Source organism: Paenibacillus sp. G34, assembly GCF_056856875.1.
In genome coordinates this window covers 5,651,805-5,709,475 of sequence record NZ_CM166469.1, presented here as the reverse complement: position 1 = coordinate 5,709,475, position 57,671 = coordinate 5,651,805, and the positions used below count along the sequence as shown (strand labels likewise).

Sequence of the window (57,671 nt, the reverse complement as noted above, 5' to 3'; positions counted from 1 at the left end):
CGGCACTGTTGCCGTTTGTCTCTGCCTGGTTCACAACCCGGGATATGAGCTTTGTTAGTGCATTTCTGGTCGGCGGTTCCATCATTGTATTGATTGGTGCGCTGGATGACCGCTTTGAGCTGTCTGCTAAAGTGAAGTTGCTCGGGCAGATCGTGGCTGCATCCGTCGTTGTATTTGGATTTAACATCCGCGTAGACTTCGTCAACATTCCGTTTCAAGATGCCTATTCTTCACTAGAAACGTGGGTGTCCATTCCGCTGACGATTCTGTGGATCGTTGGTGTAACGAACGCGATTAACCTGATTGACGGACTGGATGGTCTGGCTGCCGGCGTATCCGGTATTGCCATTGGAACCATCGCGGTGATGTCTTTCCTGATGGGTAATACGATGATTGCGCTGATGTGTCTCGTGCTGCTCGGCAGCATTATCGGATTCCTGTTCTTTAACTTCCATCCAGCGAAAATTTTCATGGGGGATACCGGTTCACTGTTTCTCGGTTTCTCTCTGGCGATGCTTTCGATGCTTGGATTCAAACAAATTGCAGTCGTGTCCTTCATTACACCGCTGATCATCATCGGTGTGCCGCTCTCGGATACATTGTTTGCAATTATTCGCCGTGCGGTACAACGGAAGCCGATTTTCTCACCGGATAAAGGTCACCTGCATCACTGCTTGCGTGAACTGGGATTTAGTCATCGTCAGACGGTGCTGATTATCTATGGTATTGCTGCATTCTTCGGTGTACTTGCGATTATCCAGTCCTCGGCAGCGATGTTTGAAGCCAACTGGGTGACTTTTGTGGTGATCTGTATTATGATGTTCTTCCTGCAAGTGGGTGCTGAAGTCATCGGGCTTGTAAGTAAAACGAGAAGACCTGTGATCAACTTCCTGATGCGTATGCGCGTGAAGCTGAATCCGCAGACTCGTTCGAAATCTTAAAATAAAAAGTATCGTTTCCTGCCATCGTTTAACATCATTTTAGACCCTTGCCTTATCCCGACTGTGGATAAGGTTTTTTTTTGTTTTTTTTGAGGTTTTTACTAAATAATTGGAACCTTTTTGCCGATACATACAGGTAACTGACTTAAAAAGAGGAGAGATGATACGTAATGCAACAAAAGAAACGGCCGTTGGTCTGGATCATGTTGGTCACCATGGTGCTCTCATTGTTCCCACAAGGTCTATTCGGTGGGGCCGTTGCTTCGGCAGCTGACGCATTTTCCACATACTTCACGCCATCAGATCAGACCATTCGAGAAAGTTCCAGACTTTCACTTGTTTATGATTCTACTCCAGGTAAGGATAACTCAAAATTCCTAACCCGTGATTTGGTATACAAGAGCCCTACCTCAGCACTGACAATTACAGGTACATTCGCCATGGTGAGTGGATCAAGTCTGAAGGTAAAAGTTGAACAGTTGAAATTAGTCGAACAAGGGACCCTTAAGACATGGACTCCGGACGAGACTCGTACTGTTACAACAGCTATTACGGATAGTGGAAGTAATCGATTTACAGCAAATGATGTTGCATTATTTTCAGGATTTAACAAGATCACGTTTATCGGAACACAGGGTAACAGCTCTGTAGAAAGCTCTGACAGTTTCTATGTGATGTATGATCCGGCTCCTTATATTGAGAACTTTGTACTTTATACAGATCGAACTGTTCCAGGTGGTGGTGTAAGCTACAACTTGAATGAAGGAACAGAGACGGTAGTGGATACAGAGCGTGTCGATTTCCAAGGTACAGTTAAAAACGCAACGCAGGTTTCGCTCTCGGTTAATGGTGCAGAACCTATTGATCCACCGGTTACTTCGGATGGCAGCTTCTTCGCATCACAGATTAAGTTGTTGCCGGGAAAAAACATTCTGAAGTTTAAAATTGAAGGTCAACCTAACGGTATTGAAACAGAACGTATCGTATATTATTTTGATAAAACAAAACCATTTGTAGATCTTAAGGTGAAGATCGGGACTGAAACAAAATCCGTACTGAGCAGGGACGAAAAGACAACATTTACGGATCCGAATGAAACCACAGCAACATTGTCCGGACAAGTATTGATTCCGTATGTTGAAGGCAGTGGTAAATTCGCTGATGAAGGTGTAGTAACTGTGCAAGGACAACCCTACACCGTTACTATTGGTGCTAATGATGAGCAGCTGATTACAGGTCCTGACGGAAGATCTGTAAGATATCGTATGGTAACATTTGCTTCTAATGATGTATACAACCTGACTGCAGGTAAGAATCAATCGCTTACTATAAGGGTGGCCCAAGGCGCATTCAGTGCAGAATATACAACAAGCTACTTATACTCGCCAGGTTCACAAGATATCACGAACCTGTACTATCTGCCTAACTTCAAACCAGGGTCTGCAATTACGTCCAAAGTACCGCTTAACGGCGCGACATTACAAGAGGACAAAATGTATATTCTCGTAGAATCCAGCAGCTCACTCAAGAAGACCCCATCGCCCGTTCTTAAAGGCGTTTATCTGCCTTCAGGGAGCAAGACGGTGGATATGACAAACTTTACGAATGTTGATGGATTAACAGATAACCAGCAAGTGTATGAAATTAATGGTCTTGCAAGCGGTAAACAGCAGCTTCGCTTCTCCTTTGGCGATGATACAGAGCCTGAACTGGCTAAAATCGTGGAAGTTACCTATGCAACGATCAGTTCAATCTATGTTAGTAGCTTGCAGACAGGAGAAACCTATCCATTTGACTCATCTACAGGGAAGCAGTACGTCACTGTAGAAGGAGAATTGCTAGGCTTCAAAGATCTCGCTAATCTGAAAGCGGAAATGATCGTGAATGGTCAATTGACTGCAACGACTGTTGCAACTTCGGTGACGGGGCCAAGTCTAGATGTTGAGCCTCCAACGCCTATACCTGTAATCGAGTTTAAAAAAGAGCAAAAATTCAAATTCAGCTTGCCGATCAAACGGACTGGCCCAATATACTATGGTGAAAATACAATTGAAATTCGCGCTGTGGTTGATGATGCGGGTGGCAGACCCAAAACCATTACCAATGTTCTGAAAATTAATGTGGTGGATACGTACCATTCGACGATCTCCTCATTCATGCCGACGCGTATACCAACAAGTAGAGAACTCTTTGATAACACTACGGTAAACAACTATACACAAGAGAAACTAAGCAGAATTTTTGCGGTGACTCCCGACTTTATTTTTAAAGATGGAAAATATGTAACGAGTGAAAAAGAGTTTGACCTGGTATTCAGAGGTGCTGGAGCTCAAAATGTTAATTTGAGCTTTGGATCCAATGTCATTTTCAGCAAAACATTGACTGACACTAATGTATTGGACAGTAAAGATACTGGGGGCGCTGATTTTACAGGATCGGACTTCGCCGGTAATCAGGATGCATTCATTGGCCGGATTCGCGGATTGAAATTCGATGCACCCGGAACCCAAGTGTATACGCTTGAGTTAATTAACAGCACGGGCGCGCGCTCCACTCAAAGAATCGAAATTGTGCGTGAACCGACACCTTATCGCATCTTGGCTCCTCAGCCTACGGTGGGTGATCAGATCGTCGTTAATAAAAACTTTGTACGCTTCGATATTGAAGCAGAAGGTGCAACTCAAGTTAAAATTGGTAAAGACACAGCTGAGAAACGTACAGACTTAAACAATCGTTTTGTGCTTGATTACGTAGATCTGAAGCCGGATAAAGAGAACAAGGTGAAGATTGAAATTACTCGTCCAGGCGGGAAAATTAATGATACAATCTCCATCTACTACACAAGTGCAGTAACGACAAATTCAGAGTATATGGCTCCGAAAGTAGCCAATAAATATACGGCATTTAACAAAAACCTGCAGTTGTCTTTCCCGAAAGGCACTGTACTACAGTCTCAGAACTCCATCGGTGTAACCAAGTTCTATCCCAACAACAAATTGTTGTTCGGTCTTGCGGAACCGAAAAAAGGGATTGTAGAGAAGATTAATGATTATGGATACGACACCGAGATTGGTGGCGAGAATAAGCCGAAGATTGAAATACCGCTTGCGATCTCAGGTAATTTCGCTTCTACATTGGATACAGGTGACTTCTCCTTGATCTCGGATATTTATTGGGTTAACGGGGGCGTTGGCGAACAGGGGAACAAAAATGATACCAGTTACAAATCCGCAACGGATGGTATCACTCCTTACAGTATGGAAGGTATCTTCTCTACATTTGCTCCTGAGCGTATTCTTACACCGTCTAATCGAGGAACACTGGTATTGAAATATGATCCGTCCATTGTGGATGATGTTGGTTCTACGATTACCGTATTCCGTCTTTCTGATAAAACGAAAACAGGAACATGGACCCCTATTGGTGGTAAAGTGGATACCAAGCAACATACCATTACAGTTCCGTTTGATGAGTTTGGCTATTATAAAGTAATGAAACAGAGCAAAAGCTATGCTGATATCACGAACCATCCTTGGGCAAGAAACTATCTGAATGCGATGTACTCTAAAGGGCTGATGAAGCCGCTGAAGAGTAACTCATTCGGTGCGGATGATCGGATCACGCGCGGTGAATTCGCAACGTTGCTCGTGAAAGGCATGGATATTCCAATCACAACTCCAACACGTCAGACCTTCAGTGATGTAGGAAAAGGCACGGGGGCAGAGATTTGGAACTATGAAGCTATTGAAACCGCAGCACGTGTAGGTATTATTACCGGACGCAGTGACGGCTTCTTCCAGCCGCAGTTACCGATATCGAGAGAAGATGCGGCGGTAATGATTGCCCGTGCCATGAATGCTAAACTGGCTGCCAATGATGACAAGTTGTCACAGGCGCTAGGGAAGTCATTTATTGACTCTGGTTCAGTCGAGTATTATGCAAGACCGGCTATACAAGCTGTAACCAAGGCCAAAATTATGGATGGAAGTCCGGTTACAGTGGCTGGATCTAAGAAACCTCAGTTCCAATTCAATCCGAAAGGTAATATGACCCGGGCCGAAGCTGCTAAAATTGCTGTAGAGCTGCTGAAGAAAAGTACAGGTCTATTCCCTAAAACGTTAAGCTAATTTTTATTCAATACCGATATGATTCTGAAAGGACATGTCCCTTTTGTGAAGGGAACATGTCCTTTTTATCACTGTAAATGAACTGGCAAAGAACGCATTTATAATAGAAGGAAAAGGATTATTACCAATAACTATTTTTGTAATTTGCTAGAGATTAAGATACAATAGCGGTAAATACACAATGATCTAGAGGGTGAAGTTAGCTTATGAAACCGATTTATTCTAAGGCTCAGTTGGGCTACATGAAGGCAAAGACACAATTCGAGAAGCAAGCAGTCATTCTGGAGAAAAAACTGGAAGATACACGTAAGACACAGGAGATCTCTCAGGAAGTAATGGAAGGGCTTGTACAGACGACCGGCTTCCATGATGCGTATAATAATCTGGTTCTGGCAGAAAATGAACTGATTGATTGGTCTCATACAACGATGAAACACGAGAAGACGTATCGTGAGAACCGACTTGCGATTGATGACATGTATCTGAAATTGAACAGTGATCCCAAAATGCGTGCACAGATTATCGATTTGGCGATGAAAATTCGCTAGGACAAGTCATAGAATTACTCAAAAAGCATCCCTAACGGATGCTTTTTTATTTTTTATTTTAGTAGAATTTGTCGCTTCACGCGTCTCGGATCAGGGTATAAATAAACGTTGGCAAGAGAACTCAAGCGAGGGGCAGTTTCCAGAAATGCTGTTATATCAAGGGTTTCCACATGTTTTGAATGGCATCCAACCCCGCGCTGCTTCAATACATAAATAAATTCAAAACTTTTTTTGTGGAAGGCGCAACTTTTTGAAATCTACTGCGTTTAAGATGTAGAGTCAAAAACATTGGGGAACTTACCAAGAATGACCTCGTGAAGAATCTTGTCTATTTATTAGAAAAAATTGCTTTACGACTCGGAAGACCCATTGTATAATACGTAGGTAGGATTAGGAAACTACTCTATTTGCGTGTGAACCTGATTGTTGAACTAGGTTTCAAGTTTCTGTGATATGCTCACAGACATCATTTATATTAACTTGCTCAGAACTCTGGAAAGGGGGTGCAACAATATATGAGGAACACGAGCGACCCTATTAAAGAAAATTCAAATGTTATGAACACCCAAGGAGGAGAAAAAAAGGTTATGAAGAAAATTTTATCCGTAGCATTGTCTACAGCAATGGCATTCTCAATGTTTGCTTCTGTAGCATTTGGTGATACAGCAGTTTCCCCGCAACAACAGTTTGATGCATTGAAAGCAAAAGGTATCTTCGAAGGCTTCCCAGATGGTACTGCTGGTTTGAACCAAGAGATGACTCGCGGTCAATTCGCGAAAGTTATCACTAAATTGCTCGGCCTGAAAGAAGTAACTGGCCAACTGTCTTACAAAGACAAAAACTACACAGCTAAAAACTGGGCTGTTCCTTACATCGAAGCAGTAACTGCTGCAGGTATCATGGAAGGTACAGACAAAGAAAAACAATTGTTCAGCTTCAACGGTAAAGTGACAATCGCTGAAATGGCGACTATCCTTACTCGTGCACTGGACCTCGAAATCCCAGCTGAAACTAACAACAGTGCTCCAGCATGGGCTAAAGGTTATGTTCAAGCAGCAATCAACGCTGGTCTGGTAGACGCTAACGCTAACTTCAGCGCTAACGCTTCCCGTCAATTGCTTGTTGGTGCAGCTTATGCAGTTGATCAAGCTCAAAACCTGAAAGTTGCTTCTTACGAAGTAAGCGAAGGCGGTAAAGTCGTTACTTTCAAAATCAGCGATGGCGAATCCGTTAAAGTAACTTTGGAAAAAGCTCTTGAAGCTAACAAAGAAACTGAAGTGAAATTCACTTACAAAGAAAAACAATTCACTGAAAAAGTTACTTACAAAGTAGAAGCAGCAACTAAAGTACAATCCGCTTCTTCCGTTAACTTGAAAGAAGTAGACGTTGCTTTTGACGGTAAAGTAGACAAAGCTACTGCAACTGACAAAAACAACTACAATGTAGATAACAACTCACGTAAAGTTAAATCCGCAACTTTGTTGGAGGATGGTAAAACAGTACGTCTCTTGTTGGATACAACTTCTGCAGGTGCGTTTACACAAGGAACTACTTACAAAGTAGTTGTTAAAAACGTAAAATCTTCTACAGGTACTGTATTGCCACAAGGTGAAGTTTCCTTCTCATCTGCTGACAACACTTTGCCTACAGTAACAGAAGTTAAAGCTTTGGGAACTAAAGCGATCAAAGTTACTTTCTCTGAGCCAGTTAAAGCACCAACAAGCAGCAACTTCCAATTGGATGACAAAGCATATGTTGGTTCGGTAACTCTGGGCGCTAACGAGCGTGAAGTAATCCTGCGTGATTTCACTGGCACAATCTCTGAAGGTGCTCACAAGTTGACTACATCTTTGGTTGAAGATTACGCTGGTCTGAAATCTTTGGCAGCAACTACTGACTTCACTGTAGCGGTTGATACTGAAGGTCCTAAAGTGACTGAAATTTCCGCTACTTTGGAAAAAGTAACTGTTACTTTCGACGAAGAAATTGATCCGAATTCTGTAACAAACGACAGCTTCTACTGGAAAAATGGAGACAGCAAAAAGACTGGTAAAGTAACTCAATTGTCTTCAAACGTATTTGAAGTAGTATTTGATTCAGGTAACCGTCTTCCAGGTTATGAGTCCACTTTGTTCGTAGAAGTGAAAGACTACTCCGGTAATGCTAATGCTACTAAAGAACATAAAGTAACTGCTTCAGTTGATCTTGTTCAACCTAAAGTAGTTGAAGCGACTTATGGATCTAAGTATGCAGAGAAATTGACTGTTCGTTTTGACAAACCAGTAGATGCTAATGACATCAAATACTACTCTGTTAAAAAAGATGGTAATAATGTTCCAGTGAAAGCTGTTGAGCCAGTTGGAAATGACAACAAAGAATTCAATGTAGTATTCTTCAGCAAGTTGTCTGGTACGTACAATCTGAAAGTTTCTGATGTGAAAGATAGAACAGCTCTTTCTAACACAATGGTTACTTACGAGGGTACTTTCTTGGCTAGTGATAGCGCAGCTCCAAGACTTACAGGTTACGGAGTAGATGTTAAAGGTGGATCTGATCGTAAAATCGCTCTGACATTTGACAGAGAAGTTGATCTTACAGCTCTGAACAACCGTGCTAATTACTATATCTCTTTCCAAAAAAATAATTCTACTCAAGTACAAAACATCTCTCTTCCAAGCGATGCTACTGTAAATGTAGTAGATAGCGGTAAATCCGTTGTAGTTATTCTTCCACAATACATTGAAGGAACTGAAGTTACTTTCAACGGTGGTTCTGTAAAAGGACTTAAAATTGCTGGATTGAAGTCTAAGACAGGTCAAGCAACTGATTGGGTTGAAGCTGATAACTTGAATGAAGTTGCGTTGACAGCTAACACTGCAACTATTAAAGATGCTAGAACAATCGAAGTTGAGTTCAACAAAGCTATTGCTAATGCTTCTGCTGGTGACTTCATCGTATCTGGAACAGTAATCAATTCTGTATCCGTTAGCGGAAACAAAGTAACTTTGAAAACTAATTCCGATGTTACAGCTTCTAACAAAGTTAGCACTGTAAGCAATAATGGTATCCAAACTTATGCAGGAAACAAAATTGGTTCTGTAGAAGTTACTCCAAACGGCAATGTTGCACCAAAAGTTGATGAAAGTGGAGCAGGTTTTAACTCAAACAAACAATTGTATCAACAAGACAGAACAGTTAAAATTCCATTCACAACTACTTTGGAACAAACTAATGCTAATGGTGTAGCAGGTAACCTTACTGTAAGACGCGCTGATAAAGAAGATGACAAAATTTTATCAGCTGCTAACAATGACTATAGTGCAAAGATTTCTGCAGATGGTAAATCTGTTGAAGTAACATTTGCAGATGTGAACAACGATAACAATCCTTATATCGTTAAAGTGAACAAAAATGCAACATTTATTCACTTGTTAGGTGACGCTAGCAAATTTGCAAGCGAATCTTCTGAGTACAGAACAACTGCTAATGTATCTACACCTACTGGTGTGAAAACATCTGCAACTACTACTGTTGATGGAACTGTTGCATACCAAGGTGAAGCACAAGTACTTGAAGTTCAAGTGATTGGTGTCCCAGCTAATGGTAACTTGCAATTGGCTTTCAATGATGGCGTGACTGCTATTTCTAAAACTGTTCCTGTTTTGGCTACTCAAAGTTTGGATACAGTAACAGATAACATTGTAACGGCTATTGGTACTGATTTGAATGCAGATTACACTATTGCAACTGATAACAATGTTATTACTTTGACTTCTAATGCTGTGGGAGCTAAAGCAACTAGTATCCTGTTGAACGGCGCTGGAGTTAAAGGCGAAGTTAAAACTGTAATTGAAGGTAAAGACCAAGTTACAGCTAAAGGCCAAGAAGTTACGCTTAAAGTTACTCATGGTGCTTCTGCTGCTGGTACTAACACAATCACTTTCAATGATGGTACAACAAGCAAAACATTTACAATTACGGTAAATGGCACTGAAGATGCTGCTCAAGTAGCTACATTGATCAGAAATGCTATGACTGGAAAATTGCCAGGTTACACTGTTGCTGCTGGTACAACTGCTGATGTTGTAATCACTGCAAATACTCCTGCTCCTAACAAAAACATCTCCATCACAACTTCTGCTTACTAATAGCAGTTAGTTAAGAAAAAAGCTTACCCTAATGGGTAAGCTTTTTTTCTTTTATACAACAACATCGTAACTTTCTTTCTCTCTCAAACGTTTATACTATAAAGCAACAAGCAACTTATGGGAGGTTTGGAAGTGGATCATAAAAAGGTCATAACGACTTTGTTATCAAGTGTGTTGTTGATTAGTTCGAGTGGGGGAACTATTGGGGCTGCGGCAAGTCCGGCGAATACGGGCAAAACGGCTTCCAGTAATGTAAATAATTCGGCAGCGAACAAGAAGTCGGCTGCTGCCAATAAAGTCGTACATACCTTGGCAAATGTGCCTGCGGTGAAGGTCACGGCTCGCAGTACAGTGAGCTTGACGGATGTGAATATTCTGTCCCAGAATGACGGGAATACCGTGACGTATACCCTGACGTATAAGAACAATGACAGTAAACCGATGATGATGCTGGATTACTGGAGTAAAGTAAAAACCAGCGGAGGCACAAGCTTCTCGCCTAAGCTGATTGCCAAAGATCAGGAGAAGAAGTCTGTATCCCCTGGATCTACGGTGGATCTGACTTATGTTATGAAGGTTGGACGTGAAGTGAAGCTGAGTGATCTGAACTTCCTGATTGTAAAATGGGACTTCAGCAAGCCGAACTATGAAAGCACAGTCGGGAAATTTGTTGTTCCTGCTTCGTACAGTATCACGACACCCGTAGGCAAAACGAAGACCGTTCGTCTTAGTGACTCAGCTGTTAAAGTGAAGGTTTCCGGTATCAAAGTGTACCCGGGTGAGAATAAGAAACAGTATGTTAAAGTTGGCGTGAATCTGAGTAACATCAGCTATAAACTGTTGGACAATCCTAATGTGAAATGGATTTTACGTGCACCAGGCGGTACGAATTATCCGTTAACTTTGGACAAGGATAGCACAGGCATCAGCATTCAGGCACAAGCGAACAAAACGTTAAGTTTAATGGCTTCTATACCGACGGCAGTCAAGCTGGAGAAGTCGGAGCTGTTGCTTGTGGAAGAGCAGGGGGAAGAGAAGACTGCTCTGCCTGTAGCTGCATTACAGCTTCCTGAAGCAAGTCAAACCAATGTGAATACGGAAGCGAATCAGCCTAACCTGATTTCGATTGATGGACAGACAGTATCGACTCTTCTGGAATCTGCTCGTATACGTGGAGAAGATGAGGAATACGATCTGACGATGCAATGGGTGTTGAAGAATCAAGGTAAGAAAGAAGTGAAAATACCGAAATATGCATTGGAGATTCGTACGGAAGATGGTACTTCCTATCCAATCGAAACTAAGGCACTGGACGATCTGAAGTTAAAACCAGGATCAACCAAGACGATTAAGCTGACCTCTACCATCCAGGGAGATGGTGATACAAGCAAAATCAAATTTGTAGTGATGACTCCGTCCTCCAAGGATGAGAGCAAAGAAGGAACGAGCACGAGTACAGGTGCTACGGGGTTTGAATTCTCCTATCCTGTAGGCATCTATACCATTCCTGAATCGGTCACGAGCGGGGACGGCCTTACTACAGAGACGGTGATCAAAAACAGCAAAGGAACCTTTGGGGTGTCGGTAGGTTCTTTGCAGCGTCTTCCATGGACCGATAGTGATATCATTGCGGCCAAGGTGACGATCCGTAACGCTTCGGCGAAGACGGTGCAATTACCGGAGCTGGGTGCAATGTTTACGATTGATTCGGCTCGCATCGACGGGGATACCAAACTGATTCAAGCCCAAGGCGGGAAACTGCTGGGTCCAGGTATGGTAACGGAGGCATATCTCCTGACGAAGATTCCATCAGAGCTTAACATGCAACGTCTGGAGCTGACTTTGCTGGAAAAAGTAGGGGAACAAGAGACAAACGATTGGATTACGCTCACTACCTCTGGATTAATTCAGCCGCTGGCTTATGTGTCTTCAGGTAAATTCTTCACGCAAGGTACATCGGAGAAAGAAACCGAGCTTGGCGTACGTAGAACTTATGTGTACCCGGGCGCGTCTTCGGATATCGTATATACCGAGTTCGAGATGACCAATAAATCGCTGAGACAGAACGGTCTGGGCAAACTGGTGGGTTACTATAAAACAGCTGATGGTATGTATTACAAAGCACAAGCGAAGCAGGCAAACCGTATTCCAGGACCGGGTCAGAAGAGTATTGTAACGTTCTGGGCGAAAGTGCCGAAGAGCGTCAAAACATTATCTGATATGCGTCTGATCGTGGGTGAAGGGGTCGCGGATAACAAATTCGTCACAGGCGATGGCGATGCTACGGCTTATGTGAATGCCACTTCCTTCGAAATTCAGCCGAAATCATTGCCGGTACTGTCATCATTAAACGATATCGATCTGTATCCGTTCAAATTCTCAGGCGCCAACATTAGAGGTTTCCTGACAGGCGGTACTGCGGTTTCATTTGAAATGATCTACTCCCTAACTCAGGAAGAGGCGGTAGATAGCGGCGAGAGTGCACACAAATACATCCTGTCCGTAACGGACGGTTCGGGTAAAGTATTTGACAAGGAGCTTGGATTAGGCACGGATCTGAAAACAGGTATTAACCAGACGTTTACCTGGAGTATTGATGACAGGGTGTTTGATAAAATCCGTGGTGGTTCATATCGTGTTGCACTTTATGATGTATTTGAAGGGCAGCGTATCCGCTTGGCGGAACAAGGATACAGCTACGACACATCCAAGTTGCCAAAAGAAGAGCCAATTGAATTCCCGGAAGAGGGTTCAAACAACAATAACAATGGTAACAATAACAACAACAATTCTAACTCTAATCGATAGTTCATATCATCATCTCCAACAGTTTTTACAGCTACAGACCTCGCTTCCCTATGCAGGGGAGCGAGGTTTTGCTTGTCCCATCGCACTTTTTTCTCTATAGTTAAAGTTAATAGATTACCAGAGGAGGAACAAATTACAGATGAAACCATATATGAAAGTATCTCTGGCCGCGCTGACGATTGGTGTTGGGGTATGGGTAGGGTCGGTATATAACGGTACAGCCATCGGTGCAGGCACTATTCAGCCAGGAACCGCAGATGACCCGGTGGTAACGAAGAGTTACGTTGATCAGCAGATTCAACAAGCTTTGGGTGGGAAACTTCCGGCTAATAATGGGACCAGCAATGGAACAAGCGGCAACACTGGAACCAATCCAACCACATCCACTGGCAACAATGAATCTGCAGGAACGGGCAACACAAACGGATCGAGCACAGATCCGGGACTGCCGCCCCTGGTATCGGGTGCAACTGATGCCGTGGAGATTGTAACCGTGAAGCCGGGTCAACAGCTGCTCGGTAAATCCGGCGCGGAGTTCATTGTACGTAGCGGTAAAGCCGTGATCGTCAGTGAGGGTATCAATGGTGTAGCCGATCTGACGGACGGGGTAGACCTGACGAACGGTCAGGCGGCGCCGACCAATCACTTGCTTTCTTTTCCAAAGGACGGACGTGGCATTACGGTTCTGGATGGTAACAAATACAGCCTGACGGTTATGGTACGCGGTGGATATACGTTGAAATAGGTTGTGCAGTTTGGTACGGAATTATTCTCTTTCATTCGTGGTTTATTGCTCAGATTAACCAGTTCTAACAATCATTAATACGGCTAGCCGGGCATGTTCCTGCTCACTCTATACCTGTAGACAACAACATATGGAGGTGTAGGAACAATGGCTAGAAGTAATAAGAAGGTTGTACCGGAAAGTCGTCAGATGCTCGATCAGATGAAGTATGAAATTGCTGCCGAGTTTGGTTTGAATGTAGGATATGGCGGCCGCGGAAGTCTGGCAGGTGCAGATACCGAATTCGGCGGGGAGCTTGGTGCGATTAGTGATCATTCATACGGGCAGTATAAAGGGTGGGGACATCTCACATCCCGGGAGAATGGATCGGTTGGTGGAGAGATCACCAAACGCTTGATTCGTCAGGCAGAACTGCATCTCTAGAACTCATACATTACGTGTCCTTAATTGACACCACTTGACAAATACGATAAGATGACATTTGAGGTATGCAACCTTTTCCACTAGGGAAAGGTTGATTTTTTGTTAAGGCAATTACCTGAAAAATCCTTGTCTTCGTGAATGCGGATCAGTGTCCTTATTCTACTGTAAAGCGCCTTCGAGGGTATAGTGAACGAATCGCCGTTATGTTTTGTTCGGGCAATCGCCATACTATAGTTATGGGAGGTTGAAACTTCATGTCTATTAAAGGCCGACATCTTTTTACATCGGAGTCTGTAACTGAAGGACATCCGGATAAAATTTGCGATCAAATCTCGGACGCCGTGTTGGACGCATTTCTGGCGAATGATCCAAATGCTCGTGTAGCGTGCGAAGTCTCGGTAGCAACAGGTCTTGTGCTTGTTATTGGCGAGATCAGCTCTGCATCTGAATATGTAGACATTCCGGCTATCGTACGGAATACAGTAAAAGAAATTGGCTACACTCGTGCCAAGTACGGTTTCGATTATAATACATGTGCGGTACTGACGTCACTCAACGAACAGTCCGCTGATATTGCACAAGGTGTCAATGCAGCACTGGAGCATCGTGATCCAGAGCAAATGGCACGTGAAACGGAAAACATTGGTGCAGGTGACCAAGGTCTGATGTTTGGTTTTGCAACCAACGAAACACCAGAACTAATGCCGCTGCCAATCGCCTTGTCTCACCGTATTGCACGCCGCCTGGCGGAAGTGCGCAAGAACGGTACGCTCGAATATTTGCGTCCAGATGGTAAAACACAAGTGACGATTGAATACGACGGTGACAAGCCGGTACGTGTGGATACCATTGTCGTGTCTACGCAGCATGCGGAAGAAACGACTCTGGAGCAAATCCAGAAAGATATCAAAGAGCAAGTAATCCTGCCTGTTGTTCCAGCCGAATTGCTGGACGAGCAGACGAAATATTTTATCAACCCGACTGGACGTTTCGTTATTGGCGGACCTCAGGGGGATGCAGGCCTGACTGGACGTAAAATCATTGTTGATACATATGGTGGTTATGCACGTCATGGCGGTGGTGCGTTCTCGGGTAAAGATCCGACAAAAGTAGACCGTTCGGCAGCTTATGCCGCTCGTTATGTAGCGAAGAACCTGGTTGCTGCGGGTCTGGCCGACAAAGTGGAAATCCAGCTTGCTTATGCCATTGGTGTAGCTAATCCGGTATCCATCAACGTGGACACATATGGAACAGGTAAAGTTAGCGAAGAGAAGCTAGTTGAGCTGGTGCGTAACAACTTCGACCTTCGTCCAGCTGGCATCATTCGTATGTTGGATCTGCGTCGTCCGATCTACAGACAAACGGCTGCTTACGGTCACTTTGGCCGTACAGATCTCGATGTTCCTTGGGAACAAGTGGACAAAGCAGAACTGTTGAAAACACAAGCCGGCCTGTAATACGTTTCGGGCAAACAAAAAGCCCTTGATTCTATATAGAAATCAAGGGCTTTTGTGTTTACTTTTTCTGTAGCTCAGAGAGGATGTGTGATCATAAATGAAGCGATTCTTTTCGCTCAGATCTATTTCGCTGTGGATTCTGCCTCTTGTACTTGTTATTTTATATACCTTTTTCCGTTATGGCACTTTAAAGCTCAGTATTATTTCCTGGTTTAATCCATTTGAAGGGGCATATCTGGTGTATATCGGTTGGTTTCTTGTTGGATTAATGATCGATATTTCGTTATATGTAAAGCGTAAATAACTTGGAGAATATAATGGATCATATGGATGCCTTCATATGCTGTTAATCTTTGACTTATGAAGTCTCGGATAACAATGCAATGAGGGCTTTTTTTATTCTGATAGTATTCTTCACCAAGACCAGAAGTAGAAGATATTCATGCATTTACGAACTCAAAATATTTTATGGTAAATACCCCCAAATAACTAACAGTTATTCCTTTTGTAACCGAAATACATAAAGAGGTCTGTATATCAGACATATGAAGTCATGGGAATAAGGAGGAACGTCAGTGAATATGAGAAAAATGGCTCAAAAGAGCATGTTGGGATTATTAATTGTACTATTAACTGCTCAAGGCTGGCTTACCGGCTGGAATGGCGCTGAGTCGCGCTCTTATGCCGCTAACGAACTTGCTGCGGGTATTAAAGATACGATACCAGCAGCCAAAGCAACGAATGTAGATACCTCTGCTCCGCTTATCATTGATTTTGATAGACCGGTGAAGAAGGCAGATACTGCGAATAATATGATTTTGGTGAAACGTCTGGATGACGATTCGGAGGTTGATTTCATCCTCTCAACCGGTGGCCAAGTAACCATTGATCCGCAGCAACCTATTACCGATCCTCCTACACCGGATGCTGGAGCTGGCGCAGATTCGTCAGTCAGCGGGTATCGTGTAAGCATTACACTTTCCAAACCGCTTCCAGGCGCTACATATTACGTTGAGATTAATAATAAAACATTGGTTTATGCAGATGATAATACACCTTTTGCAGGCTTGACCAAGAAGGAATGGACATTCAGTACACAAGGTATTGGATCTGCTGCGCTAGTTAGCAGGGTTCCTGATAATGCAACGATTATGACTCCGTTGACCGATATCGTGATGACGTTTGACAGACCTGTAACGGCTGGCAGAGGCACAATGACCATCTATCAGGGCCGGGTTGGCGGTACGATCTTTGAACAAATTCCGGTTAATGCTGGAGCACCTCGGATCACAGGTTTAGGGACAAACACCATAAAGATCGATCCAGACAAAGATTGGAATAATAATACTACATACTATATCGTTATGCCCGAAGGATATCTGCAGGATGCCAATAAAAACGATATTAGCGGCATCAGTGGTAATGTGTGGGGATTTAACATTATTTCTGATCCAACTGCGCTAACGGCTGCCACACTATTACCTACAAATGGGGCTACAAACGTACCTTTATCTGGAAGTTTAAGTGTGACCTTTAATAAGGAATTGGATACAAGGTATTTTATAGCTCCTGTTCTCAAGAAATCCAATGGAGCGATTGTTTCAACGAGAACCGTGTTCAATAGCTCTAACAGCAGACAATTGATTATTACGCCTACAAGCGAGCTGGAGGGCAACACCACTTATGTGGTAGACCTGCCTGCCAATGCATACCGGGATCGAGCGGGCAACATCTTTACAGGACTGAATGGTTCGACATCATGGACATTCAAAACACTGAGCAAAGATACAACTGCACCAGCCCTGAAAAGTGCCAGTATGCATAGCAATAATACAATTCGTTTGACATATGACAAGTGGTTATCCAACATTAACCCCTTCAGCAGCGCATATGCTGTAACGGTGAATGGTGAGAAACGTAATATCAGTCAGACGTACACCTCGGGTGACAGTGTATATGTTGTCCTGGATACGGGTGTAGCAGCAGGACAGCTTGTTCGAATTGCATACACACCGGGAACGAGCAACCGGGTTACGGATCAGTCCAACAATGCGGCTGCGTCGTTTGGCGCACGTGACGTAGATAATGGGCTAGACTCCGTGATGTCGAAACCGCGGGAAGGAAGCGCGTATTACAGCACGATTACCCTGTATTATCCTGAAACGGTATACGTCACTTCAAGTGATGCCGCAAGACAGTTTAGTGTAACCGCTGATCAGATCGCTGTTGGAGTGAATAGCATCTCTGTAAATAACAGCTCTAGCGTAACTCTTAATCTGAGCCGATCGATTACGGATGGCGAGGTTGTTCGTGTCACATATACTCCGGGTTCTTGGCCTGTAAAAGATAGCCGTGGTCAGACACTTGCCGGATTCACCGGGTTCTATGTCCGCAATTCGATTGACACCAAGCCGCCTGAGTTCAGAAGCGCAGAAGTGAGTGGCAATACATTATGGATGCGGTACAATGAGCCGTTGAAACCGGAAAATAAACCACAGAACAGCCAGTACTCGGTACTTGTTGACGGTAAGCCTGTTTTTGTAAATAGTTCAGAGATCGAAGATGATCTCGTTACACTGACTCTTGCTTCGCCGGTTAAAGATACACAGAACGTATCGTTATCCTATGTGCCTGGATCAATGCGGTTAACCGATCTAAACAATAACCCTGCAGGGTATATTAATCTGACTCCTGTCAGTTATACCTATGGCAATGACAAAATTGTGGCGGCTGTCATTCAGGGCGATACGATCCAGATTCAATTCCGTGAGGCGATTCAGCCGGAGACTGCTTTAACGTTAGCTCAATTCAGCGTATTTCTGAACAATGGCAGTTCCAAGTTGTTGTCAGCATCTGCTTCTGGATCTGTAGTAACGTTGAAACTGGAGCTTTCCTCGAACACAGGTACGGACAATCTTTCAGGTACGATTAGTTACAGGCCTGGAGCTGTACCCCTGCGAGATGCGTCCAATACAACGGTGCCGGCTTTTGGGCCGCTGACACTACAGCAGAGCAGCAGCAACTTGCCTGCAACGAATCAGACAGGAGGACGTCCGGTTTGGATGAATGAACTGGATGCATCCAGTTACGGACAGTCCCTGCTTGTTATGAATAACAGCACAGCCTCTTCGGTTTCCGCGATGTCGCACTACAATCGTACGACTCGTCAATTTAATGTAGATGCGGCGAAGTTAAGCCAGGCTTTCGAATATGCATCTGCATCCGGCAAGCTGAGCCAGCCTGTTGTGTTTGAGGTTCCGGATAGCGAGTACTCTGCGTATGTTGGATTTCCAATCACGACACTTACCCAACTTGCCGGGAATTACCGCAATGGTACGGTTGGAGTGAAATATGGTGACCGTCTCTGGACAGTAGCGCTGTCCAATCTGGATTTGGCAGGAATGAGCCGCAGCGTGGGTACGATTGCAGCTTCATCGGTCTTGATGCCAATTAACGAGAGCAGTTCATCCAAGACGGTGTTACCTTCTTTGTACGTTCAACTAGAAACTATGCCACTATCGGATTCGGGTACGATGGAAAGTTTGATCGCTGGGGCAGGTGCACAGAAGCTCGCCAACTACACAGATGTACATGTGTTTGCAAGTAAAGGTGCTGGAGAACAACAGATGGAGCAGCAACTTAAAAGTGGGTTATCCATGCAAGTAGCAGCTAATACACCAACCCTGACTTCAAGCATGGCTGCTCTGGATATGACAACGTTCCAGCTGTCCTATGTACCAAGTTCTTTCAAAAGCACACCAGGCGGAGTCGTTATTCAAGCCAAGCTGAATGGTAACCAGGCAGTTGTGCCGATCAATCGCGCGGTCAGTTATCCAGACACTTCGTCACATTGGGCAAGCGAGGTGATCAAGGAATTATCTGCTAAATGGATTATCAGCACGCCTAACGGTAACTATTATCGTCCCAATGAGAACATCTCCCGTGCAGAGTTTGCCGAACTGGTAGCGAGAGGACTCGGATTAAAGGGAGAAGCTAGTGCAGTCAGTCGTTTCCGGGATGTTCGGGGCGGCAACATCACAAGTGCTTATATTGGTGCTGCAGCAGAGGCCGGAATCATTATGGGGAATACGGACGGCACGTTTAAGCCGGATCATCCGATTACCCGTGAACAGATGGCGATTATGATGACTCGGGCCATGAATTACGGGGGGAAAACACTATCACTGCAATCCTCGGCGAATTCAACACTGTCCAAGTTCAAAGACAACAAAAAAATCCAATCCAAAGATTCCGTTGCCAAAGCGGTACAAGCAGGTATTATTCAAGGAATGACAAGTAATACGTTTGCACCTCAAGGCAATGCAAGTCGCGCGCAAGCAGCGGTAATGCTCAAACGGGTTCTGGATCAACTGGGTTATCTATAAGTGGAGGGCACTTCAAGAAAGTAAATTTCTTGAAGTGTCTTTTTTTGTGGATGGAAGACGAATCTCAAACTATATAAGTTGAACTATTCTTTTACACAATAACGGAGAGGACAGAAAAAACCTGAAAAAGCGGAGCTAAAAGCTTTCTGAAAGAAAGCTAGCATCGGAAGCATACGCTTCGCCTTTATCACCGGATTTTCCCCCTTGGAAAAGGGAATCCAAAAAATCTGGGGATAACCGCTACTCTCCAGGTTATTCTGTCATCGGAGTTGGCCGTGTAAAATCTTTAATTCAACTTATATAGTAGCCAATTTATACCTTATTCTTGGCTTGGGGCGTAACTTTTTCTACAAAAAACAGTCTATTAATAGAAGGGTATGCTAGAGATCGCTCTATGTACTGCCAACCGGCAGGATCTGTGCGATATCTAAGATTGATATACAAGATGGGAGAGACGTTTCGAACATGCTGGGGAAACATGGGAAACAGCTGGAAGACGTTAAGCACAGCAAGGCTAAGAAATGGGCAATTGTAACACTGGCAGGTGTGATTTGGATTGCACCTGTAATGAGTGCAGGTGGACAGATGTGGTCAGGGACTTCCTGGCAATCCGTAGCCGCAGCAGCATCGACGAATACGAGCAAGCTCGGGGAAGAGATTTTGACTTCGGGTGCGAAGCTCATGAAATACAGATATACGACAACACGTTCAGGTTCAAAAGTGAATGTGCTTGCCGATGTGATTCAGGTAGATTTGCAAAATCCGTACGTGAAGTTAGATGTAATGACAGGTAAAGGCAGCAAATTAAACAGCAAACAGAGCACGGGTGGCATGGCGAAGGAAAACGGCGCAGTGGCTGCGGTGAACGGAGATTATTTTAACGTATCCGGGGAAATGTCACCGATTGGCGGCCAGGTATCTGACGGGGTATTGGTGTCTACGCCTTCGGAACTGAAGGGCATGTATGCCCTCACGGTAACCAAAGATGGCAAGCCGATGATTGATGAATATTCATTTGACGGCACAGTAAAGGCGCAGGATGGTTCAACATTCGCTCTGCGTGGGATAAATAAGGAGGACTATACGGTTGAAACGGGAGCGGGTACATACAGCCATGTGAACTCCATGTATATTTATACACCTGCATGGACGTCGACCAAACGTCCGAATGATCCTTCCACCACACCGACGGAGGTGCTCGTTCAGAATGGTGTCATCACGCAAATTTCGGATAAAAAGGCTTTAAATATGACCGTACCGCCGGACGGGTATATCCTCCGTGCACATGGTACAGCGGCAACATGGGTCATGAGTCACCTGTCTGTTGGACAGACACTGGGAGCAGATTACAAGCTGGTTGCCAAAACGACAGGACAGTCTGTTGACCCGAATAATCTGGACATGATGATTGGCGGTCATACGATTCTGGTGAACGGAGGTCAGGCTGCTTCCTTCTCGCGGAATATCGCTTCTTCCGGCATAGGGGGTGTCCGTGCCAGAACGGCGGTAGGATATTCTCAGGATGGACGATACGTGTATATTATTGCAGCCGAGAAAAACGGCAACAGCAGCGGCATGTCCTTGACCGAATTGCAGTCGTTCATGACGAGCATCGGGGTATGGAAAGGTATGAATCTGGATGGCGGCGGATCAACAACGATGGTTACACGTCCGCTAGGTGAACAGTCAGCCAGTCTGACATTTAATACCGAGTATGGTACCGAGCAGCGTCAAGTTGTGAATACACTTGGTGTATTCTCCACAGCACCTGAAGGCAAGCTGAAAGGTTTTGCGGTAAGCGGCAGCCAGACGTTGCTTGCAGGTCAGGAAGGCAAGTACTCTGCAAAAGGCTATGACACGTACTACAACCCGATCTCGACAGGTAATATTCCGTTGACCTGGAAATCCAGCAATAACGGAATTGTCAGCGTCAGCAACGGAACGGTCAAAGGTGTGAAGCCGGGTACAGCAACATTGACGGCTACTAGCAGTGGAGCTTCATCTTCGATCAAAGTCACGGTACTGGGCGGTAGTGAGCTGGCTTCTCTGACTGCCGGATCTGGCCTTGGATCACTCCAAGCGGGAACGACTGTTTCTATTCCGGTGACGGCTACAACGAAGAGCGGGCAAAGCGTGACTGTACCAGCCGATTCTCTGACATGGGAATTCATCGGGTTCAAAGGGAAAGTGGCAGGTGACCAGTTGACGGTATCCTCTGTGAATGACGGAGCACAGGTGGGTTATGCGATCGGCCGTTATGATGGTTACAGCACCGTTGTTGTACTCTCTGCAGCAGCGAGCGAAACCATCTGGGAGAATTTCGAAAACACGAACTATCCGATTAACTTCACCACAAATGCAGCAGGTGTAACCGGATCAGCCGCAGTCGTAGCAGGAACGGGTGACAAGGCTGGTTCCAAGGTGTTGCAACTCAGTTACGATATGACAGGCGGAACCGGCAAAATGTACGCCTACGCTCAATTGAACGGTACAACAGGTAGAGACGTATCTGCAACTGCAACTTCGATGTCGATGGATGTGATGGGCGACAAGAGCCTGAACTGGCTGCGTGCGGAATTTACAGATGCCAAAGGTAAAACGGTATATGCTGATCTCGCCAAAGCCATCGACTGGAACGGCTGGAAAAAGGTAAATGTAGACCTGAACGGGCTAAATATGGCTTATCCGGCAAAACTGAAGCGTGTATACGTCGTTAACGTGGAAGAGGGTCAGGATGAGCGCGCGATGACAGGAACGGTTGCGTTCGACAACATTGCGTTCACTATGCCTTCCAAATCCAGCGAAGTTGGATTGCCTGTCGGCACAGCTTCACTGGTACTTGGACAGAAGTCTATGACAGTAAACGGGACAACAAAGTCCATTGATGCAGCACCGGTCATTAAAAATGGAACAACGTATGTGCCGATCAAACACGTACTGGATGCCTTTGGCGGACAGGCGAACTGGGATAGCAAAAATCAGCGGATCACTGTCATTCGCGGAAGTAAGCTGATCGATCTGGTGGTAGGTCAGAAAGAATTTGTTCTCAATGGCAAAAGACAGAGCGCAACAGTTGCACCTTACGTAAGTGGAGGTAGGACTTTAGTCCCTCTTAGACTCGTATCCGAGCAACTTGGGCTGACTGTAAAATGGGAACAGAACACGAAGACCGTTACCATCTCATCGTGATATGGTATGATATATACCGGAAACGATAGAAATGGAGTCGAACAAACGTGGATTTACAAGCCGATGCCATAGACCGCGTCATAAAAAACGCCATACAAGTCATGGAAAACAGCAAATATCAAATGTTTGAAATTATGGACTCCACTCGTGACGAGCTGAAGACGCTCAACGAGGAGCTCAAGTCAGTGTTGAAGGAAACGGCGGAAACGATCGAGAAAGTAGATCAATTGGAGCTGAATTACCGCCGTTCCCGGATTCGGCTTACAGAAGTGAGCCGTGACTTTGTCCGCTATTCGGAGCATGATATCAAGCAGGCGTATGAAAAAGCGACACAGCTTCAGCTGGATCTGATGATTTATCGTGAGAAGGAAATGTATCTAAAGGCCCGTCGGGATGATCTGCAGAAGCGTGCCAAAAATGTGGAGGCTTCTGTGGAGCGTGCCGAGACCATTGGTTCGCAGATGGGCGTTGTGCTAGAATACTTGTCAGGAGAGCTGGGTCAAGTGACCCGGATTATCGAGTCTGCCAAGAATCGACAAATGATTGGATTGAAAATAATTTTGGCCCAGGAGGAAGAGCGGAAACGTATTGCCCGGGAGATTCATGATGGGCCTGCGCAGATGCTTGCCAATCTAGTGCTTAGGACGGAAATTGTAGAAAGAATGCTCATGAAGCAGGATTTTAAGATGGTCCAGGCCGAAATAGTAGATTTGAAAGGCCAGGTTCGTTCCAGTCTTGAAGAAATGAGAAAAGTTATATTCAATCTGCGTCCTATGGCACTGGATGATCTGGGATTGATTCCAACGCTTCGGAAGTATGTGCAGGATTTTGAAGTAAAAACAAAAATCCGGTCGCTTTTTGAAACAAGAGGCAAGGAACATCGTCTCTCATCTGCAATGGAGGCTGCAATCTATCGTCTCGTGCAGGAAGGTCTGTCTAATGCTGCCAAGCATGCTTATCCCACATATGTTGTCGTAGAAATTACATACCAGGCTCAGCTCGTCAAAATTGTCGTACAGGACAATGGGCTTGGGTTCAAACCGGAGCTTCTTGCCAAGAAAAGCAAGGATCACAACCACTTCGGTCTGATCGGGATGAGAGAACGGGTTGAACTGTTAGAAGGAAGAATAGAGATTGAATCCGCAGAGAATCAGGGAACCAAAATAGTCATTCATATCCCGACAAACGTGGATAAGGGAAAGGAGTAGCAGGATGGAAAACCGTGATACTGGAAAAACATCAATTAAAGTCCTTTTGGCTGATGATCATCAGCTGTTCCGAGAGGGCTTGAAACGCATTTTAAATATGGAGGACGACATTGAGGTCATCGGCGAATGTGGCGATGGTATTCAGGTGCTCGAATTCTGTAATCAGGATAAACCGGACATCGTACTGATGGACATTAACATGCCTGTGGAAAACGGCGTTGAAGCTACCGAGAAACTGCGCGAGCTGTTCCCGGATGTAAAGGTTATTATTTTGTCCATCCATGACGATGAAAGTTATGTATTCGAAACACTCCGTAAGGGTGCAAACGGATATTTGCTGAAGGATATGGAAGCAGAATCTCTAATCAATGCGATTCGTTCCGTTCATGAAGGGCATGCATTCATTCATCCCAAAGTTACGGGCAAGCTGATTATGCAACTTCGTCGCATGACGTATCTTAACGAAACAGGTGCAATGAGCGAAGGCGCTTCGAAGGAAGCAGGCGTTAAATTTGTGGCTGGAGACAATAATCCGCTGACACGTCGTGAAGCTGAGGTATTGCGTTTGATGGCTGAGGGTAAGAGCAACAAGATGATTGGTGAATTTCTGTTCATCAGTGAGAAAACAGTCAAAAACCATGTCAGCAGCATTCTGCAGAAGATGGAAGTTGACGACCGCACACAGGCTGTTATTAACTCCATCAAATATGGTTGGGTTACGCTCTAATTGTATAATGGTTAGTCAGCTATTTCACTCGCGCCCTTTCCAGTACTGGATTGGTTTGCGGGTTGATGGACTTTATCACTGCACATGAACAAAGTTTGAGGGTGTGCTGAACATCTGTTCAAGCGAGCACTGACGGGTTGTTGGCTGTAACCCTTCGGAATACGCAGCATATACTGCGGTATACAGGGATGTTCGCCATGGGTGAACATGACCTTCCGAGGAGGTGCAGTTGCCATGGTTGCTCATTTGACTATGATTCTGCTTATATACTTCCTGGCGGCAATGGCCGTTCATGTGATGCACCAGCGCCATACTTCCCGCCCGGAGTCCGAAGGCTTCGAGCAGATTCTGCTCATTCCTTCCAATCAGGCAGGACGGATTGAAGGTATTATTCGAGCACTTTGCCTGGAATTATTATATCGTGGGAAGAGCTTCTCCCTAACGGTGGTCGCCGAGCCTAAAGAAGCGGAAACGATCACAATTATCGAGAAGATGATGCAAAGGCAAGGCATGGAGCTGTCTTATCTACCCGCTGTGCCAGCAGACCTTGAACATGCCGGGCAGACGAAGGATAGCTATCGCCTCATTGATCTGCGTAATTCCGGTGATGAAGCTGGAAGCAGCTAATACTCACATTTTACATGATGCAGACGTTAATATGCCGATTCAAGTTGAGAAAGATTACAGCGTGATGCTGTAGTCTTTTTTTTGTAATTGTAGCCAAGTCTGCCTTTAAATTGAATATGGGTTTTATTGCAATCTATGGTTAAAGACTGGATTTATCACTTCAGATGACGCCTGAAGAAGCTCTTTGAAGTCAGAAATCTTAACTTAAAAGTATAGACTAAGAAAACTGGAAAAAGTTGCGCATATTCGTTGGGGAAATTCCAAATGTTTAAACGAGTGAATGCATGATGTTAAGGTGTATTGACGAGCAGGAAAATGAACCATATACTTACTTTATATGGATTGTCAGATTGCTTGCGTTTGATTTCTTGAAGAAGTATTCATTTGGAAGATGATTTAGGAAGGAAAAGAGTCTATGAATCAAGTACATATTCGAAGGTTACTACTGTTTGTGTTTTTGGCGTTTTCAGTGCCTTTAAGTATGGATAGAGTAGTAGCTGAAGGAATCGGGCGCGGTGAGATTGAGAGGCAGAATGCTTTAGAAGATGGTCATAGTACGAATGGAATTATTAAATGTAGTGTTAATGATCATAAGGGTCATGTTATAAATGTGGATGGTATTGATTCTTATGATGTAGTAGGGGAGATTCCTGATGTATACGGTACTTCACTGGAAACAACGTTTACTTTTGAAGTAAATGGACAGGTATTACAGCCAGGAGAATCTATTTATATTCAATCCAGCACCAATGAGTTACCGAAAGTATGGGTTGGAAAATAAGAAAAATGTGATATGAATAACGGACATGAAGCACATGCTCCGGCGAAAACGCCGGTTAGTATGTGCTTTTTTGCGTTTTCGGATACAAACAGGGAGGGCAGAACAGATGCAGGTGGGGATTTATGTATGTCGGGTGAGTGAGAAGTGGAGAATGGTGATGTCTTTGGACATTCAGGTGGATGTGGTGTGGTGGCTAGAGGGCATAAGTGGACAGCCTGTTCAGCAATGGCTGATGTTAAGCACGCAGCTGCCGTTAAGTCAGGCTTCATGGCTGGTAGATCAATTTGAGCCAGCGCGTAGCATGAATGAGTGGCGGATGGAGGCGTGGCAAAGTTATTTGAACGCAAAGATTGATTTGTATGAACAGCTTTCGGGTGAAGTGGAGGCGAAAAAGGCTTTGGCTGAGCAGGAGGGAGTGAGAAGTTGGAATGGAAATGGTTTGGACAACTGGGGAGGTGATCAAATGGGAAAAGGAATTGGTGGGGAAGGAGGAAGGGGGACAAGTACAGGAGTCGGAGTAGAGAAGAAAATAGCTAAAGGAATAGGTAGGGGAACGGGGAGAGGGACAGGTGAAGGAATAAGTAGAGGAACAGGAAGTGGGACATGGGCAAGGGTTGGCGGGATGCCGAAGCCATATCCCGCCGAGCATTGGGCTCAGCTGGAGCAGTGCGCAGCATTGCTGGCTGAGCGGATGAGCGGCCGCCAATTGCTGGCGGCCGAGGCCGAGGCGCTGCTGGCGGCGGAGCCCGCCATGCCGCCCGGGGGCTGGCGCGCGGCTGCGCAGCTCGCGCGCTTGCAAGGGCGGCTGCAGCTCACAGCCGCCCTCGAAGGGCCCGCCACGCGCCGCCGGCTCGCGTGGCTCGGCCGCGCGCGAAGCGCGCCCCGCTGCCACCGCTGTGGCAGCGAAGCCAGGCAGCGCGTGCCCTGCGCTGCCTGCGGCCTGGCGGCGTGCGCCTACTGCGAGGCATGCCTCGCGCTAGGGCGCAGCCGTGCCTGTGCGCTGCTGCTACGCAGTGCAGCGCAAGGGGCCGTGCCCGCACGCGGCGAAGCATCGCGTGGCACGGCCCTGGCCCCCACCGGCGGCGGACTCGCCCGGTGGGGGCTAAGCGCAGCGCAGAGCGCGGCAGCAGCCGCGGCGCTTGCGTTTTTGGCCCGGCCGCCCGCAGGGGATGGGCCGGGGCGGTTCTTGCTCTGGGCCGTGACCGGGGCCGGCAAGACCGAAATGATTTTCCCCCTGATCCAGAACACCCTGGATCAAGGAGGGCGAGCGCTGGTCGCTACACCGCGCAGGGATGTCGTGCTGGAGCTGGCTCCGCGCCTTGCCAAAGCATTCCCGGACACCTCGCTCGCGACGCTCTATGGCGGAAGTTCGGAGCGCTGGAAAGACGCGCGGTTAACCCTAGCGACCACTCACCAGCTCATGCGTTTTTACCAAGGCTTCGATCTGGTGATTATCGACGAGCTTGATGCGTTTCCCTATCATAACGATCCTATGTTGGCTCACGCGGCTGCATCTTGCTGCAAACCAGAGGGTAACTTCATTTATTTGTCCGCTACGCCGCCAGCCCGGTTACAACGTGAGGTTGCTCTAGGCAAGCTTGCTCATGCGAAAGTGCCTGTCCGTTTTCACCGGCATCCGTTGCCTGTACCGCAACTGATCAACATGCTTACCGTGGCGCAGTGCATCAAGCGTAAACAGCTTCCAGCGGCCATCGTGAAGCACATTCGCACTTCCTTACAACGTGATGCCCAGGTGTTTGTTTTTGTGACACGTATCGCCCAGATTGAGGCTTTTGTGCACCTGATGCGCCGGAATTTTCCGAACATTTCTATTGAAGGGACCTCATCGCAGGATGCGGAGCGGGCTGCCAAAGTCATAGCATTTCGGGAGCGCTCCATCCGTCTGCTCGTGACTACCACCATTCTGGAGCGCGGCGTGACGATCCCGCGTAGCGATGTGTTTATTCTGGATGCGGACAACGGACTTTTCGACGAAGCTTCGCTCGTACAGATGGCGGGCCGGGCGGGGCGCTCCTTGGATGATCCGGCAGGTCGTGTCGTATTTGCTGCATCCCGCCGTACACGCTCTCAGGTCAGAGCCGTAGCCCAGATTCGCAAAATGAATGCCATTGCCCGCCGCAAAGGTTATCTGCACCCGCCAGTCCCCAAATAGTAGTCACATTATATCAATGTACTTACCTGAACTTGAATACGCTAATGGTAGACTAATCTTTCAAATGAACAACTTTGCGCACCAGAATGACTTATCCTTTAAACAAAATTATTACATCTATTTGCTAAAGCTAGCGCTCGTCCCGCATCCTGACTGAACACTTTCTACATACTTAAAGCTCACCATTTCTTCTCGTTATTTCGTTGAGAAAGGAGAACCAATTCATGTTTAGCTATTTCTTTCATATGCTCGAACGTATTCAACATTTAACCGGACATCTCTACCAAATGCTCGGCCCGCCCGGTTCACCATGTCTGACTTGCGGAACTCGTGCGGTTTTGTCCTCACGTTATCCGGGGATATGTCCACGTTGTGTGCAGCAGATTCCATGGATTCGTTCGATCCGTTGTCACCGCTGTGGCCGTGGTGTTGGTTGTCCGGACTGTGTGCGTGCGCACATGCAGAACCGTTCCTTTGTCTGCAATCGCAGCGCCGTCCAGTATAACGATCTAATGAAAGAATGGATAAGCTTATACAAATTCCGAGGTCACGAGCGCTATGCCCCGCTGCTAACTGCACTACTGATTCAGGCCTTTCAGGCGATGAGTGAGGAACTGACTTTCATATGTGAAAAAGAAACCAATAAGCCGCCATGGCGTCCTGACGCTGTCACGTATGTACCCGTGAGCGGGGAGCGCTTGGCCGAACGCGGCTTTAATCAGGCGGAGCGGCTGGCAACAGGACTTGCCACCGCCGCTCGTATACCCTGTGTTGATCTGTTGCAGCGCCAGATCAACACAGGGAAACAAAGCTTCAAATCTCGTGCCGAGCGGTTCGAGACGATGAAGCATGCTTTTTCGATCAAACCGGATGGATTTGACTTCAGTCTGCTCCGAAATTACAACAAGCCATTTAAATTACTTCTAATTGATGACATCTACACGACCGGCAGTACGTTAGATGCTTGTGGACATGTTATTCTACATGCCGCAAGTAATAGCAGTGTCCCCGTGGAGATTTACACACTTACATTAGCCAGATCATAGTCTGTTATTTTCAACCTTGGATAGTCAAAACGTAAAAATACTTCTATTAGATTCATTTAAGGCAAGATAACCTTGTGAAATAAGAGAATTTGACTTTAAAATAGATTTCATATTTACGCAATCGAAACCATTTTATATTTGTAAATAATATATGGACTTCATATGAGAAAATAAGGTAATCTATAGGTATTAGCTATTCGGAAAAGGAAGTTGGAGAGGGGAGTTTAAGCGATGAACTTAGGAAATTGTCCTCGTTGCGGCAAATTGTATGCATTGAATTTCCGAGATGTATGCTCGAACTGTATCAAGGAGATGGAGCAGGAATACCAGACCTGTGTAGACTATTTACGTGAGAATAAAGGCGCTAACATACAGGAACTGTCGGATGCGACAGAAGTCTCGATTAAAACCATCACGAAGTTTATTCGAGAGGGACGGATTTCCATCGAAAACGCCCCGAATATGATGTATCCTTGTGAAGTATGCGGAATGTTGATCCGTGAAGGTCACATGTGTGATTCCTGCCGTGCACGATTAACGAAAGACTTGGCCGGTGCTGCTCGTGAAGTAGGTCAGAAGGATAACAACCAAGTAGGCGGACGAACCTACAATGCTGTCGACAAACTGCGCAATTCATAGGAACGTGGTCTTAAATACGAGCAATGCTATAACAAATGTTTTGAAACGTACCGATAAACTTATTAAAGATTATCGGTTTTTTTTATTATCCTAACTCATTTCAAACACATAAAGATAAAGAAAGAAAAACGTAAATCAATACATTTTAGCTGAAAGGAAGTGCACATCGAATGAAAATCAATGAACCGAGTCGAATTGGAGCCATCAATTCATATCAGAGGAATGTTGAATCCAACCAGCAGGCTGAGGCCAAGAAAAGCCGCCGTAAGGATGAAGTATCCATTTCTCCGGAGGCGATGAAGATGCTTGAAGAACAAGGACGTACGCAAGACGCAGGACGGTTGCAACGGATTCAGGAGCTGAAAGAGCAGGTAAGCTCGGGAACATATCAGGTAGACAGTAGCAAGCTTGCTGACAAGCTGCTACCGTATTTTAAGTCTTTTGATAAGGAATAGGTGATTATGTAATGGCAGCACTGGACAGATTAATTGCAGTTTTAGAGCAGATGGAGCAAAGTCACCGTGATATGCTGGAACTTAGTCAGGTTAAACGAGAGATTATCGTTAAAAATGATGTAGACCAGCTTATTGCTATCATGAATAAGGAATCCAAGTTCATGAAACAGCAGGAGCCGCTTGATACAGAACGATTACATGCTGTTCATGAACTTCTTCAGGAGCGTGGCATCAAGTCAATGCTGAACCTGAATATTACCGAGATTTCCAAGCTGATCTTTGATCCGGCCGACAAACAGCGATTGTTTGAAGTTCAGAAGAAGCTGGCGGGAACATTACAGGAATTAAAAGATATTAATCAACTCAATCAAAAGCTGATCGAACAATCATTAATGTTTATTGATCTATCGATGGACATGTTTGCTTCGAGACCTGAACAGGATGCAACTTATCAGCATCCTGCTGATAAACACGGCAATCCAGGGCGAATCGGTCTGTTCGACACGCGTGCCTGATTAATAGGGGGAAACCAGGTGACATCTACATTTCATTCAATCGAAACGGCTAGACGCAGTTTATTGACACAGACGGCCGCTCTTAGCACAACAGGTCATAACATAGCTAATGCTAACACAGAAGGGTTCTCACGCCAGAAAGTCAATATGCAAGCATCCATTCCTATGGAGCCGTTTGCATTTTTGCATAGTACATCGCCAGGTCAACTCGGAACGGGGGTAGAGTTCGATTCCATCACCCGTGTTCGGGAGAAGTTTCTGGATGACCAATACCGTAACGAAAATACCAACTTCGGAAGTTGGTCCATTCAGCGGGATACATTGGAAAAGCTCGAAGCGATTGTCAATGAGCCGTCCAACACGGGTTTCCGGACAGTCATGGATAACTTCTATAAATCCTGGTCTGATCTGAGCAAAAACCCGGAGGACGTAACAGCACGTCGGATCGTCAAAGAAACGACACTTGCACTTACGGATGCAATGAACCAGATTAGCCGCCAACTGGACAATCTAAACCGAGATTTGAATAATAACATTGAAGTGAAGTCGAATGAGATTCAAGGTTACCTTGGTAACATAGCGAATCTGAATAGTGCTATTGTGAAAGTGGAATCACTCGGCGATAATGCTAATGACCTGCGTGACCAACGTGACTTGATGGCAGATAAATTATCGAAAATTATTAATATTAGCGTATTGGACTCGCCACAAGGCTATGAGATCCAGATGGGTGGTGAAACACTCGTAGCAGGTGCAGGACCAGCAGAGACTATAGATGCTGATTTTTTAAATGAAGCATTTTCTGCGCGTACACTTACTAGTGGTGAAGTTCATGGAATGATTAAATCCAGAGTCACCTTAGTGACAGATTACCAAAATCAAATGAATTCTCTTGCCGATACCCTTGCAAACGGGAATATAAAGATCACCATTCCGGCAAATTCGGTATTGCCAGACAATACAGTTATAGAAGGGAAAAATTACACAGGCAGTGAACGGTTCTTGAAGGAAGATCTTCCAGTAACCATTAAAGGGCTGAATGGGCTGCATCAATTGGGATACAGTTTAAGTGGAGGTACTTCGCCTGGTCTTCCATTCTTTACCGCAGCGGGCGGGGGAACCATCACAGCGGGCAATATTTCATTGAACGCCGAAATAGTGGCAGACCCAAACAAAATCGCAACCTCATTACGTACGACAACAGATAGTACCTCAGGAACGGAAAGTATAGTAAAGGGTAACAACACGTTAGCGCTCCTTATGGCCAATCTCAAGGATACCCCGATGATGACAGCTGATGGCTCGCGTAATGCAACAATAGGGGCGCAATACAGTGCTATTGTGGGACAACTGGGTGTACAGTCACAGGAAGCTGCTCGTCAGACATCCAATACGGAATTTCTTACTCAACAGGTAGAAACGCGGCGTCAATCCGTGAGCGGGGTGTCCCTGGATGAGGAGATGGCCAATATGATCAAGTTTCAGCATGCATACAGTGCTTCAGCGCGTTTTATGACGACATATGATCAACTGCTGGAGAAATTAATCAACTCTACAGGTACAGTTGGTAGATAATGAACGAAAGGAGTGACTTCAAGCGATGAGGATAACGAATAACATGCTTAGTTCACAGCTGTTGCTTAACTTGAACCGTAATGCGCAACAGATGAATAATACACAGTTACAGTCGGCAACCGGACGTAAAATTAACAAACCTTCAGATGATCCCGTAGGCATCACCTATTCTCTACGGTACCGTGCCGAGTTATCTTCTAATGAACAGTATCAGAAGAATGTGGACAGTGCGACATCCTGGCTGGATTTCAATGATACCGTAATGGATCAGGCTGGGAGCATCGTACAGCGGCTGCGTGAGTTGACGGTTCAAGCCTCTACCGGTACGAACCCTCAGTCTGCTATGGATAGCGTTAAGGAAGAAGTTATGCAGTTAAAGGAACAGCTTATTGATGTAGCAAACAGTAAGCTTAACGGTAAATACATCTTCAATGGCGAGACATATGATATCAAACCATATCAGTTTACCAAAGATGCAGATGGTGTTTCAGATACTACAGATGCTGCCTCTGTGATCACAGATACTGGGAAAATTAATTTTATTGTTGGCGAAAGTGTGCAACTTCCCATCAATGTAACGGGTAACGAAGTGTTTGGCAACGAAACTGAGGATGATAATTTGTTTGTGGTCCTTAATAACATTATCGATGCCTTAAAGAACGGTGATCAAAAAGAGCTTTCGGGCCAACTTGGTACAATTGATAGCAGAATGGACAAGATGCTGGCAATTCGCTCCGAGATTGGAGCGAAAACGAATCGGATTGATCTGATGATGGGGCGTTTGGATGATCTGGGTGTGAACTTGACAGACCTTCAGGCCAAAGTCGAGGATGCAGATTATGCAGAACTTATCATGAAATCAAAAATACAGGAGAATATATATAATGCTTCCCTGTCAGCCGGTGCCAAGATCATTTCACCTTCACTTGTGGATTTCTTGAGATAAAAGGAGGAGCAGTATGAATACTCTTCCCGTTCTCCAGATTAGAACAACGCCTTCTCTGCTTCAGATTGATGCCGATCCAGGGCAGCTTTCATTGCGTCAGCCTAAGGCTGATGTGCAGCTTCATACAAGGCCTGCCAAGTTGACGGTACAAAGCCATGCTCCAGAGTTGAATGTGGATCAGACGAAAGCTTTTGCAGCATATAACGGTGGAAATATGATTGATATGAATGCTCGAATATATTCGGGCATCCAGCAGATTTTTTTACAGAACATTGCCAATCGAGTGCAGCAGGGCGATCGACTGGCCGAGATTCATAAGCCTGGCAATACAATCGCTAATATTATTGGGGAAGACTGGCAAGGGACTTCTTTTCCGGAAATACGCGGACCGGCATCGATGGACAATGTAGATATACGCTTCAATGTCCGCGCGCCGGAACTGGAGTATACACCAGCAGTTTCAGAAATGAATGTTACTATTAATCGGCCCGAGATCGAATACCAGAGGGGTAAACTGGACATCTATGTGAAGCAATATGCATCGATACAGTATACGCCGCCAGCTATTGATATAGGAATGTAGACCGAATATATAAGTAGAGCTGTAGACAGTCTTGAAGCAGACATCTACAGCTTTTTTTTATGTAAAATCTTCGCATGGGAGGCTTCGTGATTATGATAATTCAGACAAGCATTTGGGGAGAGATTGAAGTTCAGGAGCAGGAGATATTCCACTTTCCTAAGGGTTTGCCAGGGTTCGAGGATGAGCATCAATTCGCATTGATCCCTTGGGAGGAAACTCCTTTTATATACTTGCAATCTCTTCAAGAACCGGAGCTTTCCTTTTTGCTGGTTAACCCCTTCCTGTTTGCACCGGATTACAGTTTTGAACTGCCGGAAGCAGATCGGGAGGAGCTTGAGATTCAAGAACAAGTCCAGGTATATGCTATGGTCACGATTCAGAAGCAAGTCAGTCAATCTACGATGAACCTGCTGGCCCCCGTGGTTTTGAACCCGGAGATTAAGACGGGCAAACAAGTGGTGCTTCATCAGTCTGGGTATAAAACACGTTGTCTGATCTGGCCGGAAGAACAATTGGAATCCGCAAAGGGTGGTGTATGAGATGTTAGTGTTATCACGGAAAAAAGGTGAATCCATCATCATCCAGGATCAGATTGAGATAACAGTATTAGCGGTAGAGGGAGATACCGTGCGAATTGGTATTTCTGCACCTAAACATATCGATATCTATCGTCAGGAGATATATGCTTCGATTCAGGAAGCTAACCGGGAGTCTGCTGCACCGCTTGCCGCCAATGTGGAGGCATTTATGGAACGGCTTCGTAATTCTGGAGCAAAAAAAGATTAAAAATATTCCAGTTTGCTATAAACAGTTGCAAACCTCCTGTCGATATATAATTTAGACGCTGCTTCGGCAGGGCGGCCGACCTTAATGTCGCGGCGTTTACCACAAGGATGTGGAACTAACTTATTTCAGGGAGGAAACACTCAATGATTATCAATCACAATATTGCGGCGTTGAACACTCACCGCCAACTGAGCACTAACACTGCTAACACGAACAAAAACATCGAAAAATTGTCTTCCGGTCTTCGCATCAACCGTGCTGGTGACGATGCTGCAGGTTTGGCAATTTCCGAAAAAATGCGTGGACAAATCCGTGGTTTGGACCAAGCGACTCGTAACGCTCAAGATGGTATCTCTTTGATCCAAACAGCTGAGGGTGCATTGAACGAAACTCACTCCATCCTGCAACGTATGCGTGAACTTTCCGTTCAATCTTCCAACGATACAAACACAACTCAAGACCGTTCTGAGCTTCAAAAAGAAATGAACCAACTGACTTCCGAGATCAACCGGATCGGTAACACTACGGAGTTCAATACAAAGAAATTGTTGAACGGTGATTTGTCCGAAAAATCTTTGGTTACTCCAGGAACTAGCACAACAACAACTGTAAGCCTAGCTAAAGGCCAAACAGTTGTTGTAGGTGACAACCCTGTATCATGGACTGGAACACCACAAGCCAAATTTGATATCTCATTCACTGGTAAAGCTGATAACGGATTTGAATGGGCGAAATTGGATGCAGGCACAACTAACCAAGACCTTAAAATTACTAAGGGTACCGATGGTAAGTTCACGGTAGATATCACTGGAGCGAAAGATGCAAACGGTGCTGGAAATACATTGACAGTTAATGCTGATGATGTTGCATACGATGCTGGAACAAAAACTTACAGCTATAACAATCACGGTGTTTCCTTCTCCTTCACTCAAGAGCAAGCTGCGGGTTGGAAAGCGGGCGATGCGGTAACAATTGACTTGGACAAAGCAGCTGGTGCTGCAGGAACAGCATTGGGTACAGTTAGCTCCAATTCAGGTATGCAAGGATTCACTAATACTGCTACTGCAAATTCAACGCTTTCGAATCTTGTAGTTGATGGAACTAGCAACCAATTGTTGGCTGATGCATCAAAAGTTAAAATTGAGTGGTCAAAAGCGGATGACAAAGCTACAGTTACTTTCTTTAAAGCGGATGGTACTACTGCTTTGACAAGTACTGAGTTTTCACTGACGCAAGGCAACAAACTCGACTACAATGCTAACGGAGTTTCGTTTACTTTGGATGTCGCTGCTACTGCGACAGGAACTTTATCAGGAACCTTCGACCTTCAAATGGCTGACAAGTCTGTTACGGATACAGTAGGTGATGTGTTCGCTGATAAGTCTGCTTCTTTCCAAATCGGTGCGAATGAGCATCAATCGCTGACTCTGGGCGTAAATGATATGCGTGCAGCAGCTTTGGGTATCGTCGGATCAGGCACAGGTTTCTCTTCAGCAAAAAATGTTACAGATGGAACGAACAACACTAATGCAGAGAAAGCACTTGACTTGACAAGCTCAACTAACGCTGCTAACGCAATTACAGTTGTAGACAAAGCGATTGCTTCTGTTTCCAGCGAACGTTCCAAACTGGGTGCTGTTCAAAACCGTCTGGAGCACACAATCAACAACTTGGGAACTTCTTCCGAGAACCTGACTGCAGCGGAATCCCGTATCCGTGACGTAGATATGGCGAAAGAAATGATGTCCCAAACGAAAAACAACATCTTGGCACAAGCAGCTCAAGCAATGTTGGCTCAAGCAAACCAACAACCGCAAGGCGTTCTGCAATTGCTTCGTTAATTTTCAACTATTTCTGGAGGGATTGGTTAGTCAATCCCTTCGGAATTATGTACATTTGCAAGTTAAAATAGATATCTTCCAAGTGAGGGTATCTATTTTTATTTACAAAAGGTATATAAGGGGAGTTATTATGACCGTTAAAAATAGAACGATTCTAGTGCCGGAATATATGCAGGATTTCGCTTGTATTGGATCTGCTTGTGAAGATTCATGTTGTATTGGCTGGAGAGTGGATATTGATCAGCAGACCTATAAAAAGTATGCTAAATCTCGTAATATCGAGTTGAAGCCTTTATTTGATAAAAATGTCTCCAGGCATCGTTCAGAGCCGACTGTTCATCGTTATGCTAAAATTAATATGGATGATCAGGGGAGATGTGGTTTTCTTTCTGAAGAGAACTTGTGCAAAATTCAGCTTGGTTTAGGAGAAGACTATCTGTCTAACGTATGCAGCAGTTATCCAAGGAGCATCAATAGCATTGATGGAGTACTTGAGAAATCGACAACCTTATCCTGTCCTGAGGCAGCGCGACTTACATTACTGAAGCCGGAGGGAATCCAATTCAATGAAGTTGAAGAAGTACTGGACAATAAAGTGTGGGTTAATAAGCAAATCATTACGGATAATCCAAACGGGAAAAACAAACTAATCCCATATTTCTGGAATTTAAGAATATTTACGATTCAGGTTTTACAAAATCGCACGTATACATTAGCTGAGAGACTGATCGTTCTAGGTTTGTTCTATCAGAAAATTCAGTCTCAAGTTAATGAAGATAATTATGATGCAATAGAGGATACGATTACCTTATATTCAAGTATGCTGGAAGACCCTAATACCAAAAATTCGTTAATGGATATACCGGTTAACAACATTGTGCAACTGAAGCTATCTAAAGAACTTATGGACTACCGTTTTGGACATGGAATAAAAAATGGAAGATACATGGAATGTGTTATAGAAACCCTGAACGGGATTATGTACACAGAGGACACTTCGGAGGAAGAAATTGCTGAACGTTATACAGCTGCGAGTGAGGAATTTTTTGCACCTTTTATGAAGGAACATGAGTACATTCTCGAAAATTACCTTGTAAATTATGTGTTCAAAAATCTGTTCCCATTTGGCAGAAGTCAAGTATTCGATGATTATGTGATGATGGTAGTACACTTCTCTATGATTAAATTACATTTGATCGGAATGTCAGGTTTTCATAAAGGTTTAACTACAGAGCTTGTAGTGAAACTTGTACAATCTTTTGCTAAGACCGTTGAGCATAACTCAAATTATTTGAATAATGTACTTGACCTACTCGAAAGCAACAATTTTAAATCGATGGCTTACATGTCGATCATGATCAAAAATTAAACTAAAATGTTGAGACCTTGGACAATCCGAGGTCTTTTTATACATATTTTTCATATTGCTCTAATCAGAACGTTAACGGGAGCCGATATAAAAAGTAAATATGCAGCCGGAGGTAGTGGTAAAGATGAATGTACAGTTCTCATTATCCGCTAATACGTCATCATCAGTCAGTCAACAGGGAGACTCTTCTTCAGCATCTGAAGTACAACGAGCAGAATTGAATGCAGTTGTGAATCAAGGTTTGAGTTTAAGTCAATTGGAGAAGCAGGGGGCCTCTCTGTCCATTGGTCAAGAGCATTTGATCAAGACCATTGAGAATGCCGTGAAATCACTCCAGGGACCGCAAACTACACTCGACATCAGCATTCACGAAAAAACACATGAAATTATGGTCAAAGTTCTTAATAAAGATACAGGAGAACTCATTCGTGAAATACCTCCTGAAAAAACACTGGATCTGGTTGCGAAAATGATGGAGTTAGCCGGAATTCTAGTAGATGAGAAGATATAATGTAGATCCGGAGGTGCAGAATGGTTACACGTGTTAACGGCTTTTCAGGCATGGATATTGATAGTATGGTCAAAAGTATGATGGCTACCAAAAATCTCAGGCTGGACCGATTAAATCAGGACAAACAGGTTCTGCAATGGCAGCGAGAAAGTTACCGTGATTTAAGCAGTAAATTGTACGATTTCCGAATCAATAAACTAACAACGAAATATGGTAACTCTGCTGCATTGAATGCGAATAAATCTGTCGTTTCAGGCAATACAACCGCAGTTAAAGCAGAAGCTACAGCCAGTGCAACTACAACAGATATGAAAGTCATTGTTGAGAAACTGGCAAGTGCCAAAACGTTTGAAACGTCTGGTCTTGGTCAAGGTGTGAACAGAAATACACCTCTTGCTTCTCTTGATGGAGTCGACCTGTCAGCCATGAACGAAGCGGACCGTGAGGCTTACTTGAAGAAAGGTTTCGATATCACGATCAACGGAATGACCTTTAAGGATAAAGATGGAAAGTCTCTCTTCAACGGAAGTACTACTATTTCTTCCTTTATATCGACAATTAATTCATCCTTATCAGCAGATGTATTCGCCAGTTACGATGAAGCAACAGGGAAGTTATCACTCGCTTCGCGCTCAGGTGGAGCCGATGGAAATATCAAAATAGAGACACCCGCAGGCAAGAACTCATTAATCGCTCTCTTTTCCAAAAAGACAGTAATAGAAACAAATGGTGCCGGGGTGGATGTAACGGGTACTCAAACACTGGGCGACCTTCAGAAATTAAAAGATGGGAAGGCTCCTGAACCTGGGGCGCAAATGAAAGGTTACAGCTTCGTGATTAATAATGCGACCTTTGTTTTTAATGAAACAGATACCATATCTAGTGTGGTTAGTAAAATAAATAGTAAAACCGAACCTGATGTTACAGCTTCATTTGATGATAAAGGTAAGTTAACATTCACTGCAGATTCAGGGAAAGAGATCAAGATGGGCGGCAATTCTTATGAGTTCCTTTCACTTTTCAAAGGTGCGCTTCCTTTCAAAGAGGATTCGAATGCCCTGAAGCAAGTAAAAGATGGTGTGAATGCGATTGTTAAGGTGAATGATCAAAGTCTGGAGAACATCAGGACGAACACATTTACAATTAATGGTGTGGTATTGACGCTGCAGGAGGAAACTGGAGTAAATAATCCTGTGATCATCAAGAATCAAACGGACCCGGATAAAGCATTAGAATCGATTAAAGGGTTTATTGATGACTACAATAATCTAATTAAATCTTTGAATAGCACGATCCGTGAAACCAAATACAAAGACTTCAAACCACTTACGGACGAGCAGAAAAAAGAAATGAAAGAGTCTGAAATTATAACATGGACTGACAAAGCCAAAAGCGGATTGTTAAAGAACAATGACATTATTAAATCGGTTCTCTCGGATATGAGGTCCATCATTTCAGAAAAGTTAGGTCCTCTAAATGCCATGGGTATAACTACTGGATTATACTCAGAAAATGGAAAACTTGTTATTCAGGATGAGTCCAAGTTAAGAACTGCACTGAGTTCAAATCCTCAGGCAGTCATAGATCTTTTTCAGGGGCCTGCTAGCGCACCGAATGACGGGATTTTCGATAAATTGTCAGATAAAGTTACAGCTGCGATCCAGCGGATATCAGACCGTTCCGGTACAAACCGGTTTACAACGGATGTCACAAGTACTTTCAGTGAAGAAAATCCGATTGGAAGACAAATGAAAGAATACAACAGTCGGATTGCTCTAATGCAGCGAAATCTGCAAAGTACTGAGAATCGTTACTATAAACAGTTTGCTGCTATGGAAAAAGCAATGTCAAACATGCAGGCACAGTCGTCCAGTTTATTAGCTAAATTAGGTTAATCCATTTTAAAATAAAGGGTGAGACTTTTGATCACTTCTCCGTATGATAAATATCGTCAATCCTCTGTCCAAACTTCCAATCCCGGACAGTTAGTCATCATGTTGTATGACGGGGCTATTCGTTTTATTAAAACAGCCATTGCTGGTATGCAGCAAAAGGATATTGAAAAAACAAATCTGAATCTGGGTAAAGCTCAAACGATTATAAGTGAGCTAATGAGCACTTTGGACCAGTCGTACGACGTCTCTAAAAATTTATTTTCCTTGTATGAATATACCAATTATTTGCTCGTTGAAGCGAACATTCAGCGCGATGAATCAAAGGCTGAAGAAGCAGTAGGTTACTTGTCTGAACTGCGTGAGACGTGGGTACAAGCTTCCAAAATGGTAGCTGGTCAAGGAGAACAATCCGCTGGTGCTCATGGATAGATCAGAATGTATAAGTCAATTGGAAATCATGACTAAAGACATTCTGGCTAGTTTATATGATCTGGAATTTGAACAACTTGAATCTTTTACAGAAGAGCGGCAAGTAATTATAGATCAACTCCTTGAACACTTTTCTAATACACCGGCTAGTGAACATGAGAAATTAACTTTGCATAGCTTGTTAGAACGGGACTCAGAGATTCTTGCTCGGATGAACACGCTCCGGCTGGAGGCTCAGGACTGGTTGCATAAGCGTGGACAGGCTAAAGTACAGAGAAGTGCGTATGAGTCAGGCTACACGCCAGACAGTTTCTTGATGGACAAAAGAAAATAGGTATTACAAAAAAACTTCATTACATTTTTTGATTTTAGGATTAATTCCTTTGTCAGAAGATGTAAGAGGTTTTTTTGCATATTTTCGAAGACAATTCATCATTTAATTATTGAGTTATACAAAGGAAGGGATAGATTCGATAAGGGTTTCGGATAGGAACAAGTACTAAATGAATTCGGTGCCATAAATCCTGAAGCTTTCAACATTTCTCCCTATAAATCTACAAAAAATACCAATAAAACATTTTCTTTACCAATTGACAATGGATAAGTTTAGGTGATATCATCTGAATTGTGGGCTGGGGTCTCGGCCAGAGCTTACTTCATTTGATGACGAAGGGAATGTTAGTGCATGCAAGGTAAAGTAAAATGGTTCAACGCAGAAAAAGGTTACGGTTTCATTGAGACTGAAGATGGCGGCGACGTATTCGTACATTTCTCCGCAATTCAATCCGAAGGCTTCAAAACTTTGGAAGAAGGTCAATCCGTAGAATTCGACATCGTCGAAGGCGCACGTGGACCGCAAGCAGCTAACGTAATCAAATTATAATCATCCGGACAATCCGACCTACATATATGGTTAGATGGTTACCAAATTGAATTATCGCTAGCATCAGACTCCGGTGATCCGGGGTCTTTTTTTGTATTCATAGATTTTAATAATATGGGAGATTATCCCGTCAATCCTAGGACTTAAACAGGGAATTTAAAGGGTCATAATAAAGCTGGTTTTACATCATAGATTAAGTAACCGCCAAAACGGTTAAATACATGATCAAGCGTCAGACAAAATTTTATCTAATACTCCAATATGCCCGAAAATGGCGAATTATCGCGAAATATGGCGTTAAAGCTACATTGGTTGATGTGACTGGAGCAGATGTCATTATTCGGTCACCGGGAGTTTTTACATGGCGCTTACATTCGTGTTATAATGAAGTGGCAAAGATAAAGGAGGAGTGCCCTATGAATTTAAGTATTCGAGGTCAACAAATCGAGGTTACCGAAGCTTTGAAAGATTATGTCGACAAAAAGTTGAGTAGACTCGAGAAGTATTTCGATGCACCCCTTACCTCTGACGGTGCCGTTACACTGAGCACGACAAGAGGATTGCATACAGTCGAGGTGACGATTCCTTTGAAAGGCTTTGTGCTCCGTGCAGAAGATGAGAGCGATGATATGTACGCATCCATTGACGCCGTTGTAGACAAGCTGGAACGTCAAATTCGCAAACACAAAACGAAAATTAACCGTAAATTCCGTCAGGAAGGCAGCCTGAAGACACTCTTCGTGGAAGATCCGTCAGGCACAGTGGCTACAGCCGAACTGGATACAGATACGGATGACGATGATTTGGAAGTCGTACGGACGAAACGCTTTATGTTGAAACCAATGGACGTGGAAGAGGCAATCCTCCAAATGAACATGGTTGGTCATAACTTCTTCGTATTTTCCAATATCGAGAATGAAGAAGTGAGCGTGGTTTACAAACGGAACGATGGCAAGTATGGCCTGATTGAGCAAGGTTAAGTATACTTACAGCATCGCTTCAATTGAATAGTACAACCTACGATTGAATATAAGCAGGAGCTAATGGCTTCCTGAACTGAACCTAACGAGAGCCTCCATCCTTTACGGGATGGGGCTCTTTTGTGCGTAGCGACTGCTTGTCTATGTAGTGGGTGAATAGAGAAATACCTGTGATAGCGAAGTGTTCGCCTGAAGCTGGAAATAAAATAATGAAACTATTCGCTATATTGTTGCGTCTAATAGATTGAGAGTCAGCAGGAATATATATAACGAAGTAGAATTATTAAAGTGAAAAAACATTCTGAAATAAACTTCCATATTTCCCACAAATAAAGACGTACACCTTGCAGCATCTAGGGAAATACAACAGTCATGTTGTCGCTTCCGCTAACGACTATGATTTTTTGCACTAAAACTCGGTTTATACAGGGATTGAAGTTCAAAGAAGTCTGCTACGGCGTGTTGCGGCGACCCTTACAAACTGTTACAATTTATGCAAAGAGAATCATTGTCCTGATGGAGAATTGTCAACGAATGATCGCTAATCATAATCAATGACAGGCACAGCACCATGAACATGATTCAACAGCTCGAATTCTGGCAAGTTTCGATACACCAGATTCGAGTGAACACCGGATCAGCTTCATGAGTAACCGTGGCAAACCTGGAGTTGATTCATCTTATATTTTTTTGTTTGTCACCCCCAGGGGGAAATGGATGATAATCCATCCGATGGTGTCGCATGGCGGCAGCAGGGGGTCTATTCTGTTTTGCACGAAAGGGGTATACCATGTTAGGACTTGTCAAAAAGATCTTCGGAGACATGAACGAGCGTGATGTGAAACGTCTGATGAAGACGGTCGATGTGATCAATAAACTGGAACCACAATTTCAGGCATTGTCTGATGAGCAGTTGAAAGGCAAAACGGAGGAATTCCGTGCCCGCATCGAGAAGGGCGAAACGACGGATGAACTTCTTCCTGAAGCATTTGCAACCGTACGCGAGGCATCACGCCGTGTACTGGGCAAACGTCATTATGATGTACAAATGCTGGGCGGGATTGCGCTGCACGAAGGCCGTATTTCTGAGATGAAAACGGGTGAAGGTAAAACGCTGGTAGGGACACTGCCGGTATATTTGAATGCATTGATGTCCAAAGGTGTACACGTAGTCACAGTCAATGACTATTTGGCGCAACGGGATAGCCAGGAGATGGGACAAATCTATGAATTCCTGGGCATGACAGTTGGGGTTAACCTCAGCGGTATGGACCATGCATTGAAACAGCATGCATATGCATGTGATATTACGTACGGTACGAACAATGAATTCGGGTTTGACTACTTGCGTGATAACATGGTGCTGTACAAAGAGCAAATGGTACAACGCCCATTGTTCTTCTGTATCATTGACGAAGTAGACTCGATCCTTGTCGATGAGGCACGTACACCATTGATCATTTCGGGACAAGCTCAGAAATCGACGGATCTGTATTATGCAGCGGACCGTTTTGTGAAACGTCTTGTGCCAGAGGAAGATTTTACGGTGGATATCAAAGTGAAATCCGTAGCGCTGACCGAGGGTGGCGTAGCGAAAGCGGAGAAAGCATTTGGCATTGAGAACTTGTATGACCATGCTAACGTGACGCTTAACCACCATATCGTACAGGCTCTGAAAGCAAACGTAATTATGCGCCGTGATGTGGATTATGTGGTTGCGGATGAAGAAGTCATGATCGTTGATGAATTCACAGGTCGTCTGATGGCTGGACGTCGCTATAGCGATGGATTGCACCAGGCAATCGAGGCCAAAGAAGGCATCGAGGTTCAGAACGAGAGCATGACGCTGGCAACAATCACATTCCAGAACTACTTCCGGATGTACCGGAAACTTGCGGGTATGACAGGTACAGCGAAAACGGAAGAAGAAGAGTTCAAGAAAATCTATGGACTTGAAGTACTACAGATTCCAACGAACCGTCCGAATAAACGGGATGATATGGCGGATGTGGTATACAAGAGCATTGATGGCAAGTTCAAAGCGGTTGTGGAAGAGATCGTGGAACGCCACAGCAAAAACCAACCGGTTCTTGTGGGTACGGTATCCATCGAGAACTCGGAGCGTCTGTCAGACATGCTGAAACGTCGCGGCATCAGACACCAGGTCTTGAATGCGAAGTTCCATGCGGAAGAAGCTGAAATTATCTCCGGTGCTGGTCAGGCGGGTGCAGTAACGATTGCAACGAACATGGCCGGACGGGGTACAGATATTATTTTGGGTGAAGGTGTAGCTGAAGTTGGCGGCCTTCATATCATCGGTACAGAGCGTCACGAATCACGCCGGATTGATAACCAGTTGCGTGGTCGTGCCGGACGTCAGGGTGACCCGGGTTCCACGCAGTTCTACTTGTCGCTGGGCGATGAGTTGATGAAGCGTTTCGGTGCAGACAACGTGCTGAACATGATGGAACGTCTTGGCTTTGAAGAAGATCAGCCGATCGAGAGTCGCATGATCACTCGTGCCGTTGAATCTGCGCAGAAGCGCGTTGAAGGCAATAACTTTGACGTACGTAAAGTGGTTCTTCAGTATGATGATGTGATGAACCAACAGCGTGAGATTATCTATAAACAGCGCCGCGAGGTACTGGAGTCTGAAAATATTAAACAGATCGTTATGGATATGATCAAACCTTCCATTGAACGTATCGTTGAAGCACACTGCAGTGACGATATTCCGGAGAACTGGGAGCTTCAGGAAGTGGCGGACTTCATGAACAGCAAATTGCTGGATGAAGGCTCTATCACCAAAGATGAACTGTGGGGTAAAGAAGCTGAAGAGATGGTCGAGTACCTGTTCGAGAAAGTACAGAACAAGTACAACGCTCGTGAAGAACGTATCGGTGAAGAGATGGTTCGTGAGTTCGAGAAGGTTGTTGTGCTTCGCGCGGTAGACAGCAAGTGGATGGATCACATTGATGCGATGGATCAATTGCGTCAAGGTATCCACCTCCGTGCATACGGTGGTACAGATCCATTGCGTGAGTACCAGTTCGAAGGCTTCGAGATGTTCCATCAGATGATCGCTTCGATTCAGGAAGAAGTTGCGACGTATGTGATGAAAGCACAGATCGAAAGCAACCAGGAGCGTCAGGCGGTTGTGGACGAGAGTCAGATCTCGACAAGCGGTGAACCTACGGAGAAACGTCCGGTGAAGGTATCTGACCAAATCGGCCGTAATGACCCTTGTCCATGTGGCAGCGGTAAAAAGTTCAAACACTGCCACGGTCAAGAGTAGTTCTCGTCTCATTTCTTTTATCGAAGTGCCCAATGTAAGATAGATTAGTTATAGATTAGTTTAATCTATATCGTTTGACTAATGCGGCTCCTTGCAGCCGGGTGTTCAATAGGATAAAGTGAAGGATGCATAGCCGATGACTGGTGCATATGAATAATCATATGACGCTGAGTGAAGGCAGGCGTGCCAACTGGTAACAGTATGCGCAGCCGTATGAAGATGCATCCGAGACTTGATCTGATCGAACTTCCCGAATGCGGGGAGCTTATCTTAATGAAAAGAGGAATTGCACATGATTGATCCAAGCGTGAAGCAGGACCTGCGTGAAATAGGCAAGAAATTAACAAACCTTAGGGGGTCTCTTTGACTTAGATCTCAAGCAAGAGATGATTGAGAACTTCGAAGAGAAAATGTCAGCTCCGGACTTCTGGGATGACAATGAGAAAGCACAGGCTGTCATTGCTGAGATGAATGCCGTAAAAGGTTCAGTAGATCAGTACGCGAAGCTGCAACAGGATTATGACGATGCATTAATGATGGCTGAACTGGCTGACGAAGAAGGCGACGAAGAGCTGGCAGCCGAGATTGGCAACAGTGTTGCTGCAATTGTTGGCAAGCTCGAAGAGTTTGAACTACAGCTTCTCTTGAATCAGCCATATGACAAAATGAACGCCATTCTGGAGCTTCATCCAGGTGCTGGTGGTACCGAGTCGCAAGACTGGGGTCAAATGCTGCTCCGGATGTATACACGCTGGGCGGAGAAGCGGGGCTTCAAGGTTGAGGTACTGGATTATCTTCCGGGTGATGAAGCGGGAATCAAGAGTGTGACGTTGTCCATTAAAGGACATAACGCATACGGTTATCTGAAAGCAGAGAAAGGGGTTCACCGTCTGGTACGGATCTCTCCTTTTGACTCATCAGGCCGCAGACATACATCCTTCGTATCTTGTGATGTGGTGCCGGAGATCGACGATACCATCGAGATCGACATTCGTACCGAAGACCTTAAGATCGATACGTATCGTGCGAGCGGTGCGGGTGGGCAGCACATTAACACGACTGACTCGGCTGTACGGATTACACATATACCGACCGGAGTAGTAGTAACCTGTCAGAACGAACGTTCACAGATCAAAAACCGTGAGCGTGCGATGACGATGCTTCGTTCCAAATTGTATGAGCGCAAAATTGAAGAGCAGAAAAAAGAACTGGACGAAATCCGAGGGGATCAGTCGGATATTTCGTGGGGAAGCCAGATTCGCTCCTATGTATTCCATCCCTATAGTATGGTAAAGGATCACCGTACAAGCGTGGAAACAGGTAATACAGGAGCAGTGGTGGACGGCGACCTCGATGCATTCATCGACGGTTATTTGCGTAGCCAAATTAAAGTAGAAACCGATTAATTCAAGTTCCTGTATGGACCCGTGCGCATAGGCGTATGCTGGTGTATACAGGGGCTTTTTTTTGAACATTTTTATGAAATGTGAAGTAGATTATGGATACGTTATATAAAGGAGAGCACGACACATGCAAGATCAACAGCATTCATACCCTCAACGCAAAAAGAGGTTAACCACCTTCATACCCCTGAATGGGCCTTGGCGGAACGTCATCGATACCCTTTTGATTATCGTAGGTTCGTTTCTAATTGCGGTAGCCTTTAATTTATTTTTATTACCGAATCAAATCGCTTCAGGTGGTGTATCAGGTCTGTCCATCCTGGGAGACGAATGGTTCGGCTGGGAGCCGGCATATACTCAATGGGCTATTAACATTCCGCTATTAATCGCAGGATTTCTGCTGATCGGCAAACAGTACGGTGTGCGTTCGATCCTTGGTAGTATTGTGCTACCGCTCTTTGTCTATTTGACGAGTCATTGGGAGATCCCGACGGCCAATCCGTTGCTTGGCTCCTTGTACGGAGGTATTGGAGTGGGTCTCGGGATTGGGATCGTGTATCGCGGCAGAGGTTCAACGGGAGGTATGAGCATTTTGGCGCGCATTGTGCAGAAGTACAGTGGGCTTAGTTACTCGCTGTGTGTTGTGATCATGGATGCGACCGTTATTATTTTGGCAGCCTTTGTATTGTCGCTGGAACAATCTCTGTATGCGTTAATTGGTTTGTACGTAACGGGTAAAGTGATTGATGCCGTCGAGATGGGACTGGGATACTCCAAGGTGGCATATATCATCTCCAACCAGACGGAACCGATTACCAAAGTCATTCTGGCTGATCTGGATCGTGGTCTGACCAAACTGGAGGCGAAAGGTGGATATACGGATGACCAGCGGACTGTACTGATGGTGGTCGTTGGGCAAAATGAAGTGCCGAGACTGAAAGCATTGATCCGGTCGGTAGACCCGGGTGCTTTTGTCATCATTAGTAATGCGCACGAAGTGCTTGGAGAAGGATTTAAGCGCGGTGAGCATATTTAAGGTTTAGAAGCATTGGGGTATAATAATAAAAGCAGATCCTCACTTTGCCCAGATTACGGGAAAGGAAGGTTCTGCTTTTATTTTTTAGGATAACAGCGATTGGAAAATTATCATGTCATCGTAGTATCTGTGTAGATCATGTTCTGTTATTTATATAGGTTCCTGCCAAGTTTACAAGATCGGAGACAGCAGACGAGAGATCGCTTCTTTGCCACGTATCGTAAAACTGCGATTTTGATATTCTTCCAGCGACAACTCCCGCGATACATGCAGGTCGTGTTCAAAGGTCTGTACAAGTGCTGTTGCAATGGTCTCATCGTACATAAATGCATTGACCTCAAAGTTCAACCGGAAACTGCGGTAGTCGATATTGGCAGTTCCGACCGAAGCGACCAAACTATCAATAATCAGTGTTTTGGCGTGGATAAACCCATTATCATAGATAAACACTTTAGCCCCTACTTTTAGCAACTCCCCGATATAAGACAACGTGGCCCAATATACAAACGCATGATCCGGTTTATTGGGAATCATAATACGAACATCGATACCTGACAGGCAAGCAAGCCGTATCGCTTCGAATACACTGGCATCCGGAATAAAATACGGGGTTTGAATGAGAATCGAATGTTTGGCACCATTAATCATCTTCAGGTAACTGTTCTTGATGTGCTCGATCTCGGCGTCAGGTCCACTGGATACAATCTGCATGGCGGTTTGACCTGAACCCTCAATATGAGGGAAGTGAGAGGGAACATACGGCGTGTCATGTTGTTTGGAAGCTTCGTTCCAGTCGAGCAGGAAACGTGTTTGCAGCGCATGAACCGCATTACCTCGAATACGTAGGTGGGTATCGCGCCAGTAGCCGAATTTCGAATTGAGTCCGAGATATTCATCCCCTACGTTAAATCCGCCGGTATAACCAAGATTACCATCGATGATCACGATTTTGCGGTGGTTACGGTAATTCATCCGCAGATTGATCAGACTGAATTTGGAAGGGAAAAAGACTTCAACAAGTCCACCCGCTTCACGCAATTCTTTGAAAAATCGATTTCTTACCCGCCGCGAGCCAAGCGCGTCGTACAGCAGACGAACCTTCACGCCTTCGCGTGCTTTGCGGATCAGAGCATCCCGAATTCTTTTGCCGAGACCATCCCCGCGATAGATGTAATATTGCACATGCACATGATCTTGTGCCGCCTCGATGTCATCCAGAAGCCGCTGGAACTTGTCGGTTCCATCGGTGATGATCTCAACCTCGTTATGCTCTGTCAGGAGTGCACCATTTTGTTTGAGATTCATATAAATCATATCCTGGCTGCTTTCAGTTGCCTTATTGGAGAAAGGCGTTCGATTATCCTGCAGCTGTGCAAGCTGCGCTTCAATTCGTTCCTCCAATCCAAGCTTCTTGCGCTCTTTCCATTGAAATAAACGATACCGAGTCAGATTCTGACCCGTCAAAAGATAAAGGATGAACCCGAAGACCGGAATAAAGTTCAATACCAACAGCCAAGCCCAGGAAGCACTGGCATCCTTGCGTTCAAAGAAGACGACTGCGGCAGCGAAGATAATATTCAGTCCCAGGAGCACAATAAGTAATATGGATTCGATATGCACTGTAGTCCCCCATGTCTCATAATGACCTTCGGAGTCCAGTTCAATGTGACCTTAACTAAAAAGGATATGTGTATGAACAAGACTCTGTATGTAATGTTTCCTTCTACTATGTATTTTAACAGAAGAAACCTTGTTCGTCCCTAAGGTAAAAAGTTATCGTTCGGATTTGTTGGAAATCCGTGTTAAATTGATGATAGATGGTTGTATTTATATAACTAGAGTCGTATAATAATACACAAATATGCATTGAAGCGACGGAATTGTCTGCTTAAGCTTTGATGATACGTATGAACGAGATGTTTGCACAAAAAACGGAGAGGACAGAAACAAACCTGGAAAGCGAAGCGGTCGCTTTTATAACCGGATTTTCCCTTTAAGAAAGGGATGAAAAAATCCGGGGATAACAGCGAATGAAAGGTTGTTCTGTCATTGAAGTGCTAGTGCAAATTTCTCGTCATCATTCAGAGAGCCTTGAGCAAGGCACAAGTAGCGCATACAACAGGATTGGGGGAGCGAGAGTGAATAACAAATTAAGAGTGGCAATCGTCGGTTCCACCGGCTACGGCGGGGTGGAACTGATTCGTTTTTTTCAGAATCATCCGCAAGTTGAAATTACATCGGTAATCTCTTCATCGAGCAGCGGGGAGTCCATCGCAGATGGGTTTCCGCATTTGACGGACGTGATTCACAGGCCACTTGACGGCGTTGATCCGGCAGAGATCGCAAGTCGTGCAGATCTCGTATTCACCGCGACCCCGTCTGGCGTAAGCGCCAAGCTCGTACCGAGTTTACTGGAGGCAGGGCTGAAGGTGATCGACCTGTCTGGTGATTTCCGTTTGAAAGACGGATCGGTATATGAGCAGTGGTACAAACACCCTGCACCGGCAGCAGACTTGTTGGAGAAAGCTGTATACGGTATGGCTGAGGTGTACGGGGACGAAGTGAAGGGCAAAGATTTTATATCCAATCCTGGCTGTTATCCGACAGCGACATTGCTGGGTCTGATTCCTGCGGTGGAGGCGGGTTGGATTGATCCTTCGACTATTATCATTGATGCAAAATCGGGTGTATCCGGTGCAGGGCGCGGAACGAGCCTGACTAACCATTACGCAGAAATGAACGAAAATTTTAAAGCGTACAAATTGAATAAACATCAGCATATCCCTGAAATCGAGCAAGTTCTCGGCAACATTACCGGAAGCCCGGTGACCGTTACTTTTACAACACAACTTGTACCGATGACACGCGGTATTATGAGTACAATGTATGCGAAGTTGACGGGAGAACACAGTGATTGGGAGATTGTGGACTTATATCGTAAATATTATGAAAACAGACCTTTTGTACGTGTGCGTGAACCAGGGATTTGGCCTTCGACAAAAGAAGTATCTGGATCGAACTATTGTGATATCGGATTTGCAGCAGACTCGCGCACAGGACGTTTGACGATCATTTCGGTTATCGACAACCTGGTAAAGGGTGCATCCGGGCAAGCGATTCAAAACATGAACCTGATGATGGGATGGGAGGAAAACCTCGGGCTGAACATGACACCGGTGTATCCATAACATGTGGCTGGTGAACATCGCAGGGGGAAGCGCTAAGAAACGGTGTTCCATTTCAGCGTCATACGCATGGGTAGGTAGCAGTCGGGCAGTTTCAGTTAAAGCAGGCGGTTCATCAGCATATGGCTGAACGCATACGGGGGATACGATATGGGAACAAAAGTGGAGCAACAGGCATTTACCGTAGTTGAAAATGGAACAATTGTTACGCCAGGCGGGTTCACCGCAGGTGGGCTGCACTGTGGTTTGAAAAAAACTACACGCAATGATATCGGAGCGATTCGTTGCGATATTCCCGCGACAGCTGCAGCCGTATACACGACCAACGTGTTTCAGGCAGCGCCGCTCAAAGTCACTCGGGAAAGCCTGAGCAACGGACGTTTGCAGGCTGTGATTGTAAATAGCGGTAATGCCAATGCGTGCACAGGACAGCAGGGTGAAGAAGATGCATATGCGATGCGTGCGGCAGCGGCTCGTGAACTGGGCGTGGCTGAAGAGGACGTGGCTGTGGCTTCCACGGGTGTCATCGGAGAACTGCTGAAGATGGATGCGGTACATTCGGGCATCAAGGCGCTTCCGGAACAGCTCGGCAAAGAAACGAACGAAGCAGAACAATTTTCACAAGCCATTCTGACTACCGATTTGGTGAAAAAGGAAGCTTGCGTCTCCGTCGTTGTCGGCGGCAAGACGGTAACGATTGCGGGAGCGGCCAAAGGCTCGGGCATGATCCATCCGAATATGGCCACAATGCTGGCATTTATGACCTCGGACGCGGTCATCGGAGCAGAAGCGTTGCAGCGCCTGCTGCGCCAAGCGACCAACCATACATTCAACATGATTACCGTGGACGGTGATACGAGCACGAACGATATGCTCGTAGCGATGTCCAGCGGATATGCAGGTAATGAAGAGCTGACGATGGATCACCCGGATTGGGAGGCATTTGCTGCCGGTTTCACATATGTGTGCCAGGTACTCGCCAAAGCAATTGCACGCGATGGTGAAGGAGCAACGAAGCTGGTGGAAGTTGAAGTTACGGGTGCGGTTAGCGATGAGTCTGCACAAGCGATTGCCAAGACGGTAATCGGTTCAAGCCTGGTGAAATCCGCGATGTTTGGAGCTGATGCAAACTGGGGCCGAATTATCGCCGCTGTAGGCCGTGCAGGCCAACCCGTAAACCCGGATACGGTGGATATCCGTCTCGGTGATATCTCCGTGCTCGCGCAGTCTCGTCCTGTTGTATTTGATGAAGAAGCAGCACTGACATACTTGCAGACGGATACGGTGCGCATTGTAGTGGACCTGCATCACGGTGAAGGTAACGCCGTAGCTTGGGGCTGTGACCTGACGTATGACTACGTACGAATTAACGCCGCGTACCGTACGTAAATAGACGATATATCATTAATAAGCATTGTCTTAAATTAATAATTAATTCTTTTGATGTAACGTAAATCAATTGATCTATAGGGTATTTGAAGCCATTAAAGATCTTGAACTTGCAGCTTGATCTCCAGAAAGCTGCGTACCATCATAGATGTAAAAATCAGTTATAAGGATTAAACTTTTAAATAGAAAAAATAAACGAATGTAGTGGAAGATGCGGAATCGATTCTGTAGAAGCGGAGCGTTCGCATTTGTCTCCGGGTTTCCCTTTGGAGAAGGGGAATCAGAAAAACCTGGAGACAACGGCGATCGAAAGAACGATCCGAATCTGGAACGCTAGCGTTTATACTGTATCTTTTATATAGGTGTTAATCCTGTATAACTCCATAAGGAAGGAGCTTTGCCTCGTGAATTCGACCTTGCCAAACGGCAGCCCTGTAACGGAAGCAGGTATGGAAAAACAGATGTTTGTGATGAAATGTGGAGGCAGTACGCTGGCTGCATTGCCGGAGTCCTTTTTTGCGGATCTGCGTGATTTGCAGTCCTCGGGAAACGGTCCGGTCATCGTTCATGGCGGCGGCCCGGCAATCTCTGATAATCTGGCGAAGCTTGGGATCGAAACGGAGTTCGTAAACGGCTTGCGTAAGACTACCGAACCTGTGCTGGACGTTGTCGAAATGGTGCTGGCAGGCAGCATTAACAAACAGATCGTCCGTTTGATCCAGCGTGTAGGCGGTCAGGCTTTGGGCGTATCCGGAGTCGATGGTGGTCTGATCCAAGCAAAACCGGTAGCAAACCACGCCGAAATCGGCTGGGTTGGTGATGTAACAAGCGTCAAAGCTGAGATTATCCAAGGCATCGTGAATATGGGTTATATGCCTGTTATTGCACCTGTAGGTGTAGATGCGAGCGGACAGCGTTACAACATTAATGCAGATACCGCTGCCGGAGCGGTGGCTTCACATCTCGGAGTAAGCCGAATGATCGTAGTGACAGACGTACCAGGCATTATGAAGACGATTGGTGGCGAGAAAAAAGTACTGCCATCCGTATCCGTTCAGGAGATCGAGGATATGATTCAAACCGGCGAAATCTATGGTGGCATGATTCCGAAGGTACGCGCTGCAATTGCCTGCATTCACGGCGAGGTGCGCGAAGTAATCATTGTAGACGGCAGCGAACCACAGATCCTGAGCCGTGTGCTTGGCGGCGAAACAATAGGTACACGAATTATCCGAATGCAATAGATGTAATACGAAATTCAGACTTTAGGCTTTTATTTATATAAAAAAGAATTTGTACACGGTGTTTTTATGAGAAGTTGAATTTACACGTTAACGGAGAGGGTAGAAAAAACCTGAATAGCGAAGCGCTCGTGTATAGTCGGATTTTTTCTTTATGTCATTGTCGAACTATTTGTTTACACAAAAAACGGAGAGGACAGAAAAAACCTGGAAAAGCGAAGCGCTCGCCTTTATCACCGGATTTTCCCTTTAGGAAAGGGAATCCAAAAAATCTGGGGATAACAGCGATTGAAAGGTTATTCTGTCATCGGAGTGGCCAGTGTAAACTGCCTTTAGTTCTTCAATAAATATGATCGAAAAATCGGGGTATAACAGTGATTCGAAAGGTTGTTCTGTGTCATCGGAGTGACCCCCGTGTAAATAAAGGTTTTCTCATAATGGATCGCAGTGTATGAACCGACAAGGAGTGATATGGTCATGGCAAAAGGCAACGAACAGCCAGGTTCTGGCACAGCCGTAGCAGGGACAGTAGCAACAGGTGCAACGGCACCGACGGAAAGCTCACTTTTTCAAACGTATGCACGGTATCCCATTAGCTTGGTCAAAGGTAAAGGCAGCTGGTTATGGGACGATCAGGGTAATCGCTATCTCGATTTCATGTGTGGACTTGCTGTAACGAGCCTGGGCCATGCACCGGAGAAAGTGGGAGCGAAGTTGAAAGCTCAGATCGATGAGCTGTGGCACGTATCCAACTTGTTTCAGATTCCAGGGCAAGAAAAGGCAGCAGCTTTGCTGACAGCCAACACCTGTGCGGACGCGGTCTTTTTCTGCAACAGCGGTGCTGAAGCGAACGAAGCGGCGATCAAAGTAGCACGTCGTTATCAGCAGAAGGTGAAGGGCGAAGATCGGTACGAAGTGATTACCTTTGCTCAATCGTTCCATGGACGGACATTGGCGACGCTGACGGCAACTGGACAGGATAAGGTGAAAGATGGATTTTTGCCACTGCCAGCGGGATTTGTAACGGTGCCATTGCATGATACTGCTGCGCTCGAAGCGGCGATTGGACCGAAGACCGCAGCGATTATGCTGGAGATGGTTCAGGCAGAGGGCGGAGTGTATCCGGTGGAGCCGGAATTCGTAAAGCATGTGCGTAAACTGTGCGACGAGCACGGCTTGCTCATGATCGTGGACGAAGTACAGACAGGAATGGGACGTACAGGCAAGCTGTTCGCTCACGAGCATTATGGTGTTGAACCGGACGTATTCACGGTTGCGAAGGGCATAGGCAGTGGATTCCCTGTTGGCGCAATGCTCGGTAAAGGATTCCTGCGTGATGCATTCACACCGGGCAGCCATGCAACGACATTTGGCGGTACACCGCTTGCTTCCTCTGTCGTTATTGCAACGATTGAAACGATGCTGGAGGATCGCTTGCCAGAGCGTGCAGCCGAGATGGGCGACTATTTGATGACGTCCTTGCGCAATCGTTTGGCGGGCAACTCGTTTGTAAAAGAAGTGCGCGGTATGGGCTTGCTGGTCGGTATCGAGTGCGCGGAGCCGATCGGTGATATCGTATTGGCAGGACAGAAACGCGGCATTTTGTTTGTCTCGGCTGGCCCTAACGTGATTCGTTTGCTTCCTAACCTGTATGTAAGTAAAGAAGAGATCGACGAGGCTGTCTCTCTGGTGGCGACATTGATTGAAGAGCACGTTGCGGCGAAAGCCTGATTATATAGAAAAATAAAATACTGAACCGGGGCCATCACGGCCCCCGGCGCAGATTAAAGTGAAAGAATCCCTGTAGCCGCGTGGTGATCAAGCGCAGAAGTAGTAGAGGTTGACGACCCACTCGCGGTATAGACTGAACGAAATTTGCTCTACCTGGACTGATGTTGAGAGGTTTAATCCAGCCGAGGAAAGTCAGCCAAGGATGTGAAATTTCTGCCCAAGCGGGTGCAGGGAACCGGAAATGAGGAGGAACGAAGATATGGCAGTACAACACACAGACAAGGTTCAGAAGATTGATTTGAGAGGCCGGGATTTTATCGAATTCACGGACTATACGGCAGAGGAAATTCGTTATTTGCTGGATCTCGCGATTGAGATCAAAGGCAAGCAAAAAAGTGGTGTACCGTTCCAGCCCCTGAAGGGCAAGACGATCGGACTTATTTTTGAAAAATCATCTACACGTACACGTGTATCCTTTGAAGTAGGTATGTTCCAGTTAGGCGGACACGCATTATTCCTGAGCAAAAATGACATTCAGTTGGGACGCGGCGAAACGACGCATGATACAGCCAAAGTACTGTCCCGTTACCTCGACGGCATTATGATCCGTACGTTTGGACACCATAATGTGATTGAACTGGCAGAACATGCCGATGTCCCGGTAATTAACGGTCTGAGTGATGCAGCGCATCCATGCCAAGTGCTGGCAGATTTCCAAACGGTACTGGAACATAAAGGTAAACTGGCAGGTCTGAAAATGGTTTACGTGGGCGATGGCAACAATATGGCACACTCCTTGATGCTGGGTGCAGCAAAAATGGGAATGCACGTTGCAGTAGCAACACCGGAAGGATATGAGCCGGACAGCACTGTGGTGGAGCAAGCTCGTGCGATTGCTAAGGAGAGCGGTTCCGAAGTGCTTGTGACGTACAATGCACAGGAAGCGGTGAAGGATGCCGATATCGTGTACACCGATGTATGGGCGAGCATGGGCTTTGAAGAAGAGCAGAAGGTTCGTGAGCAGGCATTTGCGGCGTATCAGGTCGATGAGGAATTGATGAAAGGTGCGAAGCCGGATTACATGTTCCTGCACTGCTTGCCAGCACACCGCGGTGAAGAAGTGAGTGCAGGTGTCATTGACGGCCCGAACTCACTGATCTTTGATCAGGCAGAGAACCGCCTGCATGCGCAAAAGGCTCTGATGGCTGCATTGATGAGCGAATAGTCGCGAATTGCGGCAATGGGTTGATTTTAAACGCCAATTTGGCGATGATAGATGCAATACAGTAATAATTTTAACTTGAACATGCACAAAAAACGGAGATTACAGAAAGAGCCTGTAGAAGCGAAGTGTTTGCCTAAAGGCTTTCTGTAATTGTAGTTTATAGTGAATGACCAGGGATTTAATTATCGTAATTGATCTTGGGGAGGACCATACCACATGGCTAAGGAAAAAATCGTACTCGCCTATTCCGGCGGACTAGACACATCTGTAATTTTGAAATGGTTGAAAGAAACCTATGATGCCGAGATTATCGCGTTTACTGCGGATATCGGTCAGAAGGATGAGCTCGACGGACTCGAAGAAAAAGCACTCGCTACGGGCGCTTCCAAAGTATACATCGATGATCTGCGCGACGAATTCGCCAAA

At 45.3% G+C, this 57,671-nt stretch carries 43 protein-coding genes (2 of these 43 cut by a window edge); 42 read left to right on the top strand and 1 reads right to left on the bottom strand.

Features of this window, described 5'->3' with window-relative positions; translation table 11 throughout:
* The 36 genes from AC1VYS_RS25895 to AC1VYS_RS25720 all read left to right on the top strand — a co-directional run.
* Positions 1-941, top strand: the 3' portion of a protein-coding gene (locus AC1VYS_RS25895; protein ID WP_445646527.1) for a glycosyltransferase family 4 protein. It extends 187 nt beyond the left edge of the window; 941 of the gene's 1,128 nt are visible here — the last part of the coding sequence; the start codon falls outside the window, past its left edge; its stop codon occupies positions 939-941.
* Between the two features lie 170 nt (positions 942-1,111).
* On the top strand, positions 1,112-5,068 hold the full coding sequence (locus AC1VYS_RS25890) for an S-layer homology domain-containing protein (protein WP_482912007.1): 3,957 nt from the start codon (positions 1,112-1,114) through the stop codon (positions 5,066-5,068).
* 206 nt (positions 5,069-5,274) lie between these two features.
* Positions 5,275-5,616 carry a hypothetical protein gene (locus AC1VYS_RS25885; protein WP_441928339.1) on the top strand — a complete coding sequence of 114 codons (342 nt, stop codon included), beginning with the start codon at positions 5,275-5,277 and terminating at the stop codon, positions 5,614-5,616.
* 557 nt (positions 5,617-6,173) lie between these two features.
* The gene (locus AC1VYS_RS25880; RefSeq protein ID WP_482934431.1) at positions 6,174-9,764 is read left to right on the top strand and encodes an S-layer homology domain-containing protein; all 3,591 of its coding nucleotides are present in this window, start codon (positions 6,174-6,176) and stop codon (positions 9,762-9,764) included.
* A 132-nt stretch (positions 9,765-9,896) separates the two neighbouring features.
* Entirely contained in the window at positions 9,897-12,572 is a 2,676-nt protein-coding gene (locus tag AC1VYS_RS25875; protein WP_482912005.1) for a hypothetical protein, read from the top strand.
* A 139-nt stretch (positions 12,573-12,711) separates the two neighbouring features.
* Complete coding sequence (locus tag AC1VYS_RS25870; RefSeq protein ID WP_482912004.1) at positions 12,712-13,317, top strand: hypothetical protein; 606 nt, start codon at positions 12,712-12,714, stop codon at positions 13,315-13,317.
* 147 nt (positions 13,318-13,464) lie between these two features.
* Entirely contained in the window at positions 13,465-13,740 is a 276-nt protein-coding gene (locus AC1VYS_RS25865; protein ID WP_482912003.1) for an alpha/beta-type small acid-soluble spore protein, read from the top strand.
* A 254-nt stretch (positions 13,741-13,994) separates the two neighbouring features.
* Positions 13,995-15,197: a methionine adenosyltransferase gene (gene metK / locus AC1VYS_RS25860; RefSeq protein WP_482912002.1), complete on the top strand. Its 1,203-nt coding sequence runs from the start codon at positions 13,995-13,997 to the stop codon at positions 15,195-15,197.
* 97 nt (positions 15,198-15,294) lie between these two features.
* Positions 15,295-15,501: a hypothetical protein gene (locus AC1VYS_RS25855; RefSeq protein ID WP_482912001.1), complete on the top strand. Its 207-nt coding sequence runs from the start codon at positions 15,295-15,297 to the stop codon at positions 15,499-15,501.
* Between the two features lie 277 nt (positions 15,502-15,778).
* Complete coding sequence (locus AC1VYS_RS25850) at positions 15,779-19,582, top strand: Ig-like domain-containing protein (RefSeq protein ID WP_482915128.1); 3,804 nt, start codon at positions 15,779-15,781, stop codon at positions 19,580-19,582.
* 465 nt (positions 19,583-20,047) lie between these two features.
* Complete coding sequence (locus AC1VYS_RS25845) at positions 20,048-22,771, top strand: stalk domain-containing protein (RefSeq protein ID WP_482912000.1); 2,724 nt, start codon at positions 20,048-20,050, stop codon at positions 22,769-22,771.
* 47 nt (positions 22,772-22,818) lie between these two features.
* A complete protein-coding gene (locus tag AC1VYS_RS25840; RefSeq protein ID WP_090922925.1) occupies positions 22,819-23,979 on the top strand; it encodes a sensor histidine kinase in 1,161 nt (386 codons plus the stop codon).
* Positions 23,980-23,983: 4 nt separating this feature from the next.
* The gene (locus AC1VYS_RS25835; RefSeq protein ID WP_063567747.1) at positions 23,984-24,706 is read left to right on the top strand and encodes a response regulator transcription factor; all 723 of its coding nucleotides are present in this window, start codon (positions 23,984-23,986) and stop codon (positions 24,704-24,706) included.
* Positions 24,707-24,940: 234 nt separating this feature from the next.
* Positions 24,941-25,333: a hypothetical protein gene (locus tag AC1VYS_RS25830; protein WP_482911999.1), complete on the top strand. Its 393-nt coding sequence runs from the start codon at positions 24,941-24,943 to the stop codon at positions 25,331-25,333.
* 415 nt (positions 25,334-25,748) lie between these two features.
* A complete protein-coding gene (locus AC1VYS_RS25825) occupies positions 25,749-26,114 on the top strand; it encodes a hypothetical protein (RefSeq protein ID WP_482911998.1) in 366 nt (121 codons plus the stop codon).
* Positions 26,115-26,346: 232 nt separating this feature from the next.
* Positions 26,347-28,287: a helicase-related protein gene (locus tag AC1VYS_RS25820; protein ID WP_482915127.1), complete on the top strand. Its 1,941-nt coding sequence runs from the start codon at positions 26,347-26,349 to the stop codon at positions 28,285-28,287.
* Positions 28,288-28,532: 245 nt separating this feature from the next.
* Positions 28,533-29,333 (top strand): ComF family protein, encoded by an 801-nt coding sequence (locus AC1VYS_RS25815; RefSeq protein WP_482934430.1) that lies wholly within the window; start codon positions 28,533-28,535, stop codon positions 29,331-29,333.
* 231 nt (positions 29,334-29,564) lie between these two features.
* Entirely contained in the window at positions 29,565-29,972 is a 408-nt protein-coding gene (locus AC1VYS_RS25810) for a TIGR03826 family flagellar region protein (RefSeq protein WP_482911996.1), read from the top strand.
* 170 nt (positions 29,973-30,142) lie between these two features.
* Entirely contained in the window at positions 30,143-30,427 is a 285-nt protein-coding gene (gene flgM / locus AC1VYS_RS25805; protein WP_482911995.1) for a flagellar biosynthesis anti-sigma factor FlgM, read from the top strand.
* Between the two features lie 11 nt (positions 30,428-30,438).
* Positions 30,439-30,942: a flagellar protein FlgN gene (locus AC1VYS_RS25800; RefSeq protein ID WP_482911994.1), complete on the top strand. Its 504-nt coding sequence runs from the start codon at positions 30,439-30,441 to the stop codon at positions 30,940-30,942.
* A gap of 18 nt (positions 30,943-30,960) precedes the next feature.
* The gene (gene flgK, locus AC1VYS_RS25795) at positions 30,961-32,517 is read left to right on the top strand and encodes a flagellar hook-associated protein FlgK (protein WP_482911993.1); all 1,557 of its coding nucleotides are present in this window, start codon (positions 30,961-30,963) and stop codon (positions 32,515-32,517) included.
* Positions 32,518-32,542: 25 nt separating this feature from the next.
* Positions 32,543-33,463: a flagellar hook-associated protein FlgL gene (gene flgL, locus AC1VYS_RS25790; protein WP_482911992.1), complete on the top strand. Its 921-nt coding sequence runs from the start codon at positions 32,543-32,545 to the stop codon at positions 33,461-33,463.
* Between the two features lie 13 nt (positions 33,464-33,476).
* The gene (locus AC1VYS_RS25785; RefSeq protein WP_482911991.1) at positions 33,477-34,046 is read left to right on the top strand and encodes a DUF6470 family protein; all 570 of its coding nucleotides are present in this window, start codon (positions 33,477-33,479) and stop codon (positions 34,044-34,046) included.
* A gap of 92 nt (positions 34,047-34,138) precedes the next feature.
* A complete protein-coding gene (gene fliW / locus AC1VYS_RS25780) occupies positions 34,139-34,585 on the top strand; it encodes a flagellar assembly protein FliW (RefSeq protein ID WP_482911990.1) in 447 nt (148 codons plus the stop codon).
* 1 nt (position 34,586) lies between these two features.
* Positions 34,587-34,832: a carbon storage regulator CsrA gene (gene csrA / locus AC1VYS_RS25775; protein ID WP_441928380.1), complete on the top strand. Its 246-nt coding sequence runs from the start codon at positions 34,587-34,589 to the stop codon at positions 34,830-34,832.
* 143 nt (positions 34,833-34,975) lie between these two features.
* Positions 34,976-36,673: a flagellin N-terminal helical domain-containing protein gene (locus tag AC1VYS_RS25770; protein WP_482911989.1), complete on the top strand. Its 1,698-nt coding sequence runs from the start codon at positions 34,976-34,978 to the stop codon at positions 36,671-36,673.
* 130 nt (positions 36,674-36,803) lie between these two features.
* Positions 36,804-38,042: a flagellin lysine-N-methylase gene (gene fliB / locus AC1VYS_RS25765; protein ID WP_482911988.1), complete on the top strand. Its 1,239-nt coding sequence runs from the start codon at positions 36,804-36,806 to the stop codon at positions 38,040-38,042.
* Between the two features lie 124 nt (positions 38,043-38,166).
* Positions 38,167-38,553, top strand: a complete 387-nt coding sequence (locus AC1VYS_RS25760) for a flagellar protein FlaG (RefSeq protein ID WP_482911987.1) — start codon at positions 38,167-38,169, stop codon at positions 38,551-38,553.
* A gap of 20 nt (positions 38,554-38,573) precedes the next feature.
* Positions 38,574-40,448, top strand: coding sequence for a flagellar filament capping protein FliD (gene fliD / locus AC1VYS_RS25755; protein WP_482911986.1), 1,875 nt, complete (start codon positions 38,574-38,576; stop codon positions 40,446-40,448).
* Between the two features lie 27 nt (positions 40,449-40,475).
* Positions 40,476-40,877 carry a flagellar export chaperone FliS gene (gene fliS / locus AC1VYS_RS25750; RefSeq protein ID WP_482911985.1) on the top strand — a complete coding sequence of 134 codons (402 nt, stop codon included), beginning with the start codon at positions 40,476-40,478 and terminating at the stop codon, positions 40,875-40,877.
* Positions 40,870-41,211 carry a flagellar protein FliT gene (gene fliT, locus AC1VYS_RS25745; RefSeq protein WP_482911984.1) on the top strand — a complete coding sequence of 114 codons (342 nt, stop codon included), beginning with the start codon at positions 40,870-40,872 and terminating at the stop codon, positions 41,209-41,211. Before fliS ends, fliT begins: the two co-directional genes overlap by 8 nt.
* 351 nt (positions 41,212-41,562) lie before the next feature.
* Positions 41,563-41,760 (top strand): cold shock domain-containing protein, encoded by a 198-nt coding sequence (locus AC1VYS_RS25740; protein ID WP_024631599.1) that lies wholly within the window; start codon positions 41,563-41,565, stop codon positions 41,758-41,760.
* A gap of 416 nt (positions 41,761-42,176) precedes the next feature.
* Complete coding sequence (gene hpf / locus AC1VYS_RS25735; RefSeq protein WP_145414115.1) at positions 42,177-42,740, top strand: ribosome hibernation-promoting factor, HPF/YfiA family; 564 nt, start codon at positions 42,177-42,179, stop codon at positions 42,738-42,740.
* A 790-nt stretch (positions 42,741-43,530) separates the two neighbouring features.
* Positions 43,531-46,035: a preprotein translocase subunit SecA gene (gene secA / locus AC1VYS_RS25730; RefSeq protein WP_482915126.1), complete on the top strand. Its 2,505-nt coding sequence runs from the start codon at positions 43,531-43,533 to the stop codon at positions 46,033-46,035.
* A gap of 292 nt (positions 46,036-46,327) precedes the next feature.
* A protein-coding gene (gene prfB, locus AC1VYS_RS25725) for a peptide chain release factor 2 (protein ID WP_482911983.1) occupies positions 46,328-47,441 on the top strand; the annotation gives its coding sequence in 2 pieces (ribosomal slippage) (positions 46,328-46,399 and positions 46,401-47,441; 1,113 coding nt in all).
* Positions 47,442-47,565: 124 nt separating this feature from the next.
* Positions 47,566-48,474 carry a YitT family protein gene (locus tag AC1VYS_RS25720; RefSeq protein ID WP_482911982.1) on the top strand — a complete coding sequence of 303 codons (909 nt, stop codon included), beginning with the start codon at positions 47,566-47,568 and terminating at the stop codon, positions 48,472-48,474.
* Between the two features lie 171 nt (positions 48,475-48,645).
* On the opposite strand, the gene cls is transcribed toward AC1VYS_RS25720, so the two are convergent.
* Entirely contained in the window at positions 48,646-50,094 is a 1,449-nt protein-coding gene (cls, locus tag AC1VYS_RS25715; RefSeq protein WP_482911981.1) for a cardiolipin synthase, read from the bottom strand.
* Positions 50,095-50,612: 518 nt separating this feature from the next.
* Between cls and argC the strand changes: the two genes are divergently transcribed.
* From argC to AC1VYS_RS25685, 6 genes are all read left to right on the top strand, one after another.
* Entirely contained in the window at positions 50,613-51,662 is a 1,050-nt protein-coding gene (argC, locus tag AC1VYS_RS25710; RefSeq protein WP_482911980.1) for an N-acetyl-gamma-glutamyl-phosphate reductase, read from the top strand.
* A gap of 147 nt (positions 51,663-51,809) precedes the next feature.
* Positions 51,810-53,048, top strand: coding sequence for a bifunctional glutamate N-acetyltransferase/amino-acid acetyltransferase ArgJ (gene argJ / locus AC1VYS_RS25705; protein ID WP_482911979.1), 1,239 nt, complete (start codon positions 51,810-51,812; stop codon positions 53,046-53,048).
* 449 nt (positions 53,049-53,497) lie between these two features.
* Complete coding sequence (gene argB, locus AC1VYS_RS25700; protein WP_482915125.1) at positions 53,498-54,292, top strand: acetylglutamate kinase; 795 nt, start codon at positions 53,498-53,500, stop codon at positions 54,290-54,292.
* Positions 54,293-54,766: 474 nt separating this feature from the next.
* A complete protein-coding gene (locus AC1VYS_RS25695; protein ID WP_482911978.1) occupies positions 54,767-56,020 on the top strand; it encodes an acetylornithine transaminase in 1,254 nt (417 codons plus the stop codon).
* 259 nt (positions 56,021-56,279) lie between these two features.
* Positions 56,280-57,245, top strand: coding sequence for an ornithine carbamoyltransferase (gene argF / locus AC1VYS_RS25690; protein ID WP_482911977.1), 966 nt, complete (start codon positions 56,280-56,282; stop codon positions 57,243-57,245).
* 216 nt (positions 57,246-57,461) lie between these two features.
* Positions 57,462-57,671: the start of an argininosuccinate synthase gene (locus AC1VYS_RS25685; RefSeq protein ID WP_090922968.1), read on the top strand. Its footprint extends 1,026 nt past the window's final position; 210 of the gene's 1,236 nt are visible here — the first part of the coding sequence; it begins with the start codon at positions 57,462-57,464; its stop codon lies beyond the right edge, outside the window.

Excerpts from the sequence above, each read along its gene's own strand:
- AC1VYS_RS25890 (WP_482912007.1), top strand. The coding sequence starts at position 1,112 with ATGCAACAAAAGAAACGGCCGTTGGTCTGGATCATGTTGGTCACCATG.
- AC1VYS_RS25885 (WP_441928339.1), top strand. The coding sequence starts at position 5,275 with ATGAAACCGATTTATTCTAAGGCTCAGTTGGGCTACATGAAGGCAAAG.
- AC1VYS_RS25880 (WP_482934431.1), top strand. The coding sequence starts at position 6,174 with ATGAACACCCAAGGAGGAGAAAAAAAGGTTATGAAGAAAATTTTATCC.
- AC1VYS_RS25870 (WP_482912004.1), top strand. The coding sequence starts at position 12,712 with ATGAAACCATATATGAAAGTATCTCTGGCCGCGCTGACGATTGGTGTT.
- AC1VYS_RS25865 (WP_482912003.1), top strand. The coding sequence starts at position 13,465 with ATGGCTAGAAGTAATAAGAAGGTTGTACCGGAAAGTCGTCAGATGCTC.
- metK (WP_482912002.1), top strand. The coding sequence starts at position 13,995 with ATGTCTATTAAAGGCCGACATCTTTTTACATCGGAGTCTGTAACTGAA.
- AC1VYS_RS25855 (WP_482912001.1), top strand. The coding sequence starts at position 15,295 with ATGAAGCGATTCTTTTCGCTCAGATCTATTTCGCTGTGGATTCTGCCT.
- AC1VYS_RS25850 (WP_482915128.1), top strand. The coding sequence starts at position 15,779 with ATGAGAAAAATGGCTCAAAAGAGCATGTTGGGATTATTAATTGTACTA.
- AC1VYS_RS25845 (WP_482912000.1), top strand. The coding sequence starts at position 20,048 with ATGCTGGGGAAACATGGGAAACAGCTGGAAGACGTTAAGCACAGCAAG.
- AC1VYS_RS25835 (WP_063567747.1), top strand. The coding sequence starts at position 23,984 with ATGGAAAACCGTGATACTGGAAAAACATCAATTAAAGTCCTTTTGGCT.
- AC1VYS_RS25830 (WP_482911999.1), top strand. The coding sequence starts at position 24,941 with ATGGTTGCTCATTTGACTATGATTCTGCTTATATACTTCCTGGCGGCA.
- AC1VYS_RS25825 (WP_482911998.1), top strand. The coding sequence starts at position 25,749 with ATGAATCAAGTACATATTCGAAGGTTACTACTGTTTGTGTTTTTGGCG.
- AC1VYS_RS25820 (WP_482915127.1), top strand. The coding sequence starts at position 26,347 with ATGTTAAGCACGCAGCTGCCGTTAAGTCAGGCTTCATGGCTGGTAGAT.
- AC1VYS_RS25815 (WP_482934430.1), top strand. The coding sequence starts at position 28,533 with ATGCTCGAACGTATTCAACATTTAACCGGACATCTCTACCAAATGCTC.
- AC1VYS_RS25810 (WP_482911996.1), top strand. The coding sequence starts at position 29,565 with ATGAACTTAGGAAATTGTCCTCGTTGCGGCAAATTGTATGCATTGAAT.
- flgM (WP_482911995.1), top strand. The coding sequence starts at position 30,143 with ATGAAAATCAATGAACCGAGTCGAATTGGAGCCATCAATTCATATCAG.
- AC1VYS_RS25800 (WP_482911994.1), top strand. The coding sequence starts at position 30,439 with ATGGCAGCACTGGACAGATTAATTGCAGTTTTAGAGCAGATGGAGCAA.
- flgL (WP_482911992.1), top strand. The coding sequence starts at position 32,543 with ATGAGGATAACGAATAACATGCTTAGTTCACAGCTGTTGCTTAACTTG.
- AC1VYS_RS25785 (WP_482911991.1), top strand. The coding sequence starts at position 33,477 with ATGAATACTCTTCCCGTTCTCCAGATTAGAACAACGCCTTCTCTGCTT.
- fliW (WP_482911990.1), top strand. The coding sequence starts at position 34,139 with ATGATAATTCAGACAAGCATTTGGGGAGAGATTGAAGTTCAGGAGCAG.
- csrA (WP_441928380.1), top strand. The coding sequence starts at position 34,587 with ATGTTAGTGTTATCACGGAAAAAAGGTGAATCCATCATCATCCAGGAT.
- AC1VYS_RS25770 (WP_482911989.1), top strand. The coding sequence starts at position 34,976 with ATGATTATCAATCACAATATTGCGGCGTTGAACACTCACCGCCAACTG.
- fliB (WP_482911988.1), top strand. The coding sequence starts at position 36,804 with ATGACCGTTAAAAATAGAACGATTCTAGTGCCGGAATATATGCAGGAT.
- AC1VYS_RS25760 (WP_482911987.1), top strand. The coding sequence starts at position 38,167 with ATGAATGTACAGTTCTCATTATCCGCTAATACGTCATCATCAGTCAGT.
- fliD (WP_482911986.1), top strand. The coding sequence starts at position 38,574 with ATGGTTACACGTGTTAACGGCTTTTCAGGCATGGATATTGATAGTATG.
- fliT (WP_482911984.1), top strand. The coding sequence starts at position 40,870 with ATGGATAGATCAGAATGTATAAGTCAATTGGAAATCATGACTAAAGAC.
- AC1VYS_RS25740 (WP_024631599.1), top strand. The coding sequence starts at position 41,563 with ATGCAAGGTAAAGTAAAATGGTTCAACGCAGAAAAAGGTTACGGTTTC.
- hpf (WP_145414115.1), top strand. The coding sequence starts at position 42,177 with ATGAATTTAAGTATTCGAGGTCAACAAATCGAGGTTACCGAAGCTTTG.
- secA (WP_482915126.1), top strand. The coding sequence starts at position 43,531 with ATGTTAGGACTTGTCAAAAAGATCTTCGGAGACATGAACGAGCGTGAT.
- AC1VYS_RS25720 (WP_482911982.1), top strand. The coding sequence starts at position 47,566 with ATGCAAGATCAACAGCATTCATACCCTCAACGCAAAAAGAGGTTAACC.
- argJ (WP_482911979.1), top strand. The coding sequence starts at position 51,810 with ATGGGAACAAAAGTGGAGCAACAGGCATTTACCGTAGTTGAAAATGGA.
- argB (WP_482915125.1), top strand. The coding sequence starts at position 53,498 with ATGGAAAAACAGATGTTTGTGATGAAATGTGGAGGCAGTACGCTGGCT.
- AC1VYS_RS25695 (WP_482911978.1), top strand. The coding sequence starts at position 54,767 with ATGGCAAAAGGCAACGAACAGCCAGGTTCTGGCACAGCCGTAGCAGGG.
- argF (WP_482911977.1), top strand. The coding sequence starts at position 56,280 with ATGGCAGTACAACACACAGACAAGGTTCAGAAGATTGATTTGAGAGGC.